This is a genomic window from Staphylococcus sp. HMSC06C11 (genome assembly GCF_001808345.1).
Lineage (GTDB): Bacteria > Bacillota > Bacilli > Staphylococcales > Staphylococcaceae > Staphylococcus > Staphylococcus capitis.
Genome location: NZ_KV793038.1, coordinates 467,371 through 525,041, shown reverse-complemented (window position 1 = coordinate 525,041; position 57,671 = coordinate 467,371). Strand labels below are relative to the sequence as shown.

General features: G+C 31.8%; 48 protein-coding genes and 2 riboswitches (2 of these 50 only partly in view). Of the genes, 36 read left to right on the top strand and 12 right to left on the bottom strand.

Going from position 1 to position 57,671, the window contains the following annotated elements; translation table 11 throughout:
• A protein-coding gene (gene pckA, locus HMPREF3154_RS05845; protein ID WP_002434740.1) for a phosphoenolpyruvate carboxykinase (ATP) crosses the window boundary here: on the bottom strand, positions 1-1,117 show its 5' portion. Its footprint begins 476 nt before the window's first position; 1,117 of the gene's 1,593 nt are visible here — the first part of the coding sequence; the start codon lies at positions 1,115-1,117; its stop codon lies off the left edge, out of view.
• Positions 1,118-1,272: 155 nt separating this feature from the next.
• A riboswitch (SAM riboswitch) is annotated at positions 1,273-1,384 on the top strand.
• Positions 1,385-1,492: 108 nt separating this feature from the next.
• On the opposite strand from pckA, the gene metK reads away from it, so the two are divergent.
• The 3 genes from metK to HMPREF3154_RS05830 all read left to right on the top strand — a co-directional run bounded on the left by metK (position 1,493) and on the right by HMPREF3154_RS05830 (position 4,700).
• Positions 1,493-2,686 (top strand): methionine adenosyltransferase, encoded by a 1,194-nt coding sequence (gene metK, locus HMPREF3154_RS05840; protein WP_023350065.1) that lies wholly within the window; start codon positions 1,493-1,495, stop codon positions 2,684-2,686.
• A gap of 110 nt (positions 2,687-2,796) precedes the next feature.
• On the top strand, positions 2,797-3,705 hold the full coding sequence (locus HMPREF3154_RS05835) for a nuclease-related domain-containing protein (protein WP_002434861.1): 909 nt from the start codon (positions 2,797-2,799) through the stop codon (positions 3,703-3,705).
• 155 nt (positions 3,706-3,860) lie between these two features.
• Complete coding sequence (locus HMPREF3154_RS05830; RefSeq protein WP_002434834.1) at positions 3,861-4,700, top strand: aldo/keto reductase; 840 nt, start codon at positions 3,861-3,863, stop codon at positions 4,698-4,700.
• A 77-nt stretch (positions 4,701-4,777) separates the two neighbouring features.
• Here HMPREF3154_RS05830 and HMPREF3154_RS05825 read toward each other — a convergent pair whose 3' ends face one another.
• The 3 genes from HMPREF3154_RS05825 to HMPREF3154_RS05815 are packed head-to-tail and all read right to left on the bottom strand — an operon-like array spanning position 4,778 to position 5,857.
• Complete coding sequence (locus HMPREF3154_RS05825; RefSeq protein WP_023350066.1) at positions 4,778-5,134, bottom strand: fluoride efflux transporter FluC; 357 nt, start codon at positions 5,132-5,134, stop codon at positions 4,778-4,780.
• Positions 5,131-5,493 carry a fluoride efflux transporter CrcB gene (gene crcB, locus HMPREF3154_RS05820; protein ID WP_023350067.1) on the bottom strand — a complete coding sequence of 121 codons (363 nt, stop codon included), beginning with the start codon at positions 5,491-5,493 and terminating at the stop codon, positions 5,131-5,133. The genes HMPREF3154_RS05825 and crcB overlap by 4 nt, the downstream gene beginning before the upstream one ends.
• Positions 5,494-5,548: 55 nt before the next feature.
• Entirely contained in the window at positions 5,549-5,857 is a 309-nt protein-coding gene (locus tag HMPREF3154_RS05815) for a hypothetical protein (RefSeq protein ID WP_002434733.1), read from the bottom strand.
• A gap of 292 nt (positions 5,858-6,149) precedes the next feature.
• On the opposite strand from HMPREF3154_RS05815, the gene HMPREF3154_RS05810 reads away from it, so the two are divergent.
• A complete protein-coding gene (locus HMPREF3154_RS05810; RefSeq protein ID WP_002434689.1) occupies positions 6,150-6,863 on the top strand; it encodes a transaldolase in 714 nt (237 codons plus the stop codon).
• A 155-nt stretch (positions 6,864-7,018) separates the two neighbouring features.
• Positions 7,019-7,462 carry a hypothetical protein gene (locus tag HMPREF3154_RS05805; protein WP_023350068.1) on the top strand — a complete coding sequence of 148 codons (444 nt, stop codon included), beginning with the start codon at positions 7,019-7,021 and terminating at the stop codon, positions 7,460-7,462.
• Here the strand turns inward: HMPREF3154_RS05805 and HMPREF3154_RS05800 are convergent.
• The gene (locus HMPREF3154_RS05800) at positions 7,449-7,892 is read right to left on the bottom strand and encodes a competence protein ComK (RefSeq protein WP_002434754.1); all 444 of its coding nucleotides are present in this window, start codon (positions 7,890-7,892) and stop codon (positions 7,449-7,451) included. The genes HMPREF3154_RS05805 and HMPREF3154_RS05800 overlap by 14 nt on opposite strands.
• A gap of 19 nt (positions 7,893-7,911) precedes the next feature.
• Positions 7,912-8,382: a sigma-70 family RNA polymerase sigma factor gene (locus tag HMPREF3154_RS05795; RefSeq protein ID WP_023350069.1), complete on the bottom strand. Its 471-nt coding sequence runs from the start codon at positions 8,380-8,382 to the stop codon at positions 7,912-7,914.
• 208 nt (positions 8,383-8,590) lie between these two features.
• Here HMPREF3154_RS05795 and HMPREF3154_RS05790 point away from each other — a divergent pair, with 208 nt between their 5' ends.
• The 7 genes from HMPREF3154_RS05790 to ribE (HMPREF3154_RS05760) all read left to right on the top strand — a co-directional run bounded on the left by HMPREF3154_RS05790 (position 8,591) and on the right by ribE (HMPREF3154_RS05760) (position 15,573).
• The gene (locus HMPREF3154_RS05790; RefSeq protein ID WP_002434817.1) at positions 8,591-8,809 is read left to right on the top strand and encodes a hypothetical protein; all 219 of its coding nucleotides are present in this window, start codon (positions 8,591-8,593) and stop codon (positions 8,807-8,809) included.
• Between the two features lie 315 nt (positions 8,810-9,124).
• The gene (locus HMPREF3154_RS05785) at positions 9,125-9,976 is read left to right on the top strand and encodes a peptidoglycan release complex glucosaminidase SagB (protein WP_002434844.1); all 852 of its coding nucleotides are present in this window, start codon (positions 9,125-9,127) and stop codon (positions 9,974-9,976) included.
• Between the two features lie 315 nt (positions 9,977-10,291).
• Positions 10,292-11,782 carry an FAD/NAD(P)-binding protein gene (locus tag HMPREF3154_RS05780; protein ID WP_023350071.1) on the top strand — a complete coding sequence of 497 codons (1,491 nt, stop codon included), beginning with the start codon at positions 10,292-10,294 and terminating at the stop codon, positions 11,780-11,782.
• Positions 11,783-11,921: 139 nt separating this feature from the next.
• Positions 11,922-12,058, top strand: a riboswitch (FMN riboswitch).
• Positions 12,059-12,190: 132 nt separating this feature from the next.
• Entirely contained in the window at positions 12,191-13,240 is a 1,050-nt protein-coding gene (gene ribD / locus HMPREF3154_RS05775; protein ID WP_002453491.1) for a bifunctional diaminohydroxyphosphoribosylaminopyrimidine deaminase/5-amino-6-(5-phosphoribosylamino)uracil reductase RibD, read from the top strand.
• A gap of 6 nt (positions 13,241-13,246) precedes the next feature.
• Complete coding sequence (ribE, locus tag HMPREF3154_RS05770) at positions 13,247-13,879, top strand: riboflavin synthase (protein ID WP_030058685.1); 633 nt, start codon at positions 13,247-13,249, stop codon at positions 13,877-13,879.
• 11 nt (positions 13,880-13,890) lie between these two features.
• On the top strand, positions 13,891-15,072 hold the full coding sequence (locus tag HMPREF3154_RS05765) for a bifunctional 3,4-dihydroxy-2-butanone-4-phosphate synthase/GTP cyclohydrolase II (RefSeq protein ID WP_023350073.1): 1,182 nt from the start codon (positions 13,891-13,893) through the stop codon (positions 15,070-15,072).
• A gap of 42 nt (positions 15,073-15,114) precedes the next feature.
• Positions 15,115-15,573 carry a 6,7-dimethyl-8-ribityllumazine synthase gene (gene ribE / locus HMPREF3154_RS05760; protein WP_002434688.1) on the top strand — a complete coding sequence of 153 codons (459 nt, stop codon included), beginning with the start codon at positions 15,115-15,117 and terminating at the stop codon, positions 15,571-15,573.
• Between the two features lie 66 nt (positions 15,574-15,639).
• Here the strand turns inward: ribE (HMPREF3154_RS05760) and HMPREF3154_RS05755 are convergent, their stop codons facing one another.
• Entirely contained in the window at positions 15,640-16,641 is a 1,002-nt protein-coding gene (locus tag HMPREF3154_RS05755; RefSeq protein ID WP_023350074.1) for a proline dehydrogenase family protein, read from the bottom strand.
• A 246-nt stretch (positions 16,642-16,887) separates the two neighbouring features.
• Here HMPREF3154_RS05755 and HMPREF3154_RS05750 point away from each other — a divergent pair, with 246 nt between their 5' ends.
• Both HMPREF3154_RS05750 and HMPREF3154_RS05745 read left to right on the top strand, forming a co-directional pair.
• Complete coding sequence (locus HMPREF3154_RS05750) at positions 16,888-17,715, top strand: alpha/beta fold hydrolase (RefSeq protein WP_002434756.1); 828 nt, start codon at positions 16,888-16,890, stop codon at positions 17,713-17,715.
• 413 nt (positions 17,716-18,128) lie between these two features.
• On the top strand, positions 18,129-18,530 hold the full coding sequence (locus HMPREF3154_RS05745; RefSeq protein ID WP_002434669.1) for a transcriptional regulator, SarA/Rot family: 402 nt from the start codon (positions 18,129-18,131) through the stop codon (positions 18,528-18,530).
• Between the two features lie 77 nt (positions 18,531-18,607).
• On the opposite strand, the gene HMPREF3154_RS05740 is transcribed toward HMPREF3154_RS05745, so the two are convergent.
• Together HMPREF3154_RS05740 and HMPREF3154_RS05735 are read right to left on the bottom strand one after the other, a co-directional pair.
• Positions 18,608-19,171: a tRNA 5-(aminomethyl)-2-thiouridylate-methyltransferase MnmM gene (locus HMPREF3154_RS05740; protein ID WP_002434676.1), complete on the bottom strand. Its 564-nt coding sequence runs from the start codon at positions 19,169-19,171 to the stop codon at positions 18,608-18,610.
• Positions 19,168-20,121 carry a tRNA modification radical SAM protein MnmL/YtqA gene (locus HMPREF3154_RS05735; protein ID WP_002434687.1) on the bottom strand — a complete coding sequence of 318 codons (954 nt, stop codon included), beginning with the start codon at positions 20,119-20,121 and terminating at the stop codon, positions 19,168-19,170. The genes HMPREF3154_RS05740 and HMPREF3154_RS05735 overlap by 4 nt, the downstream gene beginning before the upstream one ends.
• Positions 20,122-20,227: 106 nt before the next feature.
• Here HMPREF3154_RS05735 and HMPREF3154_RS05730 point away from each other — a divergent pair, with 106 nt between their 5' ends.
• The 4 genes from HMPREF3154_RS05730 to HMPREF3154_RS11650 all read left to right on the top strand — a co-directional run bounded on the left by HMPREF3154_RS05730 (position 20,228) and on the right by HMPREF3154_RS11650 (position 27,992).
• Positions 20,228-21,451: an MDR family MFS transporter gene (locus HMPREF3154_RS05730; RefSeq protein ID WP_002434677.1), complete on the top strand. Its 1,224-nt coding sequence runs from the start codon at positions 20,228-20,230 to the stop codon at positions 21,449-21,451.
• A gap of 291 nt (positions 21,452-21,742) precedes the next feature.
• Complete coding sequence (gene leuS, locus HMPREF3154_RS05725) at positions 21,743-24,160, top strand: leucine--tRNA ligase (RefSeq protein ID WP_023350077.1); 2,418 nt, start codon at positions 21,743-21,745, stop codon at positions 24,158-24,160.
• 20 nt (positions 24,161-24,180) lie between these two features.
• Positions 24,181-24,492 carry a rhodanese-like domain-containing protein gene (locus tag HMPREF3154_RS05720; RefSeq protein ID WP_002434691.1) on the top strand — a complete coding sequence of 104 codons (312 nt, stop codon included), beginning with the start codon at positions 24,181-24,183 and terminating at the stop codon, positions 24,490-24,492.
• Positions 24,493-24,797: 305 nt separating this feature from the next.
• Positions 24,798-27,992 (top strand): SasC/FmtB family protein, encoded by a 3,195-nt coding sequence (locus HMPREF3154_RS11650; protein ID WP_070474457.1) that lies wholly within the window; start codon positions 24,798-24,800, stop codon positions 27,990-27,992.
• Here HMPREF3154_RS11650 and HMPREF3154_RS11645 read toward each other — a convergent pair.
• On the bottom strand, positions 27,965-28,126 hold the full coding sequence (locus HMPREF3154_RS11645) for a hypothetical protein (RefSeq protein WP_256275672.1): 162 nt from the start codon (positions 28,124-28,126) through the stop codon (positions 27,965-27,967). The two genes, HMPREF3154_RS11650 and HMPREF3154_RS11645, sit on opposite strands and share 28 nt — an antisense overlap.
• Here HMPREF3154_RS11645 and HMPREF3154_RS11260 point away from each other — a divergent pair.
• On the top strand, positions 28,116-35,909 hold the full coding sequence (locus tag HMPREF3154_RS11260; RefSeq protein WP_256275671.1) for a DUF1542 domain-containing protein: 7,794 nt from the start codon (positions 28,116-28,118) through the stop codon (positions 35,907-35,909). The genes HMPREF3154_RS11645 and HMPREF3154_RS11260 overlap by 11 nt on opposite strands.
• A gap of 60 nt (positions 35,910-35,969) precedes the next feature.
• Here HMPREF3154_RS11260 and HMPREF3154_RS05705 read toward each other — a convergent pair whose 3' ends face one another.
• Positions 35,970-37,229, bottom strand: coding sequence for a BaiN/RdsA family NAD(P)/FAD-dependent oxidoreductase (locus HMPREF3154_RS05705; RefSeq protein ID WP_070474454.1), 1,260 nt, complete (start codon positions 37,227-37,229; stop codon positions 35,970-35,972).
• Between the two features lie 327 nt (positions 37,230-37,556).
• On the opposite strand from HMPREF3154_RS05705, the gene HMPREF3154_RS05700 reads away from it, so the two are divergent.
• From HMPREF3154_RS05700 to HMPREF3154_RS05665, 8 genes are all read left to right on the top strand, one after another.
• Positions 37,557-39,218, top strand: coding sequence for a putative polysaccharide biosynthesis protein (locus tag HMPREF3154_RS05700; protein ID WP_023350080.1), 1,662 nt, complete (start codon positions 37,557-37,559; stop codon positions 39,216-39,218).
• Positions 39,215-39,907: a pseudouridine synthase gene (locus tag HMPREF3154_RS05695; protein WP_023350081.1), complete on the top strand. Its 693-nt coding sequence runs from the start codon at positions 39,215-39,217 to the stop codon at positions 39,905-39,907. Before HMPREF3154_RS05700 ends, HMPREF3154_RS05695 begins: the two co-directional genes overlap by 4 nt.
• 21 nt (positions 39,908-39,928) lie before the next feature.
• Complete coding sequence (locus HMPREF3154_RS05690) at positions 39,929-40,354, top strand: YtxH domain-containing protein (RefSeq protein WP_002434662.1); 426 nt, start codon at positions 39,929-39,931, stop codon at positions 40,352-40,354.
• Positions 40,355-40,626: 272 nt separating this feature from the next.
• Positions 40,627-42,036 carry a dipeptidase PepV gene (pepV, locus tag HMPREF3154_RS05685; protein ID WP_030058677.1) on the top strand — a complete coding sequence of 470 codons (1,410 nt, stop codon included), beginning with the start codon at positions 40,627-40,629 and terminating at the stop codon, positions 42,034-42,036.
• 3 nt (positions 42,037-42,039) lie between these two features.
• The gene (gene dat / locus HMPREF3154_RS05680) at positions 42,040-42,888 is read left to right on the top strand and encodes a D-amino-acid transaminase (RefSeq protein ID WP_023350083.1); all 849 of its coding nucleotides are present in this window, start codon (positions 42,040-42,042) and stop codon (positions 42,886-42,888) included.
• Positions 42,889-43,287: 399 nt separating this feature from the next.
• The gene (locus HMPREF3154_RS05675; protein ID WP_002434704.1) at positions 43,288-44,079 is read left to right on the top strand and encodes a phosphotransferase family protein; all 792 of its coding nucleotides are present in this window, start codon (positions 43,288-43,290) and stop codon (positions 44,077-44,079) included.
• 13 nt (positions 44,080-44,092) lie between these two features.
• The gene (trmB, locus tag HMPREF3154_RS05670; RefSeq protein WP_023350085.1) at positions 44,093-44,737 is read left to right on the top strand and encodes a tRNA (guanosine(46)-N7)-methyltransferase TrmB; all 645 of its coding nucleotides are present in this window, start codon (positions 44,093-44,095) and stop codon (positions 44,735-44,737) included.
• A gap of 275 nt (positions 44,738-45,012) precedes the next feature.
• Entirely contained in the window at positions 45,013-45,837 is an 825-nt protein-coding gene (locus HMPREF3154_RS05665; protein WP_030058674.1) for a YtnP family quorum-quenching lactonase, read from the top strand.
• A 53-nt stretch (positions 45,838-45,890) separates the two neighbouring features.
• Here HMPREF3154_RS05665 and HMPREF3154_RS05660 read toward each other — a convergent pair whose 3' ends face one another.
• A complete protein-coding gene (locus HMPREF3154_RS05660) occupies positions 45,891-46,205 on the bottom strand; it encodes a peptidase (protein WP_030058672.1) in 315 nt (104 codons plus the stop codon).
• Positions 46,206-46,290: 85 nt separating this feature from the next.
• On the opposite strand from HMPREF3154_RS05660, the gene HMPREF3154_RS05655 reads away from it, so the two are divergent.
• The 9 genes from HMPREF3154_RS05655 to HMPREF3154_RS05615 form a co-directional block, all read left to right on the top strand.
• A complete protein-coding gene (locus HMPREF3154_RS05655; RefSeq protein ID WP_023350088.1) occupies positions 46,291-47,367 on the top strand; it encodes a M42 family metallopeptidase in 1,077 nt (358 codons plus the stop codon).
• Between the two features lie 14 nt (positions 47,368-47,381).
• Entirely contained in the window at positions 47,382-47,693 is a 312-nt protein-coding gene (locus HMPREF3154_RS05650; RefSeq protein WP_030058669.1) for a thioredoxin family protein, read from the top strand.
• A gap of 115 nt (positions 47,694-47,808) precedes the next feature.
• Complete coding sequence (locus HMPREF3154_RS05645; RefSeq protein WP_070474450.1) at positions 47,809-48,672, top strand: DUF1444 domain-containing protein; 864 nt, start codon at positions 47,809-47,811, stop codon at positions 48,670-48,672.
• Between the two features lie 16 nt (positions 48,673-48,688).
• Entirely contained in the window at positions 48,689-49,285 is a 597-nt protein-coding gene (gene ytpR, locus HMPREF3154_RS05640; protein WP_002434829.1) for a YtpR family tRNA-binding protein, read from the top strand.
• A gap of 20 nt (positions 49,286-49,305) precedes the next feature.
• Entirely contained in the window at positions 49,306-53,166 is a 3,861-nt protein-coding gene (locus tag HMPREF3154_RS05635) for a DNA translocase FtsK (protein ID WP_023350091.1), read from the top strand.
• A gap of 20 nt (positions 53,167-53,186) precedes the next feature.
• Positions 53,187-54,500 carry a UDP-N-acetylmuramate--L-alanine ligase gene (gene murC, locus HMPREF3154_RS05630; protein WP_002434715.1) on the top strand — a complete coding sequence of 438 codons (1,314 nt, stop codon included), beginning with the start codon at positions 53,187-53,189 and terminating at the stop codon, positions 54,498-54,500.
• 74 nt (positions 54,501-54,574) lie between these two features.
• Entirely contained in the window at positions 54,575-55,099 is a 525-nt protein-coding gene (locus tag HMPREF3154_RS05625) for a DUF948 domain-containing protein (protein ID WP_002453468.1), read from the top strand.
• A gap of 75 nt (positions 55,100-55,174) precedes the next feature.
• Entirely contained in the window at positions 55,175-56,683 is a 1,509-nt protein-coding gene (locus HMPREF3154_RS05620; protein ID WP_070474447.1) for a coiled-coil domain-containing protein, read from the top strand.
• A gap of 259 nt (positions 56,684-56,942) precedes the next feature.
• Positions 56,943-57,671, top strand: the 5' portion of a protein-coding gene (locus HMPREF3154_RS05615; RefSeq protein ID WP_023350093.1) for a bifunctional 3-deoxy-7-phosphoheptulonate synthase/chorismate mutase. It continues 363 nt past the right edge of the window; the window shows 729 of its 1,092 coding nt (coding positions 1-729); its start codon is at positions 56,943-56,945; the stop codon falls past the right edge of the window.

Here is a 57,671-nt window from a genome sequence, read left to right as displayed (position 1 = left end):
CACTTAAGAAATGATACATTGCTTGATCTTTGGTTAGTTTGGAAATAGGAGGGATCACACCAAAGGCATCAGCAGTTAAGAAAATAATTGTATTAGGATGAGCTGCTTTTGAAGGCAACACGATATTATCAATATGTTCGATAGGGTAAGCAGCACGAGTGTTTTCAGTGAATTTATTGTCATCGAAGTCTACTGTACCATCCTCTTTTACGACTGTGTTCTCTAGTATAGTGCCGTATTTAATTGCATCATAAATTTGAGGTTCTTTTTCTTTAGAGAGGTTGATTGCTTTGGCATAGCATCCACCTTCAATGTTAAATACACCATTTTTGTTCCAGCCATGTTCATCATCCCCAATAAGTTTTCGTTCTGGATCAGCTGAAAGGGTTGTTTTACCAGTGCCTGATAGTCCAAAGAATAAAGCGACATCACCTTTTTCACCTACATTAGCTGAACAATGCATGCTCATGATATCTTGCATTGGTAAAAGATAATTCATTACTGAGAAAATACCTTTTTTCATTTCTCCAGCATATTCAGTGCCACCAATTAAAATGACTTTGTGCTTGAAAGAAATGATGACAAATGTTTCTGATTTAGTGCCATCTACTTCTGGATCAGCTTTAAAGTGAGGTGCTGATACAATTGTGAAATTAGGTTTGATATTTTTAGCTTCATCTTTAGATTCTGGACGAATAAACATATTGTGCGCGAATAAATTATGCCAAGCCAATTCATTAATCACAGTTAATTTTAAACGTGAATCTTTGTCGCTTCCTGCATAACCATTAAATACGTATAATTCATCTTTTTTACCTAAATAATCTAGAACTTTATTATAAAGTTTTAAAAAAGTTTCCTCATCAATAGGTTGGTTAATGTCTCCCCAATCGACATTATCTCTATAAGAAGGTTCAGTTACGATAAATTTATCTTTAGGTGAGCGCCCCGTATATTTCCCAGTACTTGCATTCACTGCACCTAATTCAGTTAATTTCCCTTCATTATTATCTAAAATTTTATTGTATAGCTGAGTTGTTGAGAGTTGAAATTGTGTTGATGGTTTCTCTAGTAAATTTTTTATTTTTATTGTTTCTGTGTATGTGTCTACTGACATACTCAATCCCTCCAAAGCAATAGTAGTTATGTAAGCCTTTACATTTAAATAGTATAACACATTAATTTTATTAATCCACCGTTAACATAAGCATTTAACGAAAATCATAAATTGACATTGAACCTTGAATTCGGTACTATTATTCTTAACGGATTCTCTTATCCTGAGTGGTGGAGGGACATGGACCCAATGAAACCCAGCAACCTCTTTTATGATAAAGAAAGGTGCCAAACCGTTTGCAGACATATATCGTCTGAACGATAAGAGCGAATGGACGTTTAAGGGCCTTCTCTCTATCTTGATAGTGATGAAGGCTCTTTTATTTAGCTCTCAAATAAAAGAGAATTTTCGTAATTTATATTAAAGGAGCAAAACATGACTTATAATAAACGATTATTTACTTCAGAATCAGTAACTGAAGGTCATCCCGATAAAATTGCAGATCAGGTATCTGATGCAATTCTAGACGAAATTTTAAAAGACGACCCAAATGCGCGTGTCGCATGTGAGACAACAGTAACGACTGGTATGGCGCTTATTTCTGGTGAAATTTCAACATCAACGTATGTTGATATACCTAAAGTAGTGCGTGAGACAATTAAAAATATTGGTTATACAAGAGCGAAATATGGTTATGATTTCCAAACTATGGCAGTTTTAACCGCTATTGATGAACAATCTCCAGACATCGCACAAGGTGTTGATAAAGCGCTAGAATACCGTAATGAAATTTCAGAAGAAGAAATAGAAGCGACTGGTGCAGGAGATCAAGGGTTAATGTTTGGGTATGCCACTAATGAAACAGATACGTATATGCCATTACCAATTTTCTTATCACATCAACTTGCTAAACGTTTATCTGATGTGCGTAAAGATGAAATTTTAGATTATTTACGTCCTGATGGAAAAGTACAAGTAACAGTTGAATATGATGAGAACGATCAACCTAAACGTATAGATACAATTGTTGTATCTACTCAACATGCTGAAGATGTTGAATTGGAACAAATTGAAGCAGATATTAAAAAACATGTCATTTACCCTACAGTATCAGATGATTTATTAGATGCTGATACTAAATTCTTTATTAACCCTACAGGTCGTTTTGTTATCGGAGGACCACAAGGGGATGCAGGATTAACTGGGCGTAAAATCATTGTTGATACTTACGGCGGTTATGCACGTCATGGTGGCGGTTGCTTCAGTGGTAAAGACCCAACTAAAGTTGATCGCTCAGCTGCTTATGCTGCACGTTATGTTGCTAAAAATATAGTAGCCGCGGAGTTAGCTGATCAATGTGAAGTGCAATTAGCCTATGCCATTGGTGTGGCTGAGCCAGTATCTATTTCAATTGATACTTTTGGTACTGGTAAAGTTTCAGAAGCTAAACTAGTTGAAGCGGTTAGAAATAATTTTGACTTAAGACCAGCTGGAATCATTAAAATGTTAGATTTAAAACATCCTATTTACAAACAAACTGCTGCATACGGTCATTTTGGCCGTACTGATGTTTTACTTCCTTGGGAAAAATTAGACAAAGTTAATTTACTTAAAGATGCGGTCGAATGATAACCATAGCTTTCAAAATTAAGAGAAATAAATATTAATTAAATGTCGAAAAATTGATTTTTTTCTATTATAATGAGAGTTATTGAAATGGTTAAAGGAGCGTTGTTGTGATGAGTTTATCTTCACCGATAGTTATAGGCTTAATCGTTGCAATTATTGTGGCAATTCTTTTCTTTATTCTCTTTTTAGTAGCGAATCACAGTAAAAAGAAAATTAAAAACCAAACAGAAGCCCAATATAAAGAAAAAGAGCAACATATGAAAGAATCTCATGAAGAAGCCTTAGAAAAAGAAAGAGTTGAAAATAAAAAGGCTGTCACAAAACAAAAAGAAGATTTTGATGCGACAGTAAGCAGTAAAGATAGAGAAATTGATGCATTAAAACTATTTTCTAAAAATCATAGTGAATATGTAACAGATATGAGATTGATTGGTATTCGTGAACGTCTTGTTAATGAGAAGAGAATTCGTCCTGAAGATATGCACATTATGGCAAATATCTTCCTACCAAGTAATGAATTTAATAATATCGAACGCATCAGTCATCTTGTTTTAACTAGAACTGGTTTATATATCATTGATTCTCAACTTTTAAAAGGTCATGTGTATAATGGTATTAGTGGTGCTCAGTTCAAAGAGTTACCAACAATGTCTCAAGTATTCCAAACACTTGATTTAGATGAATCTACACCTCAAACATTAGTATTAGATCAAAATGAAGATCAACAATCTTTATCATTTGTTAATTATTCTGAGAAGATTAAACATATTCAAAATCTTGCAGGTGATTTACAAAGTGAATTAAACACTAAATATACACCAACTTCAATTTTGTATTTTAATCCTAAAAATGATGGAGATGTTACAATTTCTAATTATAATCAGGCTTCTAATGTTAAGGTTCTAGTTGGGCCTGAACAACTCGATGAATTCTTTAATAAATTTGTATTCCATGGACGTATTCAATATAACGTGGACGAGTTACAAACTATTATGGATAAAATAGAGTCTTTTAATTAATTAATACAAACGTAAGAAAATGATTTTCTTACGTTTGTATTTTTTTATTTGAACAGGGTATAGAAATCTGAAGAGAGAAAATCATATTAATATTTTTACAGTTAGATTGAATCGTAATATGATAGACACTAAAGCATAGATGAGGAGTGAATATGATGGAAACAGTTCAATTTTATAATGGTAGAGAGATGCCTAAAGTAGGTTTGGGGACATATAGAGTTGAGAATAGTGATCAATGTAAAGATGCTGTTAAACATGCTATTGAAAATGGTTATAGAAGTATAGATACAGCCAAAATATATGGTAATGAAGAAATGGTTGGTCAAGGGATAAAAGAAGGACTAGCTTCTACAGGTTTACAACGTGACGATTTATTTATAACTTCTAAATTATGGTTAGAAGATTATGGTCGTAATAATGTTGCACAAGCTTATGAAACAACCATTCATAAATTAGGTTTAGATTACTTGGATTTATATTTAATGCATTGGCCTGGAACAAATGAAGCAGTCATGATTGATACATGGCAGGGAATGGAAGATTTATACAAAGATAATAAAGTTAAAAACATCGGTGTAAGTAATTTTACTCCTGAAAATTTTGAAGCTTTACTCGCTCAGGTATCTATAAAACCTGTTATCAATCAAGTTGAATTTCATCCATATTTAATTCAAAAAGACTTACGTAAATATTTAGAAGCACAAAGCATCGTTATGGAATCTTGGTCTCCGTTAATGAATGCTAAAATTTTAGAAGATGAAACTATCAACGAAGTCGCAAATGAGATAGGTAAATCACCTGCACAAGTGATTATAAGATGGAATGTTCAACATGGGGTAGTTGTTATTCCTAAGTCAGTGACGCCGCATCGTATAGAAGAAAATTTAAATGTATTTGATTTTGAACTTTCTGATGCTCAGATGGAGAAAATTGATAGTTTAAATAAAGATGAAAGAATGGGACCGCATCCTGCCGAGTATAACGGGCATAAATAATAATGATTATAAAAAAGCACTCTGATACATGTATCAGAGTGCTTTTACTATGGTCTTTTTTAAAATAGTCAACAGTATTAAAGATGAAATCCTATATAACAAGCTATAAATCCAATTAAAAATTGCAGTAGTGAATATCCTATAAAATGACCTAGTTTAAAATTGGGTGTCATGAAATGAACTAATTCATTTGTAAGTGTAGAGAAAGTAGTTAATCCGCCTAGAACTCCTGTTATAAAAAATGGTGATATCCAGTCATTTGAAATTGAAGAACCCAATGTTATCCCGCCTAGAAAACTACCTAAAATATTAACTATTGAAGTTGCTATAGGAATAGCAGAATTGAATTTTTCATTACATATATTTGTTATAAACGCTCTAATTACAGCGCCTAAACCTCCACCTAACATAACAAGAAGGATAGCTAACTTCATAATTGACCTCCTATTTTAACTCCTAAGTAACAGAAAATGATACCTAGGATGTAACTTGTCAGTCCATATATGATAAGCATCATAAAATTGTGATGATCAAATAATTGGACGAGTTCGAATTGAAAAGTGGAGAAAGTCGTCAAGGCGCCTATAAACCCTGTTGTTATTGCTTTTTTAACTAGAGGGTACTTTTTAAATAGGGTAATTGTCAAAGTGCCAATTAGTCCCATTAAAAAAGCACCTAAAAGATTGACTATAAAGGTGCCTAAGGGGAATCCCGAACTATCATTAAGCGTTGAAAAAGCGTAACGTAGTAATGCACCCAAAGCGCCACCAATAAATATATATATGTACTGCATGGGATTAACACCTCATTAACGTTTTAACATTTTAATTTTATTTTGTTACGTTTGATTAATTAAATATAAAACCAAATGTGTGTAGTGATGAAAGAATGTGTATCACAATAACTATAAATATAATTAAAGGTAGAAGTTTACTTGCTACTTTTATCCAATCTTTACTTTCTCTTGAATATTTAATTGATTTATCCGCAAAAATAATAGATAAAATTAAGATAATAATATTTACTATTGATGTAGCAACCATTAATTTCATAAATGAGCCTAAAATATGACTCAATAAAGAATTGTTAGTATTAAAGAAAAAACTAACAATAATCATAAGTATACTTAAGTAAAAGTATTTCTTAGAACGTGCCATACGTTGCCTCCTTGATTTACATCATAACAATATACTATCACATTTTATGAATATGAGAATAGTAAAAATAATTTGATCATTATTATAAAGATTAATGTCTCTTTTTAAACAGCGATTTTAAGGCATATCATTCGCTTGTCTGAACGGTGCATGTTATAAATATCTTATAAAGTTTTAATAATAACACGTGAAAGCTATAATTCTATTATAATTATAAATATACATACATATCTTGTTTTAAAATACTTATGAATTATCGTATTGAACGTATTGAGTTAAGGAGGAACAACAAATGACGAAGTTAAATGTAGAAGTATTTGCAGATGGCGCTGATATTGAGGAAATGAAAGCTGCTTATAATAATAAGTATGTTGATGGTTTTACTACTAATCCTAGTTTAATGGCTAAAGCAGGGGTGACTGATTATAAAGCATTTGCTGAAGAAGTAGTTAAAGCAATTCCAGATGCATCTATTTCTTTTGAAGTTTTTGCGGATGATTTAGAAACTATGGAAAAGGAAGCTGAAATCCTTAAACAATATGGTGATAATGTTTTTGTAAAAATACCTATTGTAACAACAACAGGGGAATCAACGCTTCCCTTAATTAAAAAATTATCAGCTGATAATGTGAGATTAAATGTTACAGCAGTTTATACCATTGAACAAGTTAGAGATATTACAAATGCTGTTACTGAAGGCGTACCTACATATGTTTCAGTGTTTGCTGGTCGAATAGCTGACACTGGTGTAGATCCACTACCTTTAATGAAGGAATCTGTTGAAGTTACTCATAGTAAAAAAGGTGTTAAGTTACTTTGGGCAAGTTGTCGCGAAGTGATTAATGTTATTCAAGCTGATGAAATAGGTGCAGATATCATCACATGTCCAGCTGATGTGGTCAAAAAAGTTAATTCAAATTTGGGTCGTAATATTGAAGAACTCTCAATTGACACAGTTAAAGGTTTCGCTAAAGATATTCAAAGCTCAGGTCTTTCTATCTTGTAAAGCTTAATTGTAGTTAATTTATAAAAGCAATCGATGAAGAAATAACACTTCATCGATTGCTTTTTCATTGAAGATTTTTAAGAGTGATTGCAACAGTATGATAAATAATTTATGATTTATAGTAATTATTAGATTTGAGGAGCGTACTCCAATTTATGGACAAAAAGACGTTTAAAGAAAAGGTTCAAAAACAATTATGGTTTTTAAATAAAAAAGAAAAAGAACAATTGAATAAAAAGCTAAGTCAGTTAGATAGTGAAGATAATGTAGATTTTAATAAACCCATTCAGTTTTCTAATCGTTATCTCAAAAATCATATATACGAGCATAAAAGTACTACTTCAGGTAAAACCTTTATATTACTATTTAGTATTGTTGTAACATATGCTTTATTACTTGGATTATTTTTAACAGGTTTGATAACAAGTTTAACTTCAGTTCATTACTTTATTAATCCTAAAGTTGAATTATCTAGTTTATTAGTAATTATCATTTTAATAGCAGCAATCTGTATAATGATATTGAGCCTTTATTTAATTAAAATAATTACAGCATTATTTACAAAAAAATTACTAGAATTAAAATTTAATAAGCGCTAGTCTTTTCAATGATTTGAGCAAGAGTTAAACTTTCTTGCCATTTTTTGGATACCAGTGTATAGGGGATTTCAGTACGAAGTAGAGTCGTATTGTCGAAAATGATAATAGTAGAATCTACAGAAGAGTGAATTCCAATAATTTTACGTGCGTTAATAAAATATTTTATTGATGCACGTTTTTGTGTTAGTGGGAATAAAATTGTATCTCGATTGATATAGATAGGTATTAGTTTATTTATATTTAGTAATCTTTTAGCTTTTGACGATTGCACTTGTAATGAAGTGTGATTCAACTCAAGTAGATAGTGAATCATTTTCTGTGGTGTAAAGGGGACAGTGATATGATAGTCAGAGTATTGTATACGTGTTTCTGTCTCATTAGATATAGCAGTTTTTAAATAAAGTAAATGTCTCGTTGAATAAGTAGTCATGTTGTTCATTCCTTCATGGTTATTTAAGATTATTTAAACATTTTTGTTTAGTGGAGTTTTTAATTTTCTTTATAGAAGTTAGAGATAAATTCATGTGCTGGGCTATCTCATATTGTTTAAAGCCTTGAATATGAAGACGCAGCCATTGCGCTTCTTGTGGTTTGAGTTGATCAGAGAAGTCTTCTAACACTAAGTTAAAATCATTGAGGAGAATTGTAGAATCATAAGAATTGTGAAGATGGGCATCAAGAGTGATTTGATTGGATCTATTATTTTCTTTCCTAAAATGGTCTATTAAATGATATTTCAATCTCGTGAAGAGGTATGTACTTATCGAGGTTGATTTTTGTTCATCGTAATTTAGAGAGAGTTGCCACATTTTAATAAGTAAGAGTTGATAAAATTCATCATAATTATAAGTGATGTGATAGTGATTTAACAAATAATGAATAATTTTATTATAGTTTTTATAAACTTCTTCAAATTCCAAAATATGCACTCCTATTTATGTACATAAATATTATTTCCGGATAAAAAGAAGATAACTTACTTTATAAAAATTATCATTTGCGTAATTTTCCAATAAGGTGTTAAATAGTAAGCATAGACTTATTAAAACTCAAATAAAAAAGCATAAAATTGACATTAAAATGATAATTCAACATAAATAAATTTGGTATGCACTAAGGGAGGTTAATATGGATTACGCACACTTAAATTTAGAGCACTTTTTCGCACGTAACGATGATTTAGACGTAATTAGAGATCGTTCTGATTTCGTCATGATAAATAATTTTACTAATGAAATGAAGTATCGTGATGGTGAAATTGAAGGGACAATTGATTTAAATCAGTATTATTATAAAAATCGTTCACAAGCGGCTAGTTTTGTTATGATGGAATATAAAAAGTCTTAATTCATATAATATAAAAATCGAGGTTGCTTATCATCATTTAACGTTTTTTCTCATGATTAATACCCTTAATAATAGAGATTTATTGCTAGTTTTACGTTCTATTATTAGATGTAGACACTCATTTATTATCGAGTAATAAAAAATGATGAAGAAGTGAAACCTCTATTTTTATTTTTTAGTTTCATTTTTATTACTATTTATTTATGAATTTGTAACATTACCAATATAAAATTGTGAATCTGAATTAATAATGTTAAACTTTATTATCGTAATGAAACTGAATAGTTTAACAACAATGACCTAAGAGGTGTGACTATGATTAAGCACAAAAAGGGCTCTATCTTAGCTATTATAGGATTGCTAATAGTATTTGTTGTTGCTGCTGTTATTTTCTTTTCAATGATCTCTGATCAAATATTCTTTAAACATGTAAAGTCAGAAAAGAAAGTAATTAAAATCGATAAAACTCTAGATAAAGCAGCAAAGAAACAAATACATAACTATACGAGTCAACAGGTATCTAATAAAAATAATGATTCATGGCGTGATGCATCAGATGCTGAAATTAAAACAGCTATGGATAGTAGTGAATTCATTGATAATGATAAACAAAAATATCAATTTTTAGATTTATCAAAATATCAAGGTATAGATAAAAACAGAATTAAACGTATTTTATTTGATAGACCAGTATTATTAGAACATACTGATGACTTTTTAAATGCAGCTAAAGCTAAACATGTTAATGAAGTTTATCTCATCTCTCATGCGCTTTTAGAGACAGGTTCAGCTAAAAGTGAATTGTCTAAAGGTGTAGAAATCGACGGCAAAAAATATTATAACTTTTATGGTGTAGGTGCATTAGACAGTGATCCTGTTAAAACAGGTGCAGAATACGCTAAGAAACATGGTTGGGATACTCCACAGAAAGCTATATATGGTGGTGCTGATTTCATTCACAAACATTTCTTATCTCATGAAGATCAAGACACGCTGTATAGTATGAGATGGAACCCTAAGAATCCTGGTGAACATCAATATGCAACAGATATTAAATGGGCTGAAAGTAATGCAAGCATTATTGCAGATTTCTACAAGAACATGAAGACTGAAGGTAAATACTTTAAATTATATGTATACAAAGATGATAAAGAACATCAAAAATAGAATTTAAAAAAAGCATCGCTATTTTGAGAATTTTCTCGATAGCGATGCTTTTTTTGTGAGTAGTGCAAAAGTTTATAGAGGGTTTAATTTAAGTTATTTTGCTTTATTTTTACTGGATAACCATGTGAACAGAATGATAAATACAATTAATATTTTTGTTAGTAGTTTCATTATTTCACCTCGACAAAATGATTTTAGCATATCTATATAAGATTAAAAGTAATTAGTAAAGGATATGTTTATAAGGTATATATTTTTTAAGCTTTCACATTAATTGGTATAATAACTGAATACATAAATAGAAGGATGATGAATATGCGCGTGGCAATAATCGGTATGGGAACAGCTGGTGTCAGTGTTTTACGACAACTTGTTAAACATGAAGATTTTTCCAAACTTAAAGTGGATGTGTACGACGATGCAAAAAATATGGGGCAAGGTGTACCATTTCAGAATGACAGTAGTGAATTATTAATAAATATGCCCTCAAAAAAAATGAGTTTAAATCTAGATGATGATGAAGAATTTTGGAAATGGTATCAACAACAAACCGAATTTGATTTTCCTAATCCACAGTACTTACCAAGGTTTGTTTTTGGACATTATATGAAGTCACATCTTTCTCGATACGACCAACAATACGAGAATCTAACAATTATTAATGATAAAGTTCAGGAAATCTTTACTAACTCAAATGTGGATGATACAAAGTTAAAGTATTATGTATGTACATGTGAAGATGATAAAGAATGGCGAGAATATGATTATTTATTTTTAACGTTTGGTACGTTTAGTTATCACGATCCTTATCATTTGAAAGGTAAAAAAGGATACATCCAAACACCATATCCAACATATAATACATTAGATCATGTAGATGATTCAGATAGGATTGCTATTATAGGTACTGGGTTAGCGAGTTTAGATGCAGTGAGATATGTTGCTGCACATCATCCTAATTTGCCGATAACAATGACAAGTCGTTCAGCCTCTTTACCTAGTGTAAGAGGTAAAATGATAGATATACAATTTACTCATTTAACTAAAGATCATTTTAATGGAATTAAGGAAAATAATTACGGTAATGTGCCTATAGATAAGGCAGTTGCTTTGTTTTTAAAAGAGTGTGAGGATTATGAAATTGATTTTCAAAGATTAGTGAATAGAAGAACTGGTCACCATATTAAAGATTTACAATTTGATTTAAATAATGAAACAGAAATGGGAGTATTTCAAAGTATCATTGAGCATTTGAAAGAGAATTTAGATTGGATTTGGAATAGTTTAAGTTTAAGAGATCAAGAATTATTTAATCAAAAATACTCAAAAATGATTCAATTAAATTCAAACCCTATGCCTCCTAGAACTGCAAAGTTACTTATACAGTTAATTGAAGAAGGATATCTTGAAATAAAGAAAGATTTAGAAGATATTCAACATGACAATAATCAATTTTATTTAAAATTTAATAATGAAGATCAAGAAACTGAATTATTTGATGTAGTGATTAATGCAACAGGATCTAAAACACACCTCGGACAATTAGATGAAGATGATCAATTGATGTTAAATCTTGAAAATCGTCAAATTGTACAAAGACATCCTATGGGTGGCATTCAAATTATTCCTGAAACCAATCAAGTCATTAGTCCAAGATATGGTACGTTGACGAACGTCATTGCCATTGGTCAAATGACAAATGGTGTTAACAAATTACGTAATGGTGTGAAGATGATTGTTGATCAAGTAGTGAATACAGTATCTCACTTATATTTGACGCAAAAAGAAATGGAAAAAAATAGGTAAATTATCGACTAACGGATAAAATTCCACTAATAAATAAAATTTGATTGATGCTATTAAATTGAGTTTTGAAATCAATTATAGTAAGATTTTATTTGTAGTTATTAACTACATCACTCAATTAACCAATAACAATTTCATATAATTCTTTCGGGGCAGGGTGTAATTCCCAACCGGCAGTAAATTAAGCCTGCGACCTGCTAATATTTAATAATATTGGTGGCTGATCTAGTGAGAATCTAGAGCCGACAGTGAAAGTCTGGATGGGAGAAAGAATATAATTACTCGACAAGCAAATTTGTAGGACTATGTCTTATAGTAAACAAATATGCTTATTTAAAGATATATTATCAATCTCCTTATGCCTAATTAAATTGGTGTAAGGTTTTTTTATTTTGTTGAGGTGATAAATTGAGTCGATTTATGAATTATGCCATTCAACTTGCTCAAATGGTTGATGGTCAAACTGGTATAAATCCGCCGGTTGGTTCTGTAGTGGTTAAAGATGGTAGAATTGTCGGTCTAGGCGCCCATTTGAAAAAGGGTGATAAACACGCAGAAGTACAAGCATTAGATATGGCGGGAGAAAATGCTAAAGATGCAACTATATACGTTTCTTTAGAACCTTGTACTCATCATGGTTCTACACCACCTTGCGTAAATAAAATTATTGAATTTGGTATTCGTAAGGTTATCTATGCGGTAAAAGACACTACCTTAGCTTCTAAGGGTGATGAAATACTTAAAGAAGCTGGTATTGAAGTTGAATTTCAATTTAATGAGAATGCCGCTGAACTTTATAAAGACTTCTTTACTGCTAAAAGAAATAGCATTCCAGAGTTAACTGTTAAAGTTTCATCAAGTTTAGATGGCAAACAAGCCACTGATTCTGATGAGAGTAAATGGATAACTAATAAAGAAGTTAAAGAAGATGTTTATAAGTTGCGTCACGAGCATGATGCTGTATTAACAGGTAGAAAAACGATAGACGCTGATGATCCATTGTATACGACTAGAGTTCAGGATGGTAAGCATCCAATTAGAGTTATTCTATCAAAGTCAGGACAAATTGATTTTGAGCAACAGCTATTTGCAGATACTGCTTCACCTATTTGGATTTATACTGAAAATGAAAATTTAAAAAATCAAAGTAATGATAAACATATAGAAATTATTTGTTTAGAAAAATGCGATAGTACAGCTATATTAAAAGATTTATATCAAAGAGGTATTGGAAAACTGCTAGTCGAGGCAGGTCCAAATGTTACTTCACAATTTCTCCAATCTCATCATTTAGATGAACTCATTCTTTATTTAGCCCCGAAATTAATAGGTGGTTCAGGTAAACATCAATTTTACAAAACTGATCAAGTCATTGATTTACCTGAAGCAACTCAATTTGAAATTGTTTATTCCAAGTTAATTAATCAAAATTTAAAATTGAAACTACGAAAGAAGTGAATGCCTATGTTTACAGGTATCGTTGAAGAAATTGGTATCGTTCAACAAGTGCGTTCTGAGAAATCAGTGAGAACTTTAGAAATTAAAGCGAATCGCATTCTTGAAGATATGCATATCGGTGATTCTATAAGTGTAAACGGCGCATGTTTAACGGTGATTGATTTTAATGATACAGCTTTCTCAGTCCAAGTGATTAAAGGTACTGAAAATAAGACCTACCTAGCCGATTTACAACGTCAGGCTGAAGTAAATCTTGAGAGAGCGATGAGTGGTAATGGCAGATTCGGTGGACATTTTGTTCTTGGACATGTTGATGAACTTGGAACGATTTCTAAAGTTAATGAATCAGCTAACTCAAAAATAATTTCAATCAAAACTTCAAAAAATGTTTTAAATCAAATGGTACAACAAGGTTCTATCACTGTTGATGGCGTAAGTTTAACAGTCTTTGATCTTCATGAAACCACATTTGATATTCATCTTATTCCAGAGACGCGTAAGTCTACAATTTTATCAGATAAAAAAGTGGGCGATGCAGTTCACTTAGAAACAGATGTACTTTTTAAATATGTGGAAAATATCATGAATCATCAAAAATCTAAACTAACAGAAGATAAATTGCGTGCATTTGGTTTTTAGGAGGAATTTATATGCAATTTGATACAGTTGAGTTAGCTATAGAAGCTTTGCGAAAAGGTGAAAGTATCATTGTAGTAGACGATGAAGACAGAGAAAATGAAGGTGACCTTATCGCAGTTACTGAATGGATGGCTGACGATACGATTAATTTTATGGCAAAAGAAGGACGTGGTCTCATATGTGCACCTTTAGATACTTCAATTGCTAAAAGGTTAGAGCTAAATGCTATGGAACCGCATAATACTGATGCTTATGGTACACATTTCACCGTGAGTGTAGATCATAAAAATACGACTACAGGTATTAGTGCCTATGAGAGAACAATGACAGCAAGAGCACTTATAGATCATCATGCTAATGCCGAAGACTTCAATCGCCCTGGTCATTTATTCCCATTAATTGCTAAAGATAATGGTGTACTAGAACGTAATGGTCACACAGAAGCGGCTGTAGACTTAGCAAAATTAACTGGAGCTAAACCAGCAGGTGTGATATGTGAAATTATGAATGATGATGGAACAATGGCTAGAGGTGAAGACTTACAAAGTTTCAAGGAACGCCATAACTTAAAAATGATTACGATTGAAAGTTTAATTGAATATCGTAAGCAATCTGAGTCACATGTGAAGTTAAATGCTAAAGTTAATATGCCGACAGATTATGGAAAATTTGATATGTACGGTTTTACAACTGACTTAAGTGATGAAGAAATTGTAGTGATTGCTAAAGGATCAATTCGTTCAAATGAAAATGTTCGTATACACTCTTCATGTCTAACTGGTGATATATTCCACAGTCAAAGATGTGATTGTGGTGCTCAACTTGAAGCATCAATGAAATACATCGATGAACACGGTGGTATGATTATATATCTACCACAAGAAGGACGAGGTATAGGATTGATGAATAAATTACGAGCTTATGAATTGATTGAAAAAGGTTATGATACCGTAACTGCAAACCTCGCTTTAGGATTTGATGAAGATTTAAGAGACTATAATATAGCTGCTCAAATTTTAAAATATTTTAACGTTGAAAAAGTTAACTTATTAAGTAATAATCCTAAAAAATTTGAAGGATTAAAAGAATATGGTATTAACATTGAAGATAGAATTGAATTAATTGTTCCTGAGACTGCATATAATCATAAATATATGGAGACGAAAAAGTCGAAAATGGGTCACTTAATTTAATTGTGAATTGAGTATGTAAACACATTAAGGAGGACATAAAATATGAATTTTGAAGGTAAATTAGTAGGTAAAAATTTAAAAGTTGCAATTGTAGTAAGCAGATTTAATGATTTTATTACAGGTCGTTTATTAGAAGGTGCGAAAGATACATTAATTCGTCATGAGGTCGAAGAAGAACAAATTGATGTTGCATATGTACCGGGTGCTTTTGAAATTCCATTAGTTGCTAAGAAATTAGCTCGAAAAGGTGACTATGACGCAGTAATTACACTTGGATGTGTTATTAGAGGGGCTACTTCTCATTATGATTACGTTTGTAATGAAGTTGCAAAAGGTGTTTCTAAGGCAAATGAAGTATCAGAGGTACCAGTTATTTTTGGTATTTTAACAACCGAAAGTATTGAACAAGCTGTTGAGAGAGCGGGTACAAAAGCAGGGAACAAAGGTTCTGAAGCAGCAGTAAGCGCAATTGAAATGGCTAACCTAATCAAACAAATATAGACAAAGCAAAGCGACACGGAGAAGTGATAATGGTGCGTAGTTTACTTCTCCGTGTCGTTTGGTTTGTTACCTCTTGAGTAGTTTGGTTGCTATGGCTAGGGTAGAGGCTAAGCCTGTGGCCACGCTGCCGTAGAGGGCTATCCTTTTAAGTGCTTTAGGGTTTGAAAATTCTTTAAATGCAAGTGACAGGTTCTGAGGTCTTTCAGCTAATCTTCTCATGAAGTAAGCGAACCAATCATCTCCAAAAGGAACATAAACTGTAAAATGATAGCCTTCATTGGCAATGGATTGAGCAAGATCAGAACGAAAGCCGTATAACATTTGAAATTCCATTTGATCTTTTTCAATGTGATTTTTCTTCATAAATTGTTTAACATGACTAATGATTTGATCATCATGAGTCGCAATTGATGTATAATTACGTGCGTTTAAAAGTCTTTTCTCTATAATTTTAATATAATTGGAATCAATGTCTTCTTTGGTTTGATAAGCGATAGTTTCATCTTCTTTATAAGCACCTTTAACTAATCGCAATCGTAAGTCTGGGTATTTATCAATTAAATCTTCAGCCTCATATAAGTATGCTTGAACTACCGTACCGACATTTTTAAATTCTCCTTTAAGTTTATCAAGTACATGTTGTATCTGTTGTAAACTATGATATTTCTCAGTATCAATGTTAATGTGCATTTTGCCACACTCATCTGCTTTAAGAAGTATTTCACGCATATTCTCATAAGCAAGATCTAAATCAAATTCACTGCCTAATTGGCTGATTTTAACTGACATGTGTGCCTCAACATTAAAATATTGAATTGCTTCAATAATTTCTAAAATTTGTTGTTTTGCATGTAAACTTTCTTCTTTAGTTTCAACAAATTCGCCTAAACAGTCAACAGTGACCGCAATTCTATATTCATTTAGATATTGAATTTTTTCAATTAGTTGAGGAATAGTATTTCCAGCTACTACTTTATTAGCCCCCATTCTAGGGCCAACCTTTTTAGCAGTTTCATTTAAATAAGTATTATTAGATAATGCGATAAAAAAATCTCGGAAAAGTGACATATGTAATACCTCCAATACATTGATACATTAATGTTTAAAAATAGTGTATCACGAAACCAATGTTTGAGAAAGCGTTTACATAACGCATTAAAACACTAATAGAGTAGTTTTATACTTTATATTCAAGGTGGTAATATCTACAATTACATTAATTTTAAGTGAAAGTTATGCTAAAAATGGTAATAAATATGTTTGTTTTGATATAATTGTACTATTAAAGAATAAATAAAAAGGGGCAGTCTTAGAATGTGGAAGTGGGAAACAGAAAATGACGCAAAAGGCGTCGTGGTCATTGCTCATAATATTTTAGAACATACTGGACGATATGCATACGTTATTACCATGTTACGAAGAAATGGTTATCATGTTATTATGGGAGACTTGCCTGGACAGGGACAAACCTCACGAGCAAATAAAGGTCAAATCGATGACTTTAATACATATCATGAAAATTTATTAGAATGGATCAAAATAGCCAATGAATATAAAATTCCTACCTTTGTTTTAGGTGTTGGTTTAGGTGGTTTAATTGTCTTAAATCTCTTAGAAAAGGCTGAATTACCTATTGAAGGTGTAATGCTATTGTCTCCTATGCTAGAACTTAGAAAAACTGGTAAAGGTCGAAAGAATAAAATTATCTCTAATTTAGGTAAGATGTCCAAGGATACTAGGTTCAAAGTGGGCATCTCTTCACAAGATTTAACTCGAAATGATGAAATTATTGACGAAACAGATAATGATGGTCTCATGTTGAAGAAAGTAACGTATCGTTGGTATAACTTAATCGTTGAAAAAATGAAAGAGACAATGGATCATATTAAAGATATTAAACCATTACCAGCGCTTATCATGTATGGAACTGAAGATAAAATTTTAGAAACTGATGCTATCATAGAACTTAAAGATAAATTAGCTAGTAATGAATTGTACTTTAAGGCTTGGAATGGTTTATATCATGAAATTCATAATGAACCCGAGAGAGATCAAGTTATGAGATATGTTCTTACTTTTTTAAATAATAGTGTTAACACTATGGGGTTTGTGGTTAAAGAGGAAGAAATAGAAGATATTTAGGTTAAGAAAGAGCTTGCGTAATGTAAGCTCTTTTTATTAGAATGTTTAATTCAAAATATCATTTTATTGTAACTAAAAACAATTTACAATTTTAATAGAGATATTTAACAAAAACATTGCATTTTAATTAGGAACTTGATATATTTTGTTTGTATAAATAATATAATTTTAATATGTATTGAGACTAGAAGTTGAACTGAAATTATATTATTATTTGGGATGTTTTATTATATGTACTAATGCTTCTAGTCTAGTTCTAATCAAAGGCACTAAATTTGATTTTAAATTAACACATTCAATTAAATAATAGGGAAAATTAGATATTTTTTTAATTTAACCGGTTTTAATTATTAAGGGAGAACCGGTTAACTTAGAAAAATATTAACAGTTATTTTATTTGGGAGATGTTAATTTTGACTAAAAGTGAAAAAGAGAGAGTACATGGAATTTTGCAATTAGAGGCATTACTTTCTGACATTAACTCGATTTTTGATACAATCAAAAAAGAGTATAAAATGTCTAAAGAAGAAGTTTTAATTTTACTTACACTTTGGGAAGAAGGTTCAATGACTCTTAAACAAATGGATAAATTCGTTCACATTAAGCCATATAAACGTACAAGAACGTACAACAACTTGGTTAATCTTGAATGGATTTATAAAGAAAGACCTCAAGATGATGAACGAACTGTAATTATTCATTATAATGAGAAACTCAATTCCCAAAAAGAAGATTTACTTAACTTTATTGGACAATCAATTAGAAGTAAATCAGAACCAATGCAAAATAGTTTAAAATCAATTTTAGCTGTTTAACTAGTCTTATATTTTATTATTAAAAGAGATCTTATTCTACGCTTAATTCAAAAGTGAGAATAAGATCTTTTATATATTTATATTCTTTTTTCGATTGCACATATGAAAGGTGCATTATTTTTTTGATTAATAAATTGATACTGTAAAACATGCGCTTTCTGTTGATCAAGTTCTTTAAGATATTTTAAAAGTGCGTCTCGCTCCAATTTACCCTCATCATGTCCATGATAAATAACTAGAATAATAATACCTTCGACACGCATCATATCAAATATTTCCTCAATAGCTTTAATAGTTGAATCCGGTTTAGTAACTATTGATTTATCACCTTTGGGTAAATAACCTAAATTGAATATCGCGCAATCAATGAGATTTAGGTGTCTTTCTAAGACGTGTTGTTTTACATTTTCATGACTGTCTTGAATTAAAGAAACATTGTTAAAATCACTTACTTTGAGTTGAGTATTATCTATCGCTTCTTTCTGAATATCAAATCCATAAACAAACCCATTAGTGACTTTTTCAGCAAGATATAGCGTATCATTACCATTTCCACAAGTAGCATCAATGACGATACTACTCTCACAAACATGACTATCAATCAATGACTTTGAGAAGGGGAGAATACGCTCGATTTTCATGATTTAACCTTCTGCTCAAATTTTTTCCCTTGATAAGAGCCTCTACGTTCTAATTCATTATCAATTTCATTTAGGACTTCCCATTTATTTACACTCCACATTGGTCCAACCATTAAATCGATAGGGCCATCACCCGTAATACGATGAACAATCATTTCAGGAGGAATGACCTCAAGTTGATCACATACTAAATTTGTATAGTCTTCTTGACTCATGAATTCTAACATGCCTTTTTCATATTGTTTTACCATTGGTGTTCCTTTTAATAAATGAAGTAAGTGAATTTTAATGCCTTGAACATCCATTTGCGCAACTTCTTTAGCAGTCTCCATCATCATATCGTAATCTTCGCCTGGTAAACCATTGATAATGTGAGTACATACATTAATGTTATGTTTACGTAATTTCGCTACGCCTTCATAATACGTTTGCATGTCATGTGCACGGTTAATTAAATCAGAAGTAGTTTGATGAACAGTTTGTAAGCCTAACTCAACCCAAAGATAAGTTCGTTCATTAAGCTCAGCTAAGTATTCTACTACGTCATCAGGTAAACAGTCAGGACGTGTGGCTATGGATAAACCGACAACACCTTCTTCTTTAAGTACTGGTTCATATTTTTCTTTCAGCACTTCTACAGGCGCATGCGTGTTAGTGAAGGCTTGGAAGTAAGCAATGTATTGTCCTTCGCTCCATTTTTCATGCATTCTTTCTTTAATCTGTTGGAATTGTACTTCAATGGGATCAGCTCTGTTACCAGCAAAGTCACCACTTCCTGCAGCTGAGCAAAAAGTACAACCTCCATGTGCGACAGTACCATCTCTATTAGGGCAGTCAAATCCACCGTCTAAAGCAACTTTAAATATTTTTCGTCCAAATTTATTTTTTAAATGATAATTCCATGTGTGATATCGTTTATTTTCAAAAGCATACGGGAAAAAATTACCCATAATACATTTTCCTTTCTATTTTAGTTCTAAGTACAGATTTTAACATATTTTAGTGTTATAGTGTCTATTGTAGATTGAGAAAAACATAAAGAGAGGGACTCAAGATATGAATATACCTAAATCAGTTTGGTGGCTAGTTATTGGCATGGCCTTAAATATCACTGGCGCCAGTTTTTTGTGGCCTTTAAACACTATTTATATGAAGGAAGAACTTCATAAAAGTCTTACAATTGCTGGTATTGTCTTAATGATTAATTCATTTGGCATGGTTGTTGGTAACTTACTAGGGGGCACCTTATTTGATAAACTTGGTGGTTATAAAACCATACTTATAGGTACTATTACATGTTTGTGCAGTACTACGCTGTTAAATCTATTTCATGGTTGGCCATGGTATGCAATTTGGCTCGTGTTATTAGGTTTTGGTGGCGGTATGATTGTCCCAGCAATTTATGCTATGGCCGGAGCAGTATGGCCAAATGGGGGACGACAAACATTTAATGCCATTTATTTAGCACAAAATATAGGTGTTGCATTGGGCGCAGCACTTGGAGGATTTGTTGCTGAATTTAGCTTTAATTTTATTTTTCTAGCTAATTTAGTTATGTATGTTTTATTTGCTCTTGTTGCAATTACACAATTTAATTTGGAAATTCATGCTAAAGTTAAGCATCAAGATGCAGTTGATTTAAAAAGTAAAGAAAATAGAAAACGTTTTACAGCAATGATGTTGGTATGTGCGATGTTTGCTATTTGTTGGATCGCCTATATTCAATGGGAAACAACAATTGCATCCTTTACTCAATCAATCAATATCTCTATGTCTCAATATAGTGTGCTTTGGACAATAAACGGTATTATGATTTTAGTAGCACAACCACTTATTCGACCAATTATTGTAATTTTAAGAGGGAACTTAAAACATCAAATGTTCGTTGGTATTTTAATCTTTATGAGTTCTTTCCTTGTTACAAGTTTTGCGCATCACTTTGCTATTTTCGTTGTAGGTATGGTTATTCTTACATTTGGTGAAATGTTTGTATGGCCTGCAGTTCCTACTATTGCCAATAAACTTGCACCTGAAGGTAAACAGGGTCAATACCAAGGCTTTGTAAACTCTGCTTCTACAGTTGGTAAAGCCTTTGGACCGTTTATTGGTGGTGTACTCGTAGATGCAATGAATATGAGTATGATGTTTGTAGGAATGATAGTATTACTTTGCTTCGGACTCATTTTCCTAAGCATCTTTGATAGAGGTTTGCCTAAAGATAAAAATGAAACCCCTATACCTAGAAGACGTAAGAGAAGAAAATCAAAAGCTTCTAAATAAATATAATATGGAAGAAATAGCTCTAACTACTTGCAATAATACGTTTGATAACATAAGATTAAAAATGAATAGAAAGAAGCATTTAGAGGCTTTTCTACAGAGAACTAGTAGTGGTGAGAACTAGTGTTAAGGACTAAATCGTTTCCAATAATTAAATGAATTTAATGAGACATCTCTAACTATTTTAATGAAGTGCGCTTGATAAGCGAATAAGGGTGGTAACGCGGCAACACTGTCGTCCCTTTATACACACAATAGTAGAGGTGTCTTTTTTATGAAATAGGAGGAAATGTGTTGAATTACAATCACAAGGAAATTGAAAAAAAATGGCAAGATTATTGGGCAGACAATAAAACATTTAAAACAAGTGACAATTTAGGTCAAAAGAAATTTTATGCGTTAGACATGTTTCCTTATCCATCTGGTGCAGGATTACACGTAGGACATCCTGAGGGATACACAGCTACTGATATTGTTTCAAGATATAAGCGTATGCAAGGATATAATGTGCTACATCCTATGGGATGGGATGCCTTTGGTCTACCTGCTGAACAATATGCGTTAGATACTGGAAATGACCCTCGTGAATTTACTAAGAAAAACGTACAAACATTTAAACGTCAAATTCAAGAATTAGGTTTTAGTTATGATTGGGATCGAGAAGTAAATACCACTGATCCAGAATATTACAAATGGACACAATGGATTTTCATTCAACTTTATAATAAAGGTTTAGCATATGTTGATGAGGTTGCGGTGAATTGGTGCCCAGCTTTAGGTACAGTTTTATCAAACGAAGAAGTCGTTGATGGCGTTTCAGAGCGTGGTGGACACCCAGTTTATCGTAAACCAATGAAACAATGGGTACTAAAAATTACTGAATATGCAGATCGTTTATTAGAAGATTTAGATGACTTAGATTGGCCTGAATCAATTAAAGATATGCAACGTAATTGGATAGGTCGTTCTGAAGGTGCGAAAGTATCCTTTAATGTTGAGGACACTGATAATAAAATTGATGTCTTCACAACACGTCCTGATACAATTTTTGGTACGTCATTCTTAGTATTAAGTCCTGAACATTCACTTGTTAATAGCATTACTTCTGAAGACAAACAAGAAGAAGTCAAAGCTTATCAAGAAGAAGCTTCTAAGAAATCAGATTTAGAACGTACTGATTTAGCTAAAGGAAAAACAGGCGTTTTCACAGGTGCATATGCAATTAATCCTCTTTCTGGTGAGAAATTACCAATTTGGATTGCTGATTATGTACTATCAACATATGGAACTGGTGCAGTTATGGCGGTTCCTGGACATGATGAACGTGATCATGAATTTGCAAAGAAATTTGATTTACCAATCATTGAAGTCATCAAAGGCGGAGATGTTCAACTAGAAGCATACACTGGTGAAGGTGAGCACGTTAATTCAGGTGAACTCAATGGTCTTGAAAATGAAGCTGCCATTAGTAAAGCAATTGAGTTATTAGAAGATAAAGGCGCTGGTGAGAAAAAAGTTAACTACAAACTGCGCGATTGGTTATTTAGCAGACAGCGTTACTGGGGTGAACCAATTCCAATTATTCATTGGGAAGACGGTTCAATGACAACTGTGCCTGAAGAAGAATTACCTTTATTACTACCAGAAACTAGTGAAATTAAACCTTCTGGCACTGGAGAATCTCCTTTAGCTAATATTGATGAATTTGTAAATGTGATTGATGAAAAGACAGGCATGAAAGGACGTCGTGAAACGAATACAATGCCTCAGTGGGCAGGTAGTTGTTGGTATTACTTACGTTATATTGATCCAGATAATGAAAATATGATTGCTGACCCTGAAAAATTAAAGCACTGGCTACCAGTTGATTTATATATTGGTGGGGTAGAACACGCAGTACTTCATCTATTATATGCAAGATTCTGGCATAAAGTACTTTATGATTTAGGTGTAGTTCCTACAAAAGAACCATTCCAAAAATTATATAACCAAGGAATGATTCTCGGTGAAGGTAATGAAAAAATGAGTAAATCAAAAGGAAACGTTATTAATCCTGATGATATCGTATCATCTCATGGTGCCGATACACTGCGTTTATATGAAATGTTTATGGGGCCACTTGATGCAGCAATTGCATGGAGTGAAAACGGCTTAGATGGTTCAAGAAGATTCCTTGATCGTGTATGGAGACTTATCGTTACTGAAGATGGCTCAGTAAATAACAAGATTGTAGAGTCTAATGATAAATCATTAGACAAAGTTTACAATCAAACAGTTAAAAAAGTTACTGAAGATTTCGATGCGCTTAGCTTTAATACTGCAATCAGTCAATTAATGGTATTTATTAACGATTGTTATAAAGCTAATGAAATTTATAAACCTTATATTGAAGGTTTTGTAAAAATGTTAGCGCCAATTGCTCCTCATATTGGTGAAGAATTATGGAGTAAACTAGGTCATAATGAAACTATAACTTATCAACCATGGCCTACATTTGATGAAAGTCTACTTGTTGACGATGAAGTTGAAATTGTAGTTCAGGTTAATGGCAAAGTCCGTGCTAAATTAAATATTCCAAAAGATTTATCAAAAGAGGAAATGCAAGATTTAGCTTTGGCTAATGATAATGTTAAAATGAGTATCGAAGGTAAAGAGATTAAAAAAATTATCGCAGTACCTCAAAAATTAGTTAACATTGTTGCTAAATAAATATTAAGGAGAGATTATTAATGGAATCAATTACAGTAGATGAACTAAAGAAAAAAGTGTTGGATTCTAATCCAGTTAATATCGTAGATGTTAGAAATGATGAAGAAACAGCTATGGGTGTTATTCCTGGAGCTAAAACGATTCCAATGGATCAAATTCCTGATAACTTAAATGAGTTTAATAAAGACGAAACATATTATATTATCTGTGCTGCTGGAGCAAGAAGTGCTAAAGTCGTTGAATATCTTGAAGATAAAGGTATTCATGCTGTTAATGTTGAAGGTGGCATGAATGAATGGGGAGATGAAGGTACTGTTATCGACAGTATTTAAACTCATCTTAAGTAAATGTTTTTATCACACTAGTCCGACAAGGGCTAGTGTTTTTTTGTACAAAAAAAGATTTTTGCAATATGTTATGTGTTAGGAAACAAAATATTATTAATAAATTTCAATTGAGTTAAAATAATTTTATACAATAGTAGATTTTAAATATTATAGATGATAAAATTAAACAGACTAAAAAGATTGTGTTCAATAAACCAGCAGTCAGATTTTTAAAAAGTTCTAAACATCATGAAAATAATTATTCACATTAAACTAACATCAAAGAATCAACATCTAGGAGGAACAACTTAATGAATCTATTTAGAAAACAGAAATTTAGTATTAGAAAATTTAACATTGGAATTTTTTCGGCACTCATTGCGACTGTTACATTTTTAGCGCATCCATCACAAGCCTCTGCATCAGAACTAGACTCAACTCAACCCGAAAGTTCTGAAGGAACAGTGCAAAATGGCTCTGGACAAAATGTGTCAACTGAAGAATCAAGCGCACAATTAAACAACGATGTTATTCAAGGTGATAATAAACCAAGTACAACTCATTTAGAACAATCTGATAATTTGAATAACTCACAAATTACAGGCAATACACTAGATCAAACACAATCTCTAACTAATAATGAATCAAATGAATTAGAAAATGAAACTAATACTTTAGCAACTAATACGAATTCTACTATCGATGAGAACGCTATACATGTTGATAACACAACTCAACACCATTTAGAAGCTAAGACTAATGATAAGTCATCTAAAGATGCTAAAAATACGTCAAATCCAATTACACACGATACAAAGGTAGTAAGAGAAGAAAGTAATTTACCTAAAAAAAGAAGCCGAAGAGATTTACCAGCTGGAGATAGCAACAACGCAAACACGGCTACGACAATTAATGATCCTAATTTAAGTAATACGGGAACAAACAGTATAAAAACAACGTTAACGTTTGATGATTTAGGCATTACTACTAGCAATAACAGACATAAACCTGAAGTAAAAGTCCTAAATGAATTAAAAGGTTTCAAAATGATCAATGGTGGTAGTGTAGGGTTAGTTAATAGTGAACTTGAGCGTACCAATGTATTTCATAGTGGCGATCCTAGAAACTATCAAGCAAGTGGTAATGTATTGGTTCTAGGTAGATCAAGAGGGACAGATGTTAATGATCATGGAGGTTTCAATGGAGTTGAAAAAGATTTCACTGTTAATCCAAATTCAGAATTAATGTTTGGATTTAATACAATGCCTGCCAATAATGGTAAAGGTGGAACATATTTAATAGTTAAAAATGCAGATAATGATAAGCAAATTGTGAAACAAGATGTTCAAGATGGTGGGATTTGGAGATTAGTTAAAATTCCAGATAATGTTAATAGAGTTAAAGTTCAATTTTTACCAAATAATGATATTATGACTGACACTCGCCGAGTGGCTCTATTAAAGGATGGATATAAATATTACTCACTTATAGATTCCATTGATATCGCTACAGGATCTCATTTGAAGGTGCTCCCTAAGGAAAATAATGATGCTGTGAAGAATAATAAACAATTTGAAGTGAGTACTAGAATAGAGAATGATGGTAATTTCGCTGCTGCGTTAGATACTAATAAATTAATTTATACGGTTAAATTACCAGAAAACTTTGAGTATATTGATGATTCTACTGTAGCTACGTTCGTTAATGGAAATATGCCAAATACTACAATTAAACCTTTAAGTGTAAATTACAATCGACAAACTAATACACTGACTTTCACAAGTAATGGTGTGAATAAGTCTAGTAGTAATCAAGAAGATGCTAAATTTTTACCTAATAAAATTTTAAATATTAAATATAAATTAAGACCTGTTAATATTCCAACGCCTAGACAAGTTACAGTTAATCAATCAATAACATATAAAACTTATGCTCAATATTACTTAAATACTAATGATAATACTGTAACTGCGCAACAAACACCATTTACAATTGATGTAAAAATGAATAAAGACGATTTAGAAGAACAAGTGAATAAAGAAGTTATACCTTCAAATTATACTTTAGCCTCTTTTAACGCTTATAAAAACTTAAAAGCACAAGCACAAACGATACTTGAAGAAGAAGCTAATAATAAACCAATTAATGAGAGAGTTTCCCAAGCTGAAATCGATAGTTTGTTACATCAATTACAGAATACATTAATTAATAGGGTGGACGCAGCTCAAGAAATTAATAATAAAGCACAAGATATGAGTGATGAAGCGGAAGCTAACAATGAATTAACTACTGAAGAAAAAGAAGCTCTAACGGAGAGAATAGATAATGATAAGAATGAAATCCTCAGTAAAATTGATGATCAAACAACTGATGAAGGTGTCGAGCAAGTTAAAAACACTGGACTAACTACCTTGGCTGCAGACACTCCTCAACCAGTAATAAAACCTAAAGCGCGTGAAGCCATTAATAATAAAGTTACTGATCAAAAAGCGTTAATTAACCAAAATAATGAGGCAACGCATGAAGAGAAAAATGTCGCAATTCAAAAAGTTGATAATCATTCTTCGGAATCACTACAAAAAATTGGTGAGGCTGAAACAGAGAGTACTGTTAATGCAGCGAGAGATGAGGGTATTAATAACATTTCTTCGGACATTCCAAACCCTCAACAAAAAGCCGAAGCTAGAAGAATAATCAATCAAAAAGCTCAAGATAAAATCACTGAAATTAATCAAAACACTCAAGCCACTCAAGACGAGAGAAATATTGCTTTAAACAATGTAAACCAAGCAAAAACACAAGCTTTGCAAAATATTCAAAATGCTAATACAAATAATGATGTTACTAACGCTAAAGATGCTGCAATAAATACAATTAATCAATTAAGTGTTAACCCTGTTAAAAGAAAGCAAGCTATTAATGAATTAAACACGGTAGCGCAGCAACAAAAACAGAACATTCAAAGAAATAATGAAGCTACAACCGAAGAAAAAACGGAAGCTGAAAGTAAAGTGGAAAGAGAATTAGCTCAAGCTACTCAAAACATTAATTCTGCATCTACTAATAATGAGGTTGACCAAGCAAAAACAAGTGGTCAGAATGCTATTAATTTAGCCAATCCTAACACTACAGTTAAGAGAATTGCACGAGAAGCAGTTGAAAATAAAGTAACTTCTCAAATTCAACAAATCAATGCTAATAACAAAGCAACTAATGAAGAAAAAGAGACAGCAATTAATAATGTATATGCACATAAGCAAGAAGCTTTGAACAATGTTACTAATGCTCATTCAAATTCAGATGTTAAAAATGTACAACAAGATGGTATAAACACTATCAATCTAGATCAACCTAATGCGGTTAAAAAAGATCAAGCAATTTTGGAATTAAGTCAAAAGGCACAAGAAAGAAAAGCTACACTTAACCAAACACCAGATGCAACTGATGAAGAGAAAAACGCTGCTAATACCAAGGTTGATCAGGCACTTAATGATGGTATACAATAAATTAATCGTTCAACATCAAATAATGACGTTGATAATGCTAAGACAAATGCTACACAAACAATCGATAACATCAATGTAGATGTTCTGAAGAAACCACAAGCTAAAGAAGAAATCGCATCTAAAGTGAATGACAAACAAAGAGAAATAACGAATGATAATGAAGGTACTACTGAAGAAAAACAAAGTGCTATAGAAAGTGTAAATCAATCTAAAGTTGAGGCTGACAGTGGTATTTCACAAGCTCAAACTAATACAGAGGTTGAAAAAGCTAAAAATGCTGGATTGAGTAATATTGGAAATATTCATCCTGTCTTTAATAAAAAACAACAAGCACGTGCAAAAATAAATGAGAAATTTAAAACAAAACAAGATCAAATCAATCAAACCCCTAATGCTACTCAAGAAGAGAAAAATGAAGCATTAACAAAATTAACGCAAGCTAAAGATGCTGTATTACAAACAATAAGTAATTCACAATCAAATGATAATGTTGACCAAGCACAAACTAATGGAATTCAAACTTTAGATGGTATTAACACTACAGTTAATAAAAAACCTCAAGCAAAAGAAAGTATTAATCATGTCGCTCAAAATCATAATAATGAAATTGACTTAAATAATAACGCTACTACTGAAGAAAAAGATGATGCAAAGAATTTAGTAAATGCAGCAATTACTAATATCAATAATAATATTGACAACGCAGATACAGACGCTCAAGTAGATAGCGCAGTGGCTAATGGAACTCAAACGATAAATTCAATTACTCCTGCTACGACTGTAAAAACTAATGCTAAAAATGAAATTGCTAAAAAAGCAGAGTCTATCATAGCTAAAAACCAAACTTCACCTGATGCTACTGACGAAGAAAAAGCAGAAGCTAATTCAAAAGTAGAAGAAGCAAAAGCTGAAGCTAATAGTAACATTCAAATAGCAAAGTCAAATGAACAAGTTAAAGAAGCAAAAGATAACGGTCTTAATAAAATTAATGAAATTAGCCCAACTACTACAATTAAGTCAGAAGCTAGAAAGGCTGTTCAAAATAAAGTAAACGAGCAAATTGGTTTAATCAAAGCGACACCAGATGCAACTGATGAAGAAAAAGCAACTGCTATTGCAAAAGTTAATAGTGAACTAGCCAAAGTTCAACAACAAATTAATACAGAACATACATCTCAAGGAGTTAATAGTGTTAAGGCAAATGCAATGACTGCAATAGAGCAAATCACAGCTCAAGCAATAGAGAAAGAAACCGCTAGAGATGCAGTTAAACAAAAAGCTAATGAACAAACTGATGTTATCAATAATAACAATAACTCAACAGAGGAAGAGAAAGTAGAAGCGATAGGCAGAATAAATAATGCTAAACAAGAAGCACTAGACAATATTAATAGTGCAACAATGAATCAAGCCGTAACTAGTGCTAAAAATGAGGGTATTAATAATATTAATTTAATTCAATCGTCAACATCTACTAAGACAAATGCTAAGAGTGATATTGATCGTAAATTAAGTGAACAAATAGAAAATATTAACCAGCATCAAACTGCTACAACAGAAGAAAAAGATACAGCTGTTCAATTAGCAAACCAAAAAGCTAATGAAGCAAAAAATAATATTCAAACTGCAACGGATAACGAAGGCGTTGCTCAGGCTAAGACAAATGGCATAAGTGCAATAAATAATATTGAACCTAATGCACAACAAAAACTTACCGCTAAAAAAGATATAGAAACCAAAGTAACTGAACAAAATAGAGTAATTGATAATACGACTAATGCAACTGATGAAGAAAAGCAAGAAGCTAAAAATAGAGTAAAAACAGAAGAAAATACAGGTAATCAAAATATTGATCAAGCTCAAACAAATCAACAAGTAATTGATGCAAAAACTACTACTATTGATACAATAAACACTATTATCCCTAATGTAACAAAGAAACCAACCGCAAATAGGGAAATTGATGCTAAGTTTGAGCAACTTAAACAAGCTATCAATTCTACACCTGATGCAACAACAGATGAGAAAAATGAAGCTATACAACGTTTAATTGAAAAAAAAGATGAAAGTAAAAATCTAATTAGTCAAGCAACTAAGGATGCACAAGTAGATCAAAATAAAGAAAATGGAATACATGAATTAGAAACTATTCATGCTCATCCAACTAAAAAAGCAGAGGCTATTCATGCTGTTCAAGAGAAAGTTAAATCACAAAATGACTTAATTACGAATAACAACGATGCAACAGATGAAGAAAAAGAGGTCGCAAAGAATCTTCTAGAAGCAAGCAAAATAAAAACAATTAGTAGTATTAATCAAGCACAAACAAATGCTCAAGTAGATAATGCTAAAAACACAGGTATGGATGAGATGAGTTTAATTCACCCAGCGACTACTACCAAAACTGATGCTAAAACAGCTCTTGATCAAAAAGCTCAACAGCAGGATACAATTATTAATGGTAATAATGATGCAACAGACGAAGAGAAAGCTAAAGCAAGAGAGCTAGTTGAACAAGCTAAAACTGAAGCTAAAAATAATATAAATAGTGACCATACAACTATTGATGTTAATAATGAAAAAACTAAGGGCATACAAAAAATTGCAGAAATTCACCCAGCTACAACTGTTAAGTCTAACGCTAAACAAGAATTACAAAATAAAGCTGATGATCAGATCGCTCAAATTACTAACACGCCTAATGCAACTCAAGAAGAGAAACAAGATGCTATCACAGAAGTTAATACTTCATTGGCTCAGGCTAATCAAAACATCAATCAAGCGCATTCTACTGAGGAAGTTAAACGTGCCAAAGGTGATGGAATTAACTCTATTAATGATATTCATGCAAAAGTAAACAAGAAACAATCTGCTATTAATGAATTAAAACAAAAAGCTAATGAACAAAAACAGTTAATCTTAGCTAATAACAACGCGACTGATGATGAAAAAAATGCAGCACAAGCACAAGTAGATGCTAAATTAGCTGAAGAAATACAAAATGTTAACAATGCGGATACAAATGCTCAAGTAGATAATGTAAAATCTAAAGCAATCACAGCAATAAGTGCTATCAATGCCCAACCTCATAAGAGACAAGATGCTATCAATAGTTTAATTGCTCAGGCAGAAAGTAAAAAAGCTGACATAAGAAATAATTCTCAAGCTACTACTGAAGAAAAAAATACGGCAACGCAATCTATTGAAGTAGCTTTAACTAAAGCTAAAGCAGAAATTAGTAATGCTCAAACGAATGCTGTAGTGGATGAAAAGCTTGAAGCAGGTAAACAAAGTCTCCAACAAATTGAGGTATCAACAGTAACTAAAACAACTGCAAAAGCTGATGTAGCAAATGCTATAAATAATAAAAGAGAACAAATTAATATTAATCGTCAGGCTACAACAGAGGAAAAAGATGAAGCACTTAATCAACTAAAACAGGAAGAAACGAAGGCAAATAATGCAATTGATTCAGCCTCAGCAAATCAAAATGTTAATGATGCCAAAACACAATACTTGGCAAGTATTGAAAATATTCAGCCTAATATTGTTAAAAAGCCTGCATCAAATGATGTAATCAATAATAAAGTAACAGAACAAACAAAACTTATTAATAATAATCAAGAAGCTACTTCAGAAGAGAAACAGGCAGCTTTAACGAAATTAGAAACTGCGAAAACTAGTGCACTTCAAAATATTAATCAAGCTTCTACAAATGACGAAGTTCAAGCAGCTGAAAATACTGGTGTTGCAGAAATAGGAAAAATAGTGCCAGAAACAACTGTGAAACAAGCAGCTAAACAAGGCATTGAACAAACTACTCAAAATCAAATAAACAAAATAAATGATAATAATAATTCAACATTTGAAGAAAAAGCAGTAGCTATTAATAAAGTCAACATAGCTAAAAATGAGGCATTAAATAATATTACTAATGCTACGACAACGCAGTTAGTTCAAGATGCAAAAAATAGCGGAACTATTGTAATCACAGGAATAAATCCTGATACATCGGTAAAAGCAAATGCGATTCAGGCTCTTTCAACAGAAGCTAAAAATAAAAATGATTTAATTGATCAAACACCTAATGCAACTGCTGAAGAAATGGAAGAAGCAAATAATAAAGTAGATAGTATCCAAGAAAAAGCAAATGCTAACATAGGCAAAGCTAATACAACAGATGAAGTTAACCAAATTAAAGCAAAAGCAATTCAAGATATGAAAGCTGTTCAAACTGAAGTTGTTAAAAAACAAAATGTGAAAGAACAACTTTCACAATTAGGTGAGAATCAAAAACAAGTGATTAATAGCAACACTGAAGCTACTAAGGATGAGAAAGACGAAGCTATTGAGAGACTCAATAATGAATTAAATACTTCAACTACACAAATTAACAATGCAAGTCATAATAGTGAAGTTGACGGAATCTTAAATAATTCTAGACCTAAAATAGAAGCTATTACACCTCAAGCGAGAAAGAAACGTTCAGCAATAGATGAAATTGGTGCAAAAGTTAATGCACAAAATAGTGAAGTTGACAAAAATAAAGAAGCGACTTTAGAAGAGAGAAATGATGCACTAAATAAAATTAATCAAGCTTATGAAGAAGGTAAGGCTAACATTAAAAATGCCCAAACTAATGATGAAGTTGACAATGCTAAAAATTCAAGTATACAAAAAATTGCATTAATACAACCATCTACTGAAGTAAGAGCAAATGCCAGAAAAGCATTAAAAGCGAAAGCAGATGAACAAAACGCCTTAATTGACAGTAATCGCAATGCCACAACAGAAGAAAAATTGGAAGCAAAAGAATTAGTTGAACAAGAATTAAATTCATCTAACTATAGATTAAAACACGCTGATACAAATCAAGATGTTCAAAATATAATATCTGAAGATTCAAAAGCTATAGCTAATATACAACCATCTACTGATGTTAAGGATAGAGCTAAAGCAGATGTTGTTGCTAAAAGTAATGAAAAACAAAATGAAATTGTTAATAATACTGAAGCTACTACAGAAGAGAAAGAAGTGGCTTCCCAACAGCTTCAACAGGTTACTGATCGAACAAATAATTCAATTGGTTTAGCACAAGATACAGATCAAGTAAACGTAGAAAAGAATAAGGGCATAGAATCTATTAAAGATATTCAACCTATTATCATTAAAAAACCAGCTGCTAGGGTTGAGCTTGATAAAGCACTTAAAAGAAAACAAAACGAGGTTAATCAATTACCTAATGCAACTACGGACGAATTACAGCAAGCGTTAAATCATTTAGATCAATTTGTTCAAGAAGCTAAAACTAATATAAATCAAGCACAAACTAATGCTCAAGTAGATCAAGCTAAAGAGAACGGTACTAACAGTATTAATACTTTTGAACCAGTAATAGGTGTTAAACAAAATGCAATTGACGCAATTAATAATGCTAAACAAGAAAAAATCGACCGAATAAGTCAAGCTTTCAGTGCTACACAAGAAGAGAAAGATAAAGCATCACAATTCGTAAATGAAGAAGCTCAAAAAGCTATAGAATTAATTAATAAAGCCCAAACAAATTCACAAGTAACTGAAGCAAAAGATAATGTTATAAATACGATTAAACAATTTGAACCAGAGTATCATAAGAAGCGAAATGCAATTCTAAAACTTTATGATATTGTTGATGCTCAAGAAGCTATTATTAATGCAGTTCCTGATGCAACAGAAGATGAGAAACAAAATGCTATAGATAAAGTTGAACAATTATTACATGCTACGAAAAAAGAAATCGGTTTAGCAAGTGATAATGCTGGTGTAGATGACATTTATAACAACATATCAGAGCAAATTAAAACAATTTTCCCTGAAGTTGTAAGTAAATCTAATGCTAGAACTATACTTAACAATTTAGCTAATCAATTAATTAAAACATTTGAAAATACACCTGATGTTACTACAGAAGAACGTGATGATGCTATCAACCATGTGAAAAATCAATTAAGTGCGGTCTTAGGTGCAATCGATAAGGATACTAGAGATGTACAAGTGGCTCAAGAAAAGGTATTTGGTTTAAATGATTTAAACAATATTGTTATTAATGTAATTCAAAAACCAACTGCTAGAAAAGCTATAAATACAAAAGCAGATGAAATTAAATTATCAATTAACAATACACCTAATGCTACGGATGAGGAAAAACAGAATGCATTAGATAAAGTTCATGCTATTGTTAATGATGCCCAAAATAAAATCCGTGAAGCTAAAGCAGATAGTGAAGTTATGGTCGCTAAAACAGATGCAATTTCTTTACTTTCTGTTATCAATCCGGAAGTTCAAGTAAAACCATTTGCTTTAGATGAAATCCAACAACAAGCTAATAATCAAAAATCTAAAATAAACAACAACTCTGAAGTGACTAAAGAAGAAAAAGATGCGGCTATACTTTTAGTAGATGATTTAATTAAACAGAGTGAAGTACGATTAGATGCTGCGACTAAAAACCAACAAGTTGAAGATATTAAAAATGATATTATTAATAAAATTTTAAATATTGAACCAACTAATAGCATTAAACCTGCAGCTTTGAAACAAATTTTAGCTAAATTAGACGCTCAAAAAGCGTTTATTAGTGAAAATAATGATGCTACAGACGAAGAGAAAGCGGTAGCTATAGATAAACTCGTAGAAGCGTCTAGTGAATATGCTGCTAAAATTGATGATGCTAAAACGAATGATGAGGTCGAAGCAGTTAAAAATCAAAGTATTAAAGATATAGAATCTATACTTTCTCTAATTAGTAAGAAACCTCAAGCTAAGTTAGAAGTACAACAGAAAGCTGAGGAAATAAAAACTACAATTAATTCTAATAAAGATGCTACTACTGAAGAGAAAAATGCAGCTTTAAAAACTTTAGATGAATTGATAAATGAGGCAGATGAATCTATATTATCTGCTCATACTAATGAAGAAGTTGATAAAGCCAAAGCACTTGCTTTACCAAAAATTGAAGCGGTGAAAGTTACAACTGAAGTTAAACCTCAAGCAAAAGCGCAAATTCAAGATGTAGCTAATAAGAAGAAAAATGAGTTTGAGAAATTTGAGGATGCAACTGTTGAAGAAAAACAAGAAGCATTAAATAAACTTGCTGAGACAGTTAATACTATTAATCTTGCTATACAAGATTCTGAGGCTAATGCTGATGTATCAAAATCACTTCACGACGGTTTAGCTAAATTAGGTTTAATTCAAATAAATGCACATAAGAAATCTGATGCGAAATCATACTTACATCAACAACTTTCTGCTAAAATTCATGCTGTTGAAGCAAATAGTGATGCGACAGTTGAAGAGAAGCAAGCATTTATTAGCAAATTAAAAGCTTTAGTCAATCGTATTCATATGCAAGTGAATGACTCAGAAACAAATGAAGAAGTAGATAATAGTTTGAATAACTTTAAAGTAGAATTTGAAAAATTAAAATTACAAACTCATAAAAAAGCTAATGCTAAACGTATCATTCAAAACAAAGCGGATGAAATCATTCGAAATATTGAAGATAATGATAAGGTTAGTTATCAAGCTAAATTAGCAGCTAAAAATTTAATTTCTCAAATTTTGAATGATTCATTTAAAGAAATTGAAGACGCTAATGATAATAAAACTGTTGATGAAGTAGTCAAACAAACAATTACTAAACTAGAAGCTATAAAAGTTAAAGAAGATAAGTTAAACTCTATGGAATCTACTCATCAAACTGAACAAAATAATAAATGTGATAATGTAAATGGCTCTAATAATAATCAACATACAATAAATGAATTGCCTGATACTGGTGAAACAGATTATTCAGGACCTTTAGCAGGTGCAGCATTACTTTCAGGACTAGCATTGTTATCTACACGTAAAAATAAAAAAGATAAAAAATCTTAATTCACTACTCAAAAAACCTTCTAGGTAGCATAAAACGTTACCTAGAAGGTTTTAAATATATTAGGATTCATTTTTAAAAGTTCCAGCATTAGATCCAGCAACGTGACCTGTCACTAATGCACTTGTTATATTGTATCCGCCAGTATAACCATGTATATCTAATACCTCTCCACACAAAAATAATCCTGGAACGATTTTTGACATCATTGTTTTAGGTTGTATTTCTTTTAAAGACACACCACCACCAGTGACAAACGCTTTATCAATGGGGAGTGTTCCATTAACGTTAAACCTAAATCCTTTTAAATTTGAGATAAAGTGATTTAATTGTTGATTAGACAAATGATGAGATGTAGTTTCATCACTAATATCGGATTGTTCTAACATAAACAATAAGTAACGTTCTTCAATTAAGCCATGCAAACTATTTTTTATATACTTATCTGGTTCAGCCTTTAATAAGGATTTAATTTTTTGAGAGAGTTCATCGTGATTTAAATTTGGAAATACGTCCAATTGCATAGCAATATCCTGTTTCTTTTGATTCTTTTGTTCTTTATAGACAAATTGGCTACATCTAAGCGCAGCTGGACCACTTACACCAAAGTGCGTAAATATCATATCCATTTGATGGCTTATTCTTTTTTTACCATTTTTCTTTAAAACTGATAATTCTACATCTTTCAAACTTAATCCTTTAAGACGTTTTGATTTAATGAAAGCGTCTCTAGAAGTTATTGGAACTTCTGTAGGGAAGAGTTCGGTTATAGAGTGGCCAAGAGATTCGGCGAATTGATAACCGTCTCCAGTTGACCCTGTTTGTGGTACAGATGTACCACCAGTAGCAATGATTAAAGATTTACTTTGGAATTCACCTTTTTGAGTTGTAACATAAAAAATACCGTTATCATGAGAAATTTCTGTGACTGGAGTTTCCTCCATAACATTAACTTTGTTTTCATTAATTTGTTTAATCAAAGTGTTTACAACATCCTGTGCTTTATTGGATACAGGGAACATCCGACCGTGATCTTCTTCTTTTAATTTCACGCCTCGGCTTTCAAAAAATTCAATAATAGATTCATTATCAAAAACTGAGAAAGGGCTATAAAGAAATTTACCGTTACCAGGTATGTTTTTGATTATTTCAGCATAGGGTAGGCGATTAGTAACATTACAACGACCTCCACCTGATATTTTCAATTTTCGTCCTAAACCCTTTTTCTTTTCAATTAATAAGACATTATCACTTACTTCACTTGCGGCGACTACAGCCATTGAACCGCTGGGGCCTCCGCCAATTATAATAGTTTGATACATTGAGTTACCTCCACATATTCATTGTTACAATTGTATTAGACTATTTAAGTATTATCTAATAAAAATTAAGGTATGAGATGACAAAGAGTAAAAATATAATTATAATATGAAACTTGGAACCTCATTAAATTAATACTAACATCGTGTCTTTTTTCTACAGATACTTAGCTTTTTAAAACATAATTTTTACAATGTCTAAAAAGTGGAAAATAAAAGACAAACATTTATTATTTTGTGATATATTTTTAAGTAATGCAAGGTAATAAGTTTTGATATAAACAACACGATATAAAACTTTAATAAAATTTTAAGATAGGAAGATAGGTAATGAGTGAGAGTAAAGAAATGGTTCGAGGAACCTTTTTAATTACATTAAGTATTTTAATTACTAAAGTATTAGGTGTGCTGTTTATTATCCCGTTCACTTCATTGATTGGCGGGCAAGAAAATATGGCTCCTTTTACTTATGCTTACGCTCCTTATAATATTGCAATTGCAGTAGCAACTGCAGGGGTGCCACTAGCAGCTTCTAAATATGTAGCTAAGTACAATGCGTTAGGTGCTTATAAGGTCAGTCAAAAGTTTTATAAGTCAAGTTTCATTGTAATGAGTATTACGGGTGTAATTGGCTTTCTAATTTTATATTTTTTAGCTCCATACATAGCAGAGTTAACTTTATCGCGTAAGAATAATGCGAAAACTGGTTGGTCAGTTGCTGATATTACATGGATTATAAGAATTATCAGTATTGTAGTTATATTTATACCAGTTTTAGCTACATGGAGAGGTATATTCCAAGGATACAAATCTATGGGCCCAACAGCTGTTTCAGAAGTAACAGAGCAAATTGCCCGAATTATTTTCATATTAGTAGGTAGTTACTTAGCTTTAAATGTATTTAATGGTACAGTTCTACAAGCAAATGGAATTGCCACGTTCGCAGCAGCAATCGGAGCTATAGCTGGAATTATTACGCTTTGGTATTATTGGATTAAACGTAGAAGAAATATTAAAGAAATGGTTGAGTCTGATACAGCTAATATGCATGTTTCTTATGGAAACATGTATAAAGAGATTATTGCTTACAGTATTCCATTTGTAATTGTAAGTTTAAATTTCCCATTATTTAATTTAGTAGATCAATTTACACATAATGGGGCTCTAAGTTTAGTTGGCGTAAATCCAAAGTTACAAGATACATTCTTTAACATGTTAAATATGTCTACAAATAAAATTGTAATGATCCCAACATCATTAAGTGCTGGTTTTGCGGTGAGTTTAATTCCATTTATCACAAAAACTTATGAAGAGGGTCGTCTAGAGGAAATGCATAGACAAATTAGAACATCTATTGGTGTCCTAATGTTTATTACAGTGCCAGCTAGTATAGGTATTATGGCATTAGCACAACCTTTATTTACTGTATTCTATGGTTATGATCCTATTGTTCATGGTCACGACCCTAACTTTGACGGAAGTAGATTACTATTTTATTATGCACCCGTAGCGATATTAATTTCACTATTAAGTGTAACTGCTTCTATGTTGCAAGGTATTGATAAGCAAAAATTAACAGTCTTTGTTATTTTAGGTTCAGTAGTCATCAAATTAGCACTAAACTATCCGCTTATTATGCTTTTACACACTCCAGGTGCGGTACTAAGCACTGCAATTGCATTATTATTTGCAATTGGCTGTAATTTCTATATTTTAAAAAAATATGCGAAATTCAAATTCAGCTATAGTTGGATACAATTTGCTAAAATATTCTTATACTCCTTCATCATGATGATAGGTGTAGAAGTTGTATACTTCATTCTTAAATTATTCCTAAATCCTACTAGATTTGGTTACCTCATTATAATAGCTATAAGTGTTATTGTTGGTGCGCTTATTTATGGTGGCATTACAATCAAGAATAGACTGGCTGACGAATTTTTAGGTGACGTTCCTGAAAAAATTAGACGAAAAGTGACGTTTTTAAGATGAGAATAGATAAATTTCTAGCTAATATGGGTTTAGGCACTCGTACTGAAGTAAAACAATTACTTAAAAAAGGTCTTGTAGAGGTTAATGAGAAAAAAATTAAAACACCTAAATCTCAAATTGACCCTGAAACAGACAAAGTAGTGGTTGATGGTGAAGAGATTTCATATGTAGATAACGTCTATATGATGTTAAATAAACCTAAAGGTTATATTTCAGCTACAGAAGATAACGCTCATCAAACTGTTTTAGATTTAATCCCTGAATTTTCACATTTAGGGATTTTTCCTGTAGGAAGGTTAGATAAAGACACAGAAGGATTACTTTTATTAACTAATGATGGACAATTTAATCATGAATTAATGAGCCCAAAAAAACATGTATCTAAAACTTATGAAGTTATATCTAAATATCCTATTAAGCAGTCAGATATAGAAGCTTTTAAATTAGGCGTAGAACTTTCTGATGGTAAGGTCAAACCGGCAGAACTTATTAAAGGAAATGATAGACTTTCATATGTTACGATTTATGAAGGAAAATATCATCAAGTAAAACGAATGTTTCATAGTATCGAAAATGAGGTATTAGAATTGAAACGTGTTAAAATCGCCAATTTAGAATTAGATGAAACTCTAAATTCTGGTGAATATCGTTTTTTAAATGAACAAGATTTCGAAAATCTAAAAAAATGACAAAGGAGAAGGTGTACAATTATGGGTAAAAGTACAAATTTATTTAGAATTGCATTAGGCATTGGTGGCGCTGTTGCAGCAGTCGCTTTATCACGCAAAGACAGTCGTGACAAACTTAAAAATGAATATAACAAATATAAAGAAAATCCTGAATCATACAAAGCAAACGCTAAAGACTTTGCTAGCCAAATTGGAAACAAAGCCAATGAAACGATTCAAGAAGTAAGAAATAATCCAAGAGATTATGTTGATCGAATTAAAAATGATCCTAAAGCATTCTTTGAAGAAGAAAAATCTAAATTTACTGATTTAGATGACAAAAAAGCAGATGATTTAGAAGAAGGAAAGTTTGACGACGAAGGTGGCGCAACAACTTCTAATAATCTAAGAGTTGTCTCTGAAGATGATTTAAAAAATAATAAAAATGCTTTAGAAGATAAAGAATAAATAAAATTTATCAATTTAAATCACAATAATAAAGAGCCTATAGATGAACGCTAGAAGTTCATCTATAGGCTTCTTTTTTATCTAAAAAAATATATAAAGCATTCAATTTGAAACGCAAATATGAATTATATTAGTATTCCTAAATTTGATATAATTTAACTTGAAAATCATCATTACAAAAAATTAAGTAATTTTCTGACATCTTACTGTAGTTTCTGAGTAACATATTGTAAAATGGAGTTTAACTTATATAAAAAGGAAGTCGATCTCAAATGTGGAAAGAAAAGGTTCTAGAATATGAAAATCAAATGATTGATGATCTTAAAGGCTTATTATCTATTGAAAGTGTAAGAGATGATTCTAAAGCCTCTAAAGATGCACCTGTCGGACCCGGACCAAGACAAGCTTTAGACTACATGTACGAATTAGCTGAGAGAGATGGGTTTTCAACACATGATGTAGATCATATAGCCGGTCGAATAGAAGCTGGCCAAGGAGAAGATGTCTTAGGTATCTTATGTCATGTAGACGTTGTTCCGGCTGGTGATGGATGGGATTCTGACCCATTTGATCCTGTAGTAACAGACGATGCAATTATTGCCAGAGGTACACTAGATGACAAAGGACCTACAATTGCTGCATATTACGCCGTGAAAATATTGAATGATATGAACGTAGATTGGAAGAAACGTATTCATATGATTATAGGTACAGATGAAGAGTCTGATTGGAAATGTACAGATAGATATTTCCAAACTGAAGAAATGCCTACATTAGGTTTTGCACCTGATGCTGAGTTCCCAGCGATACATGGTGAAAAAGGAATCACTACATTTGATTTAATTCAAGATCAAATAAATGAAGATGTAGATGAACCAGATTATGAATTATTAAACTTTGAATCTGGTCAAAGATATAACATGGTACCAGATCATGCTGAAGCCCGTGTTTTAGTTAAAGAAAATATGACAGATGTGATTCAAAACTTTGAATATTTCGTTGAACAAAATGAGCTTCAAGGAGAAAGTACCGTTGATAGTGGTATTTTAATCTTAACGGTTGAAGGTAAAGCGGTTCATGGCATGGATCCTTCACTAGGCGTCAATGCTGGATTATATCTACTTAAATTCTTGTCTTCTTTAAATTTAGATAAAAGTGCAAAAGATTTTGTTGAATTCAATAATCGTTATCTCTTTGATTCTCATTTTGGAGAAAAAATGGGTATGAAATTCCATACAGATGTAATGGGAGACGTTACTACTAATATAGGAATTATTAAATACGATAATAAAGAAGCTGGAAGATACGGTGTGAACTTAAGATATCCTCAGGGATTTGAATTTGAAGAGGCTGTTGAAAGGTTTACTAATGAAATTAAAGACATTGGATTTAGCCTTGAACTTGGTAAAGTTCAAAAGCCACATTATGTAGATAAAGATGATCCATTTGTGGAGAAACTTGTCAAAGCATATAGAAACCAAACTGGCGATATGACTGAACCTTACACGATTGGTGGGGGGACTTATGCTAGAAACCTAGACAAAGGCGTCGCATTTGGTGCTATGTTTGAAGATACTGAAGATTTAATGCATCAAAAAAATGAATATATGACTAAAAAACAATTGATTAACGCAACGAGTATTTATTTAGAGGCAATTTATGCTTTATGTGTGGAGGGATAAACGATGACAAAAGTTTTTATTAACGGGGATTTTTTGAACGAAAAAGACGCTAAAGTATCTTACGAAGATCGTGGTTATGTATTTGGCGATGGAATATATGAATATATTCGTGCTTACGAAGGAAAATTATTTACAGTTAAAGAACACTTTGAACGATTTTTGAGAAGCGCAAATGAAATTGGCCTAGATTTAGGATATACAGTAGATGAGTTAATTGATTTAGTTCGTCAATTATTAAACGAAAATAATGTGAAAAATGGTGGAATTTATATTCAAGCAACTAGAGGTGTAGCGCCTCGTGAACATTCCTTCCCGACGCCTCCAACAAAACCAGTAATCATGGCATTTACTAAGAGTTATGACAGACCATATGAACAATTAGAAAACGGAGTATATGGTGTGACAACTGAAGATATTCGTTGGTTACGTTGTGATATAAAAAGTTTAAATCTTTTAGGAAATGTATTAGCAAAAGAATATGCTGTTAAATATAACGCTACAGAAGCGATTCAACATCGAGGTGAGACTGTTACAGAAGGTGCATCTAGTAACGTTTATGCGATTAAAGATGGTGCAATTTATACGCATCCAATCAATAACTTTATTTTAAATGGTATTACTCGCCGTGTAATAAAATGGATCGCTGAAGATTACGGCATACCATTCAAAGAAGAGACATTTACAGTTGATTTCTTAAAAAATGCTGATGAGGTTATTATTTCTAGTACCTCTGCTGAAGTCATGCCAGTGATTAAAGTGGATGGTGACGATATTGGCAATGGAAAAGTAGGAGATGTAACTCGTAAATTGCAAGAAGGCTTTAATAAGTACATTAAATCACATAGTATTTAAAACCTTAAATTTTAAAATTATTTAAACTTTAAAAATCTTAATAAAATTGTCTTAATTTCTCAATAATTAGTGCTAAAATTATGTTATAATTTATATTAAAGTGATTTAGAAAATACAAGTACTTTCGACTAGTAAAATGTGTCATTTTGTTTCTCATTTTTAGTTGAAATTGACCCTTAAAAATTATAAAATCTTCTATGAGTGATAAATAATGAACGGGCTGATTAAATAAAATATTTAGGGAATTTTATATTATAAAGCCAACTTAAAAAACTGTTATCTAAATATCAATTGAGCGTAAGAGAAAATTAAAATATGCGCTTTTCTATAAATTAGAATATATGGCTCTTGAAAATATATTTCTAGAGCCATTTTCTAATTGAAAGTGAGGTGAACATGTTGGAGCAGTTTTATCAGTTAGGGTGGACGCTTGATTCAGCTGGCGGTGCTTCTGGTGAAGCATATATGGCTGAACAAGATGGACAGAAATTATTTTTAAAACGTAATTCTAATCCTTTTATTGCTGCATTGTCTGCAGAAGGAATTGTACCTAAACTTGTATGGACGAAAAGAATTGAAACAGGAGAAGTCGTTACCGCACAGCATTGGAAGAACGGTAGAGAATTAAAATCTGATGAAATGGATCAAACCAGAGTAGCAAAATTACTCAATAAAATTCACAGTTCTAAACCATTGTTAAGCATGCTTAAACGTATGGAAATGGAACCCATCACTCCTGATATCATGTTAAATAAAATTAATGCCTCTTTATCTAGAGAAGTTCTAACTCACCATGTTGTTAGAAAAGCTTTAACTTATTTAGAAGATCATATTCCAAATTTAGATTCTCGCTTTTTTACTGTAGTACATGGAGATGTTAACCATAACAATTGGTTATTGTCTGATAGAGATGAATTGTATCTCGTTGATTGGGAAGGGGCAATGATTGCAGACCCAGCTATAGATATAGGTATGCTGCTTTACAACTATGTTCCTCAATCTAAATGGTCAAAATGGTTTGATACATATGGCCTAGAAGAGAGTATCAATTTAAATAAACGTATGAAATGGTATACAGTGATTCAATCCATTGGTATGGTTCAATGGTATGAAGAACAAAAACGATATAAAGATATGAATATGTGGTTGAAATTCTTAAATGAAGTTATGAATAGCAACTTATTTATATAAGGAGTAATTTAATATGAGAGTTCGATACAAACCTTGGGCAGAAGATTATTTAAAAGAACATCCTGACCTAGTAGACATGGACGGTACTCACGCAGGCCGTATGTCTGATTGGTTTGACACAGAACAACCAATATATATAGAAATTGGCTCAGGAATGGGGCAGTTTATAACTACTTTGGCTTCTAAACATCCAGAAATTAATTTTGTATCAATGGAACGTGAGAAAAGTGTCATGTATAAAGTTCTTGATAAAACAAAAGAACTTAATTTAACTAATCTTAAAATGATTTGTAATGATGCTATTGAGTTAAATGAATATTTTAAAGATGGAGAAATTTCAAGAATATACCTTAATTTCTCAGACCCTTGGCCAAAGAAACGTCATGCAAAAAGACGTCTTACATATCACACATTCCTTGCTCTATATAAGCAGATTCTCAAGGACGATGGAGAAATTCACTTTAAAACAGACAATCGTGGGTTGTTTGCATATAGCCTTGAGAGTATGTCGCAATTTGGGATGTATTTTACAAAAATGAATTTGAACCTACATGACGAAGATGATGAAGATAATATTTTAACAGAATATGAGAAAAAGTTTTCTGATAAAGGCTCAAGAATCTATCGTATGGAAGCAAAATTTCACAAGGATTTATAAAGTCCTTAAAGAAGAAAATAATATAACTATTGTCTTAAATAGAACGTCTACAAAGTTACAAACTTTGTAGGCTTTTTTTATTTTACCTAATAAACTATTTCAAAATGAGAATCAAATTTTGTATACTCAAACTTCTATGAGATTGACTGGGAACTTAAACTTTCCTATAAAATGCTTACATTTGATTTTAATAGTAACTTATAATAATTTTTAATAAAAGATGTAATTTACATCATTTCTATGAGAAGTTCAATAATGTCAAGGAGGCGTTATCTTTGAAATTAGGGCGATTTACTCTCCATTATTTAAGAGGTGGAAACACTAATATAGATGGTGGGGCGATGTTTGGTGTTGTTCCCAAACCGTTATGGACTAAAAAATACAAAGTAAATGATAAGAATCAAATTCATACTCCGACACATCCTATTTTAATTCAAACTAGTGATAAGAATATTTTAATCGATACGGGTATTGGTAATGGTAAACTTTCAGATAAACAACAAAGAAATAGTGGTGTTGAATATGAGAGCTTAATAGATGAGGATTTAAAACAATTAGGTTTAACAACCTCTGATATTGATATGGTCTTAATGACCCATCTTCACTTTGATCACGCTTCTGGTTTAACAGATAAAGATGGGCATGCAATTTTTGACCGAGCTATACATTTCATACAGCAAGACGAGTGGCATGAATTTCTTTCACCTAACATAAGAAGTCAAGCTACTTATTGGAGTTATAATCAAGGGGATTATAAGGAAAGGTTAATTTTATTTGAAAATGAGATCGAACCTTATCCTGGTATAAAGATGAAGCACACAGGCGGGCACAGTTTCGGTCACTCAATCATTACGATTGAAAGTGATAATGAATACGCTGTGCATATGGCTGATATATTACCGACTACTGCTCATCTTAATCCACTTTGGGTGACAGCTTATGATGACTATCCGATGCAATCCATTAGAGAAAAGGAACGATTAATCCCATATTTCATGCATCATAATTATTGGTTCTTGTTTTATCATGATGAAAATTATTTTGCGGTAAAATACCTAGATGACTTCAAAACAATTGATACATTTATTTCTAGACAATAAAAAAAGGTTATCGTTTGATAAAATATTCAAACGATAACCTTAATTATAGAATGCTATAACTCGATAATATCGATAACTTGACCAGAATTAGCATCGGCATAAAACTCATAGTCTACTAATTTACCATCATGATAAGCTGTAATACCACCTTGATAGATAGGTTGGTTATGATTAACATTATTCAAGACAATAGGTTGATGTACTATATAAGAGCCTTTTACGTTTCTAAAATACGTTTTAACTTCTTTTAATAAGTCATTGGCATTATATAATTTTCGCTTTGTTAGATAAAATGCTAAACATAGTGAAGTTATAAATGTTACGAAAAGCATCACTATTGCTATACCTTTAAAATTAAAAGACTTCATCATATAATCTCCTCTTATCTAATTTCTTATTCTTAGTTTACCATATTGAAGATGATATAATAGAGTGCAAGGAGTGAGATTGTGTATGATGATAGATAATACGAAAACTTTAGAACGCATAAAACAATTAACAGAGCTTCATGGAGCCCCAGGTTTTGAAGATGAAGTAAGAGATTATATGAAACAAGAAATGAACCCCTATGTTGATGAATTTGTTCAAAATAACATGGGTGGAATTTATGGAGTTAAGAAATCTAAACAAAGCAATGCCCCTAAAGTAATGATTGCTGCACATATGGATGAGATAGGTTTTATGATTACTCATGTAACTGATAATGGTATGATTCAGTTTACTAATTTAGGTGGCGTTGCTAATGATATATGGCAAGGACAAAGACTGAAAGTTAAAAATAGAAATGGCAATGAGATTGTTGGCGTTGTTGCCAATATTCCAAAGCACTTTAGAACAGGTAATGAAGCGGCTCCGGAAATAAAAGATTTAATGTTAGATATCGGTGCTTCATCTCAAGAAGAAGTACGAGAAAGAGGTATTGAAATTGGAGATACAATCGTTCCTGACACATCTTTCACTCAATTATCTGAGTATCGTTATATAGCTAAGGCATGGGATAATCGTTATGGTTGTGTCCTCGCGATAGAAATATTAGAATTGCTCAAAGATATAGAATTAGATGTTGATTTGTATGTAGGCGCTAATGTTCAAGAAGAAGTTGGATTAAGAGGTGCAAAAGCGGCTGCTGAGCAAATTAAACCTGATATTGCCTTCGTGGTAGATTGTTCCCCAGCTAATGATATAAAAGGGAAACAACAACTCTCTGGTGCACTAGGGGAGGGCACATTAATTCGTATTAAAGATGGTACAATGATATTGAAGCCACGCTTTAGAGATTATTTATTAAAGTTAGCCACAGAAAATGATATTAAACATCAATATTATATTTCTCCAGGTGGTACCGATGGGGGAGAGATCCATAAAGCAAATGAGGGCATACCTACAGCAGTGATTGGCGTTTGCGCAAGATATATACACAGCACGGATGCAGTTTTTGATATAAGAGATTACTACTCAGCTAGACAACTATTAAAAGAATGTATAACTCATTTAAATCATCATCAAATAGAAGTACTAAAATTTGGTTAAGGAGTGTAGAACAAGTGAAACAACTTGATACAGAACAACAATTTGAAGAATTAAAACAAGGTAATACTGTCTTTGAATTTACCGCTGATTGGTGCCCAGACTGCAAAGTTATAGAACCTGATTTACCTAAATTAGAAAACAAATATAAAGACTTTAATTTTGTTTCGGTAGATAGAGACAAATTTATTGATATATGTATTGATAACGATATCCTAGGAATACCCAGTTTCTTAGTTTATAAAAATGGTAAACTTGAAGGTAGCTATATAGGTAAAGAAAGAAAATCTATTGATCAAATTGATGCATTTTTAGCAAAATATATTTAAGTATCAATTTATTTAGAAAATAACGTTATCTATACACCGTATTTTTAGTTTTTTCTGTTATATAGCAGTTATTTATTGTAAACTGTTATAAGGTGCGAAAATAGGAGTGTTTTAAATGAATGTCTTCCAAATGAGAGATAAATTAAAAGCGCGTTTAAATCATTTAGACGTAGACTTTAAATTTGATAGAGAAGAAGAAACTTTAAGAATTTATCGTACAGATAATTATAAAGGTGTCACAATCAAACTCGATGCTATTGTCGCCAAATATGAAGAACAAAAAGATAAAATTATAGATGAAATTGTTTACTATGTAGAAGAAGCAATTGCTCAAATGGGCGATCATTCTTTAGAAAAAATGGAAGATTTAAAAATCATGCCAGTTGTTCGAGCAACAAGCTTTGACAAGAAGACTAAAGAAGGTCATTCATTTATTTATAGTGAACATACAGCTGAAACGAATATTTATTATGCTCTCGATTTAGGTAAATCATACAGATTAATAGATGAAAGTATGTTAAAAACATTAAATATGACTGAACAACAAATTAAAGAAATGTCATTATTCAATGTTAGAAAACTTAAAAATAAATATTCTACTGATGAGGTTAAAGGCAATATTTTTTATTTCATCAATTCTAATGATGGGTATGATGCAAGTCGCATACTTAATACGTCATTCTTGAATGAAGTCCAAGAACAATGTGAGGGTGAGATGTTAGTTGCAGTTCCTCACCAAGACGTGTTAATTATTGCTGATATACGTAATAAAACAGGTTACGATGTCATGGCTCATTTGACAATGGAATTCTTTACTAAAGGTTTAGTACCAATTACTTCATTATCATTTGGCTATGACAAGGGACACTTAGAACCAATATTTATTCTAGGAAAAAATAATAAACAAAAACGTAATCCTGATGTTATACAGAGATTAGAAGCGAATAGAAAGAAATTTAATAATAAAGATAATCAATAGAAATGGAGTTTTATAGATGAACTTATTTTATAATCCACAAGGTGTAGGAGATGTAGCTTTTTTACAGATTGAACCTACAGATGGTGCATTTGATTACAACAAGAAAGATGATGTAGTCGAAATCACTCAAGATGGGCAAGTTGTTGGTTTCAATATCTTTAACGTATCAGATAAAATAAAAATAGAAGGAAACGGTCATATCAAATTAACTTCAGAAATTATTGAGGCGTTACAACAATCTATTAATAATTCTGGATTTAACTATCAATTAGATACTGATTTATCACCTAAGTTTGTAGTTGGATATGTTGAAACTAAAGAAAAACATCCTGATGCGGATAAATTAAGTGTTTTAAAAGTTAATGTTGGTAATGAAACTTTACAAATTGTTTGTGGTGCACCTAATGTAGCAGCTGAACAAAAAGTAGTAGTAGCTAAAGTAGGTGCTGTAATGCCAAGTGGAATGGTTATCAAAGATGCTAAATTACGTGGTGTTGATTCAAGTGGTATGATTTGTTCAATGAAAGAATTAGATTTACCAAATGCACCTCAAGAGAAGGGTATTATGGTATTAAATGATGATTATGAAATTGGGCAAGCATTTTTTGAATAATAAAGAAAGGTAGTGAAATTATGAGCTGGTTTGATAAATTATTTGGCGAAGATAATGATTCAAATGACGACCTGTTACGTAAAAATAAAAAAAGAAGACAGGGCACTCAATCTCAACAAAATAATCAAGACTCATTACTGCCTCAAAACAATGATATTTATAATCGCCCAAGAGGTAAATTTAGATTTCCTATGCATGTATCTGAAGAAGCTTCATATAACGATCTAGATAATGATAAAAAATATGAAACTTCTGAATACAATGCTAATTATGGTTCAAGAACATATGACACACAAGATGATGACTCTACACGTAATTTAGTTGATAATTCTGGAAAAAGACATCGCCGTAGACGTTCATCTCAAATGCGTGAGCATGATCATATTAATCAACATTCAAATCGTAATGAAAATCAAATGCATCATCGCGAGTCAAGTCGTTCTAAAAGAAGTTCTAATAACAGTCAATCTGATGATTATCGTTCATATAATAATAAGTCAAATTCTCGCATGAAATTACAATCTGAACGTTTGAAATCTAACAGTAAACTCCAATCCTCTACGAATTCTGAACTTACATATCATGGCGGAAGTTTCAAAGCGAGCGACGTTCCGTCAGCTATTTTTGGAACTAAGCAACGACGTCCTTTAGAAAACGGAGTGATTCCACCTAAACAAGATTCTCTACAAAATAGCAATAATGCAACTAGTAAATCACAAAGGAATCAACCTAAAAATGCACATGATGTAAACATGTATCGTCAATCTATAAATAAACAAATGGGCTATCAATCTGAAGAATCATCATCTAAAGATAATCAACCTCAACCAAAAATCCATGCCAAAACTTCAGATACAGAACAGACACAGAAAACATCTTCAAGTCATCTTCAATCTAACAATCATTCAGCGCAAAAGTCTGAAGGACGAACACCTAATTATTCTAAAAAAGACAACACTGTTAATATTGAAAATATCTATGCTTCACAAATCGTTGAAGAAATCAGACGTGAAAGAGAACGTAAAGTCCTTCAAAAAAGAAGATTTAAAAAAGCGCTTCAACAAAAGAGACAACAAAATAAAGACAATGAAGAAGATCAAATTCAAAAAGCAATTGATGAAATGTACGCGAAACAAGCACATCAATACATTGGTGAAAGCTCTCTAGATGAAGACCATAATGATGAGGATATGAATGACGGACAGTCTAATAATGTGTCAGAAAGTACTACAACAACTTCATTTAAAGAAGACCAAATTGGCGCTTCGTCGTACAATTATGAAGAAATCAACCTTGATGATGAACAACATATTCAAAAGGTAAATGACGAAGATGTGCATGTAAGTGATGCCTCTAGCGATAATGCTAATGAGGAAACTAGTGTTGATAAAGCACACAACGATAATGTAGAGGATGCTCAATTCCAAGAATTAAATGATAGCCAACAATCATCAGAATCGACTTCTCACCTTGAAAATGAAAATTCACAACAGCAAGAACACTATAATAATGCAATTAACCAAAGTGTTGATAATGAGAAGGAGTATGCTAAACATAGACAGAAAAACGATGATGATTTTAAAGAATCAGCTTCTTCATTAAGTACAAGTGAGATAAATAGTGATAGTTCTTCGTCGATAGTAAATGCTTCAAATAATGATACTATGGCTTCCACGGTTAATTCAAAACATAGTATGACAGCTAATGAAGGTCAATCATTTGGTAACAATGAAAGTGTAGAAGAACACGATCATCATTCAAAAATGAATAGTGAAGATGCCGAGTCTTCAAATCACTTTACCAATAGTGAGGAACATTCAGAATTAGATAGTAACCAGTTCATGAATAATACTAATAGTAATAATTCAACTTCAACAAGTGAGGTTACTTCACAATCAGAGGGCAGTGTGGCTCAAGAATCGGAATTAAATAGACCAACAACTCAATCGCAATCAAAAGATGTTTCAACACATAAACCGCGATTTGCAGGTAGTAAACCATTTAATGTGGTAATGACTCCTTCAGATAAGAAACGTATGATGGATAGTAAAAACAATAGTAGAGTTAATGTTCCTGAATTAAAACCTGAACAACATAATGTTCAATCTACTAAAGAGGATTCCAGTGAGCATCAATTTAGTTCTGAAAATAATTTAAATGAAAGTGAAACAAATCAACAAACTTCACATGAGTACCAAACTCAATCTGAATCAAACGACGACGGTATTACAGGTGTGTCTACAAGTGACAATGTTAACAATAATCATATTCAACAGCATACTCAAAGCACATCTCATAATGAAACTAGTGGAAGAATTAGCGGTAATTATTACTCAGAAACTGTAAAAGATAATGATGACACTAACCTAAATAATAATAAAACTTCTGCAACAGGAATTACTCATCAGGAAGTAAAAGAACAAGCATCCAATTCTTATAAAAACCAACAAGAGTCACCTCAAGATAAGCAACAAGGAATTAGAAAAGGACCTAATATTAAATTGCCTAGCTTTGATTTATTAGAAGAACCTGAACCACACGAAGTTGATGAAGAATGGATAGAAGAGAAGAAACAGGAATTAAATGATGCACTTTATTATTTCAATGTGCCCGCAGAGGTTAAAAATGTAACAGAAGGTCCAAGTGTTACAAGATTTGAATTATCTGTAGAAAAAGGTGTGAAAGTTTCAAGGATTACTGCACTTCAAGACGATATTAAAATGGCATTAGCTGCCAAAGATATACGTATTGAAGCGCCAATTCCTGGAACAAGTCTTGTAGGTATTGAAGTACCAAATCAAGACCCAACTAAGGTTAACTTACGATCTATTATAGAAACACCTAAATTTAAAAATACAGAGTCTAAATTAACTGTAGCGATGGGTTATCGAATTAATAATGAACCATTATTAATGGATATCGCTAAAACGCCTCATGCACTTATTGCCGGAGCAACAGGCTCAGGTAAATCGGTTTGTATCAATAGTATCTTAATGTCATTATTATATAAAAATCACCCTGAAGAATTACGCTTATTATTGATTGATCCTAAGATGGTGGAATTAGCACCATACAATGATTTACCACATTTAGTTTCTCCTGTAATTACAGATGTGAAAGCTGCTACTCAAAGTTTAAAATGGGCAGTAGAAGAAATGGAGAAGCGCTATAAATTATTTGCTCAATATCACGTAAGAAATATTACTGCATTTAATAAAAAGGCACCTTATGAGCAAAGAATGCCAAAAATTGTTATAGTAATTGATGAGTTAGCCGACTTGATGATGATGGCACCTCAAGAAGTAGAACAATCAATTGCACGTATTGCTCAAAAAGCACGTGCATGTGGTATTCATATGTTAGTGGCTACACAAAGACCTTCAGTAAATGTTATTACGGGTCTGATTAAAGCAAATATTCCTACTAGAATTGCCTTTATGGTATCTTCAAGCGTGGATTCAAGAACAATTCTAGATAGTGGTGGCGCGGAACGCTTATTAGGATATGGTGATATGCTATATCTAGGAAGTGGAATGAATAAGCCAATTCGTGTTCAAGGTACATTCGTTTCTGATGAGGAAATAGATGATGTCGTTGACTTTATTAAACAGCAGCGAGAACCTGAATACTTATTTGAAGAAAAGGAATTATTAAAGAAAACACAATCTCAAGCACAAGATGATTTATTCGATGACGTGTGCGAGTTTATGGTGAATGAAGGACATATATCAACTTCATTGATTCAAAGACATTTCCAAATTGGTTACAATAGAGCAGCTAGAATTATAGATCAATTAGAGCAGTTAGGTTATATATCAGGTGCTAACGGTTCTAAACCAAGGGATGTTTATATTACTGAAGCGGATTTAAATAAAGAATAAATTGAGTAAGGAGTATTAAAATGACGCACTATCATTTTGTCGGAATTAAAGGCTCCGGCATGAGTTCATTAGCACAAATCATGCATGATCTTGGTCATGAAGTCCAAGGTTCAGACATAGAAAAATACGTATTTACCGAAGTTGCTCTACGTAACAAAGGCATCAAAATTTTACCTTTTGATGTTGAAAATATTAAAGAAGGCATGGTTGTCATTCAGGGTAATGCATTTTCAGACAATCATGAAGAAATAGTTAAAGCTCATGAATTAAAACTTGATGTCATTAAATATCATGACTTCCTAGGTCATGTTATAAATCAATATACATCTGTAGCTGTTACAGGTGCTCACGGTAAAACTTCAACAACTGGTCTATTGTCACATGTTATGAACGGAGATAAAAAGACATCATTCTTAATTGGTGATGGTACTGGCATGGGATTGCCTGGAAGCGATTATTTTGCATTCGAAGCTTGTGAGTACCGTAGACATTTCTTAAGTTATCATCCAGATTATGCGATTATGACGAATATTGATTTTGATCATCCAGATTATTTTAAAAATATTGAAGATGTCTATGATGCTTTCCAAGATATGGCTCATAACGTTAAGAAGGCCATAATTGCATGGGGTGATGATGACTATTTACGTAAATTAGAGGCTGATGTACCAATTTATTATTATGGTTTTAAAGAGACTGACGATATTTATGCTAAAAATATTCAAATCACCGAAAAAGGTACTCAGTTTGATGTTTATACTAACGGGGAATTTTATGATCAGTTCTTATCACCACAATTTGGTGACCATAATATTTTAAATGCGCTTTCAGTTATTGCGATTAGTTATTTAGAAAAGATGAATGTTGACAACATTAAAGATGCATTAGTCACTTTTGGTGGTGTAAAACGTCGCTTTAACGAAACAAAAGTATCTAATCAAGTATTAGTAGACGATTACGCTCACCATCCTAGAGAAATTAGTGCTACAATTGAATCAGCTAGAAAGAAATATCCACAGAAAGAAGTAGTAGCTGTCTTCCAACCTCACACGTTCTCTAGAACTCAAGCTTTTCTAGACGAATTCGCATCTAGTTTAAGTAAAGCAGATCGCGTATTCTTATGTGAAATTTTTGGTTCTATTAGAGAAAATACAGGTGAATTAACTATACAAGATTTAATTGAACGTATTGACGGCTCGTCGCTAATAGATGAAAATAGTATTGACATATTAAAAGAATTTGATAACGCAGTCATTTTATTTATGGGCGCTGGTGACATTCAAAAGTTACTTAAAGCTTATTTAGAAAAATTAGGCGTAAAAAATGAGTTTTAATATGTTTATAATAAAACATCATGGGTATTAAATATTAATGACTTTTATTTTATGGTATTTAGGAGGCGTTTTTAATGGATTGGATTTTACCAATTGCAGGAATTATCGCTGCGATAGCGTTCTTAATTTTATGTATCGGTATCGTTGTAGTTTTAATTTCTGTTAAGAAAAATTTAGATTACGTGGCTAAAACACTTGATGGTGTTGAAGGTCAAGTTCAAGGTATTACTCGAGAAACTACTGATTTACTTCATAAAGCAAATCGCTTAACTGAAGATATTCAAGGTAAAGTGGATCGTTTAAATTCTGTTGTAGATGCTGTTAAAGGTATCGGCGACTCAGTTCAAACTTTAAATGGTTCTGTAGACCGAGTAACTAACTCAATTACGCACAATATTTCTCAAAATGAAGATAAAATTTCTCAAGTAGTTCAATGGTCAAATGTGGCAATGGAAATTGCTGACAAATGGCAAAATAGATACTACCGTAGAGGAAGTGCAAACTACAAAGCAAACACTGTAGCTGACGATGCAAATCATAGCTATTCAAATTCAGAATACAATTCTGATCATAGTTACACTACACGTGTTAACAAATAATTAATACGAATGAATTAAATGCACTTAAATGAGGTTTTTACTTATTTAAGTGCTTTTGTTTTAGGAGGAATCGTTATGGAACACTATAACCGCGATAATTTTGAGAGAAATAATACAGGTCGTGATTTATATAACCGTACGTCACGCAATTCATCAAATACGCCTAAACGTAAAGACTTCGTAGTAAGTTTTATTGCTAGTGCAATCGTTGGCTCTGCTTTAGGTCTTTTTTATAAAAATAAAGTATATAAAAAAACAGATGAATTAAGAGATAAAGAACAAGATTTAAGAAATAAAGTACTTAATTATAAAGAACAGGCAGAAAACACCGTTAATTCTGTAAGAGATAGAGTAGAGAACTTCAGAAATCGTTCTAAAGACGGTTTAACTTCTGATGAATTACAAGCACAAAAAGTAGCAATCCAAAGAGAAGTTAGTGACAATAATCTATCAGATCAATCACCTGAGGCTCAAGAAATTCAAGAAGCTAAATTAGAAGCTACTAAAGACGACTTTGAACAACAAAATAAACCATCAGCTACAGAATTAACAGCTCAACAAAATGCGATTCAACAAGAATCAAAATTAGCTGACCAGTCACCAGAAGCACAAGAGATACAGGAAGCTAAAGCTGAATCACAAGACCAACAAAATAAACCATCAGCATCAGAGTTAACAGCACAGCAAAATGCAATTCAACAAGAATCAAAATTAGCAGATCAGTCACCAGAAGCGCAAGAGATACAAGAAGCTAAAGCTGAATCACATAAGGAAGATAGTCAAGAAGCATCACATATCGAAAGTGATAAAAAACCATCAGCTGAAGAAATAGCTATTGCTCAAACAGCTATTAAAAAAGAATCAAGTGATAATGATTTAGCTGATCCTACTACTAAAGAAGGCAAAAATGAAGATGCCCATCAAAAAACGCAAGCAGAAAATTTAGCTACAGCTGCTAAAACAAAAAACGATAAAATCACTAATGACAGCCAAGTTGCTAAAAATACAAATGATCTCACAAGTGAATCAAGTGTACCTAAATCTGCTGACAAAGAGGTACCTAATTTAGTTACAAAGAAAAATGAGAATGACACAGGTTCAAGTGATGGTTCATTTGCAAATCGACTAGCTACAGCTGCAAAAGCAAAAAAATCTAAACTAACTAAAGGATCTAAAGAATCACAGCTCACTGAAGCATTATTAGCTGAACCAGCATTACCTAAAGGTAAGAAAAATAATAATGTACCTAATCTTGTAACTCAAACTACTAAGCAATCAACAAACTCTAAAAAAGGTCAATCTTCTACCTCTAAAGAAGATAAAGTAAATAAATCACAAGAAAGTGCGACATTCGATAAAGGCGTAGTTACCCATGAGAATTCTATAAAAGGTACTCAAAAATCTAATAGTAAAGGTAACAAAACAAACGCAAAATCTAATAAAAAGGCAAATACAAGTAAAAAACAAAGTAATACGCCTAAACAAAACAACAGAACTCAAAAACAACAAAATCAATCAAATAATAATCAACAAAAAGTTGAGAAAGCAAATAGCAAGATTGAAAAACGTACATTCAATGATTAATTAAACTTACAATATATATTTAAGCTGAGGCATTATCATATTGTCTCAGCTTTTTTATTTTCTAATTCATAAGTAAATGTTGAAAAGTTTTCACCAAAATGTATATTGCAGTTGGCGTTTACAGAAAATTTTCTATTTTCTGTAAATATGCGCTTGAACTATAAAAATGAAATTGTTAGAATTAAGTCTAAATACTTTTATTTTATCGCTTTAAAGTAATATACTTTCATACATAACTATATCTTAGAGGTGAGTAGAAATGACTAATAAATTGGAAGAATACAGAGAGGAAATTGTCTCATTAAACTATCAAATTTTAGAATTGTTATCTAAAAGAGGCGAGTTAGCTCAAAAAATTGGAGAAGAAAAAATTAAACAAGGAACTCAAGTATATGATCCTCAACGTGAAAAAGAAATGATTAATGATTTATTGGATCGAAATGAGGGTCCATTTAATGATAATGTAATCAAGCAGTTGTTTAAAGAAATTTTTAAAGCCTCTACTGATTTACAAAAATCTGAAAACGAAAAACATCTATACGTATCACGAAAATTAAAACCTGAAGATACTATTGTGAAATTTGATAATGGTGGCATTATTGGTGATGGTAATAAATCATTTGTATTTGGACCTTGTTCAGTTGAATCACAAGAACAAGTAGATGCTGTTGCTAAAGATTTACAATCTAGAGGAGAAAAATTTATTAGAGGTGGAGCATTCAAACCACGTACATCTCCTTACGATTTCCAAGGACTTGGTGTAGAAGGATTAAAAATCCTTAAAAATGTAAAAGATAAGTTTAATCTTAATGTAGTCAGTGAAATTGTAAATCCTAATGACTTTGAAGTAGCAGACGAATATTTAGATGTTTTCCAAATTGGTGCACGTAATATGCAGAACTTTGAACTGTTAAAAGAAGCTGGTCGTACAAACAAACCAATTCTTTTAAAACGAGGTCTATCTGCAACAATTGAAGAGTTTACTTAT

What these genes read in the sequence shown, in the direction of transcription:
- crcB (WP_023350067.1), bottom strand. Translation starts at nt 5,493, where the DNA reads ATGCAGTACATATATATATTTATTGGTGGCGCTTTGGGTGCATTACTA.
- HMPREF3154_RS05800 (WP_002434754.1), bottom strand. Translation starts at nt 7,892, where the DNA reads ATGACTACTTATTCAACGAGACATTTACTTTATTTAAAAACTGCTATA.
- HMPREF3154_RS05730 (WP_002434677.1), top strand. Translation starts at nt 20,228, where the DNA reads ATGAATATACCTAAATCAGTTTGGTGGCTAGTTATTGGCATGGCCTTA.
- HMPREF3154_RS05620 (WP_070474447.1), top strand. Translation starts at nt 55,175, where the DNA reads ATGGAACACTATAACCGCGATAATTTTGAGAGAAATAATACAGGTCGT.
- HMPREF3154_RS05765 (WP_023350073.1), top strand. Translation starts at nt 13,891, where the DNA reads ATGCAATTTGATACAGTTGAGTTAGCTATAGAAGCTTTGCGAAAAGGT.
- HMPREF3154_RS05695 (WP_023350081.1), top strand. Translation starts at nt 39,215, where the DNA reads ATGAGAATAGATAAATTTCTAGCTAATATGGGTTTAGGCACTCGTACT.
- HMPREF3154_RS05635 (WP_023350091.1), top strand. Translation starts at nt 49,306, where the DNA reads ATGAGCTGGTTTGATAAATTATTTGGCGAAGATAATGATTCAAATGAC.
- HMPREF3154_RS05625 (WP_002453468.1), top strand. Translation starts at nt 54,575, where the DNA reads ATGGATTGGATTTTACCAATTGCAGGAATTATCGCTGCGATAGCGTTC.
- HMPREF3154_RS05660 (WP_030058672.1), bottom strand. Translation starts at nt 46,205, where the DNA reads ATGAAGTCTTTTAATTTTAAAGGTATAGCAATAGTGATGCTTTTCGTA.
- dat (WP_023350083.1), top strand. Translation starts at nt 42,040, where the DNA reads ATGACAAAAGTTTTTATTAACGGGGATTTTTTGAACGAAAAAGACGCT.
- murC (WP_002434715.1), top strand. Translation starts at nt 53,187, where the DNA reads ATGACGCACTATCATTTTGTCGGAATTAAAGGCTCCGGCATGAGTTCA.
- HMPREF3154_RS05750 (WP_002434756.1), top strand. Translation starts at nt 16,888, where the DNA reads ATGTGGAAGTGGGAAACAGAAAATGACGCAAAAGGCGTCGTGGTCATT.
- HMPREF3154_RS05805 (WP_023350068.1), top strand. Translation starts at nt 7,019, where the DNA reads ATGGACAAAAAGACGTTTAAAGAAAAGGTTCAAAAACAATTATGGTTT.
- HMPREF3154_RS05740 (WP_002434676.1), bottom strand. Translation starts at nt 19,171, where the DNA reads ATGAAAATCGAGCGTATTCTCCCCTTCTCAAAGTCATTGATTGATAGT.
- HMPREF3154_RS05700 (WP_023350080.1), top strand. Translation starts at nt 37,557, where the DNA reads ATGAGTGAGAGTAAAGAAATGGTTCGAGGAACCTTTTTAATTACATTA.
- pepV (WP_030058677.1), top strand. Translation starts at nt 40,627, where the DNA reads ATGTGGAAAGAAAAGGTTCTAGAATATGAAAATCAAATGATTGATGAT.
- trmB (WP_023350085.1), top strand. Translation starts at nt 44,093, where the DNA reads ATGAGAGTTCGATACAAACCTTGGGCAGAAGATTATTTAAAAGAACAT.
- HMPREF3154_RS05735 (WP_002434687.1), bottom strand. Translation starts at nt 20,121, where the DNA reads ATGGGTAATTTTTTCCCGTATGCTTTTGAAAATAAACGATATCACACA.
- HMPREF3154_RS05705 (WP_070474454.1), bottom strand. Translation starts at nt 37,229, where the DNA reads ATGTATCAAACTATTATAATTGGCGGAGGCCCCAGCGGTTCAATGGCT.
- ribE (WP_030058685.1), top strand. Translation starts at nt 13,247, where the DNA reads ATGTTTACAGGTATCGTTGAAGAAATTGGTATCGTTCAACAAGTGCGT.
- HMPREF3154_RS05815 (WP_002434733.1), bottom strand. Translation starts at nt 5,857, where the DNA reads ATGGCACGTTCTAAGAAATACTTTTACTTAAGTATACTTATGATTATT.
- ribE (WP_002434688.1), top strand. Translation starts at nt 15,115, where the DNA reads ATGAATTTTGAAGGTAAATTAGTAGGTAAAAATTTAAAAGTTGCAATT.
- HMPREF3154_RS05655 (WP_023350088.1), top strand. Translation starts at nt 46,291, where the DNA reads ATGATGATAGATAATACGAAAACTTTAGAACGCATAAAACAATTAACA.
- HMPREF3154_RS05835 (WP_002434861.1), top strand. Translation starts at nt 2,797, where the DNA reads ATGAGTTTATCTTCACCGATAGTTATAGGCTTAATCGTTGCAATTATT.
- HMPREF3154_RS05690 (WP_002434662.1), top strand. Translation starts at nt 39,929, where the DNA reads ATGGGTAAAAGTACAAATTTATTTAGAATTGCATTAGGCATTGGTGGC.
- HMPREF3154_RS05790 (WP_002434817.1), top strand. Translation starts at nt 8,591, where the DNA reads ATGGATTACGCACACTTAAATTTAGAGCACTTTTTCGCACGTAACGAT.
- HMPREF3154_RS05830 (WP_002434834.1), top strand. Translation starts at nt 3,861, where the DNA reads ATGGAAACAGTTCAATTTTATAATGGTAGAGAGATGCCTAAAGTAGGT.
- metK (WP_023350065.1), top strand. Translation starts at nt 1,493, where the DNA reads ATGACTTATAATAAACGATTATTTACTTCAGAATCAGTAACTGAAGGT.
- HMPREF3154_RS05780 (WP_023350071.1), top strand. Translation starts at nt 10,292, where the DNA reads ATGCGCGTGGCAATAATCGGTATGGGAACAGCTGGTGTCAGTGTTTTA.
- ytpR (WP_002434829.1), top strand. Translation starts at nt 48,689, where the DNA reads ATGAACTTATTTTATAATCCACAAGGTGTAGGAGATGTAGCTTTTTTA.
- HMPREF3154_RS05785 (WP_002434844.1), top strand. Translation starts at nt 9,125, where the DNA reads ATGATTAAGCACAAAAAGGGCTCTATCTTAGCTATTATAGGATTGCTA.
- HMPREF3154_RS11650 (WP_070474457.1), top strand. Translation starts at nt 24,798, where the DNA reads ATGAATCTATTTAGAAAACAGAAATTTAGTATTAGAAAATTTAACATT.
- HMPREF3154_RS05825 (WP_023350066.1), bottom strand. Translation starts at nt 5,134, where the DNA reads ATGAAGTTAGCTATCCTTCTTGTTATGTTAGGTGGAGGTTTAGGCGCT.
- HMPREF3154_RS05810 (WP_002434689.1), top strand. Translation starts at nt 6,150, where the DNA reads ATGACGAAGTTAAATGTAGAAGTATTTGCAGATGGCGCTGATATTGAG.
- HMPREF3154_RS05720 (WP_002434691.1), top strand. Translation starts at nt 24,181, where the DNA reads ATGGAATCAATTACAGTAGATGAACTAAAGAAAAAAGTGTTGGATTCT.
- HMPREF3154_RS05645 (WP_070474450.1), top strand. Translation starts at nt 47,809, where the DNA reads ATGAATGTCTTCCAAATGAGAGATAAATTAAAAGCGCGTTTAAATCAT.
- HMPREF3154_RS05755 (WP_023350074.1), bottom strand. Translation starts at nt 16,641, where the DNA reads ATGTCACTTTTCCGAGATTTTTTTATCGCATTATCTAATAATACTTAT.